56 protein-coding genes (2 of these 56 running past the window's edge) are annotated in these 57,014 nt (G+C 54.9%); 33 read left to right on the top strand and 23 right to left on the bottom strand.

Translation table 11 applies throughout. From position 1 onward, the window contains the following. A protein-coding gene (macA, locus tag E5C26_RS08525) for a macrolide transporter subunit MacA (protein WP_240775937.1) crosses the window boundary here: on the bottom strand, positions 1-1,075 show its 5' portion. 41 nt of this gene lie to the left of the window's left edge; the window shows 1,075 of its 1,116 coding nt (coding positions 1-1,075); its start codon is at positions 1,073-1,075; its stop codon lies off the left edge, out of view. A 191-nt stretch (positions 1,076-1,266) separates the two neighbouring features. On the opposite strand from macA, the gene E5C26_RS08520 reads away from it, so the two are divergent. Then, positions 1,267-2,235, top strand: a complete 969-nt coding sequence (locus tag E5C26_RS08520; RefSeq protein WP_135315897.1) for a VirK/YbjX family protein — start codon at positions 1,267-1,269, stop codon at positions 2,233-2,235. Here E5C26_RS08520 and E5C26_RS08515 read toward each other — a convergent pair. Next, positions 2,232-3,896: an ATP-dependent endonuclease gene (locus E5C26_RS08515; RefSeq protein WP_135315896.1), complete on the bottom strand. Its 1,665-nt coding sequence runs from the start codon at positions 3,894-3,896 to the stop codon at positions 2,232-2,234. The two genes, E5C26_RS08520 and E5C26_RS08515, sit on opposite strands and share 4 nt — an antisense overlap. Positions 3,897-4,087: 191 nt before the next feature. On the opposite strand from E5C26_RS08515, the gene E5C26_RS08510 reads away from it, so the two are divergent. The 5 genes from E5C26_RS08510 (at position 4,088) to ltaE (ending at position 10,889) form a co-directional block, all read left to right on the top strand. Continuing rightward, positions 4,088-4,984 carry a lysine exporter LysO family protein gene (locus E5C26_RS08510; RefSeq protein ID WP_012006100.1) on the top strand — a complete coding sequence of 299 codons (897 nt, stop codon included), beginning with the start codon at positions 4,088-4,090 and terminating at the stop codon, positions 4,982-4,984. 172 nt (positions 4,985-5,156) lie between these two features. Further along, on the top strand, positions 5,157-6,806 hold the full coding sequence (gene hcp, locus E5C26_RS08505) for a hydroxylamine reductase (RefSeq protein ID WP_135315895.1): 1,650 nt from the start codon (positions 5,157-5,159) through the stop codon (positions 6,804-6,806). A gap of 54 nt (positions 6,807-6,860) precedes the next feature. Further along, complete coding sequence (gene hcr / locus E5C26_RS08500) at positions 6,861-7,865, top strand: NADH oxidoreductase (protein ID WP_135315894.1); 1,005 nt, start codon at positions 6,861-6,863, stop codon at positions 7,863-7,865. Positions 7,866-8,045: 180 nt separating this feature from the next. Then, entirely contained in the window at positions 8,046-9,767 is a 1,722-nt protein-coding gene (poxB, locus tag E5C26_RS08495) for a ubiquinone-dependent pyruvate dehydrogenase (RefSeq protein ID WP_135315893.1), read from the top strand. Positions 9,768-9,872: 105 nt separating this feature from the next. Continuing rightward, complete coding sequence (gene ltaE, locus E5C26_RS08490; RefSeq protein ID WP_135315892.1) at positions 9,873-10,889, top strand: low-specificity L-threonine aldolase; 1,017 nt, start codon at positions 9,873-9,875, stop codon at positions 10,887-10,889. Between the two features lie 40 nt (positions 10,890-10,929). Here the strand turns inward: ltaE and E5C26_RS08485 are convergent, their stop codons facing one another. Beyond that, a complete protein-coding gene (locus E5C26_RS08485) occupies positions 10,930-11,622 on the bottom strand; it encodes an N-acetylmannosamine-6-phosphate 2-epimerase (protein WP_135315891.1) in 693 nt (230 codons plus the stop codon). Beyond that, positions 11,619-13,175 (bottom strand): PTS transporter subunit EIIC, encoded by a 1,557-nt coding sequence (locus E5C26_RS08480; RefSeq protein ID WP_135315890.1) that lies wholly within the window; start codon positions 13,173-13,175, stop codon positions 11,619-11,621. Before E5C26_RS08480 ends, E5C26_RS08485 begins: the two co-directional genes overlap by 4 nt. A gap of 167 nt (positions 13,176-13,342) precedes the next feature. Between E5C26_RS08480 and E5C26_RS08475 the strand changes: the two genes are divergently transcribed. Further along, on the top strand, positions 13,343-14,170 hold the full coding sequence (locus tag E5C26_RS08475) for a MurR/RpiR family transcriptional regulator (protein WP_135315889.1): 828 nt from the start codon (positions 13,343-13,345) through the stop codon (positions 14,168-14,170). Position 14,171: 1 nt separating this feature from the next. Here E5C26_RS08475 and E5C26_RS08470 read toward each other — a convergent pair whose 3' ends face one another. Beyond that, positions 14,172-14,519, bottom strand: coding sequence for a DUF1294 domain-containing protein (locus E5C26_RS08470; protein WP_135315888.1), 348 nt, complete (start codon positions 14,517-14,519; stop codon positions 14,172-14,174). 153 nt (positions 14,520-14,672) lie between these two features. Here E5C26_RS08470 and E5C26_RS08465 point away from each other — a divergent pair, with 153 nt between their 5' ends. Then, a complete protein-coding gene (locus E5C26_RS08465) occupies positions 14,673-16,112 on the top strand; it encodes a DUF2867 domain-containing protein (RefSeq protein WP_135315887.1) in 1,440 nt (479 codons plus the stop codon). A gap of 168 nt (positions 16,113-16,280) precedes the next feature. Continuing rightward, positions 16,281-17,291, top strand: a complete 1,011-nt coding sequence (locus E5C26_RS08460) for an NAD-dependent epimerase/dehydratase family protein (RefSeq protein ID WP_135315886.1) — start codon at positions 16,281-16,283, stop codon at positions 17,289-17,291. Here the strand turns inward: E5C26_RS08460 and E5C26_RS08455 are convergent, their stop codons facing one another. Then, entirely contained in the window at positions 17,292-18,128 is an 837-nt protein-coding gene (locus E5C26_RS08455; RefSeq protein WP_135315885.1) for an N-acetylmuramoyl-L-alanine amidase, read from the bottom strand. Between the two features lie 190 nt (positions 18,129-18,318). Here E5C26_RS08455 and E5C26_RS08450 point away from each other — a divergent pair, with 190 nt between their 5' ends. Continuing rightward, a complete protein-coding gene (locus E5C26_RS08450; protein WP_135315884.1) occupies positions 18,319-19,845 on the top strand; it encodes a DUF3300 domain-containing protein in 1,527 nt (508 codons plus the stop codon). 42 nt (positions 19,846-19,887) lie between these two features. On the opposite strand, the gene E5C26_RS08445 is transcribed toward E5C26_RS08450, so the two are convergent. Then, entirely contained in the window at positions 19,888-20,211 is a 324-nt protein-coding gene (locus tag E5C26_RS08445) for a heavy metal-binding domain-containing protein (RefSeq protein WP_037426521.1), read from the bottom strand. A gap of 161 nt (positions 20,212-20,372) precedes the next feature. On the opposite strand from E5C26_RS08445, the gene E5C26_RS08440 reads away from it, so the two are divergent. From E5C26_RS08440 to E5C26_RS08405, 8 genes are all read left to right on the top strand, one after another. Beyond that, positions 20,373-20,921, top strand: a complete 549-nt coding sequence (locus E5C26_RS08440; protein WP_135315883.1) for a lipoprotein — start codon at positions 20,373-20,375, stop codon at positions 20,919-20,921. A gap of 261 nt (positions 20,922-21,182) precedes the next feature. Beyond that, positions 21,183-21,911: an arginine ABC transporter ATP-binding protein ArtP gene (artP, locus tag E5C26_RS08435; protein WP_012006089.1), complete on the top strand. Its 729-nt coding sequence runs from the start codon at positions 21,183-21,185 to the stop codon at positions 21,909-21,911. Between the two features lie 33 nt (positions 21,912-21,944). After that, the gene (gene artJ, locus E5C26_RS08430) at positions 21,945-22,676 is read left to right on the top strand and encodes an arginine ABC transporter substrate-binding protein (protein ID WP_017892235.1); all 732 of its coding nucleotides are present in this window, start codon (positions 21,945-21,947) and stop codon (positions 22,674-22,676) included. Between the two features lie 9 nt (positions 22,677-22,685). Continuing rightward, the gene (gene artQ, locus E5C26_RS08425; protein ID WP_135315882.1) at positions 22,686-23,402 is read left to right on the top strand and encodes an arginine ABC transporter permease ArtQ; all 717 of its coding nucleotides are present in this window, start codon (positions 22,686-22,688) and stop codon (positions 23,400-23,402) included. Then, positions 23,402-24,070, top strand: a complete 669-nt coding sequence (gene artM, locus E5C26_RS08420) for an arginine ABC transporter permease ArtM (RefSeq protein ID WP_012006086.1) — start codon at positions 23,402-23,404, stop codon at positions 24,068-24,070. Before artQ ends, artM begins: the two co-directional genes overlap by 1 nt. A 208-nt stretch (positions 24,071-24,278) precedes the next feature. Further along, positions 24,279-25,013, top strand: coding sequence for an arginine ABC transporter substrate-binding protein (gene artJ, locus E5C26_RS08415; RefSeq protein WP_012006085.1), 735 nt, complete (start codon positions 24,279-24,281; stop codon positions 25,011-25,013). A gap of 108 nt (positions 25,014-25,121) precedes the next feature. Then, complete coding sequence (locus tag E5C26_RS08410) at positions 25,122-25,373, top strand: prevent-host-death protein (protein ID WP_012006084.1); 252 nt, start codon at positions 25,122-25,124, stop codon at positions 25,371-25,373. Next, positions 25,363-25,647, top strand: a complete 285-nt coding sequence (locus E5C26_RS08405) for a type II toxin-antitoxin system RelE family toxin (RefSeq protein WP_135315881.1) — start codon at positions 25,363-25,365, stop codon at positions 25,645-25,647. The genes E5C26_RS08410 and E5C26_RS08405 overlap by 11 nt, the downstream gene beginning before the upstream one ends. Here the strand turns inward: E5C26_RS08405 and rlmC are convergent. The 9 genes from rlmC to E5C26_RS08360 all read right to left on the bottom strand — a co-directional run bounded on the left by rlmC (position 25,644) and on the right by E5C26_RS08360 (position 34,010). Then, positions 25,644-26,771: a 23S rRNA (uracil(747)-C(5))-methyltransferase RlmC gene (gene rlmC / locus E5C26_RS08400; RefSeq protein WP_135315880.1), complete on the bottom strand. Its 1,128-nt coding sequence runs from the start codon at positions 26,769-26,771 to the stop codon at positions 25,644-25,646. The genes E5C26_RS08405 and rlmC overlap by 4 nt on opposite strands. Before the next feature lie 68 nt (positions 26,772-26,839). Further along, a complete protein-coding gene (locus tag E5C26_RS08395; protein WP_135315879.1) occupies positions 26,840-27,319 on the bottom strand; it encodes a YbjO family protein in 480 nt (159 codons plus the stop codon). Positions 27,320-27,490: 171 nt separating this feature from the next. Continuing rightward, positions 27,491-28,336, bottom strand: a complete 846-nt coding sequence (potI, locus tag E5C26_RS08390; protein WP_135315878.1) for a putrescine ABC transporter permease PotI — start codon at positions 28,334-28,336, stop codon at positions 27,491-27,493. Next, the gene (potH, locus tag E5C26_RS08385) at positions 28,333-29,298 is read right to left on the bottom strand and encodes a putrescine ABC transporter permease PotH (protein WP_135315877.1); all 966 of its coding nucleotides are present in this window, start codon (positions 29,296-29,298) and stop codon (positions 28,333-28,335) included. Before potH ends, potI begins: the two co-directional genes overlap by 4 nt. Positions 29,299-29,323: 25 nt before the next feature. Beyond that, entirely contained in the window at positions 29,324-30,457 is a 1,134-nt protein-coding gene (potG, locus tag E5C26_RS08380; protein WP_135315876.1) for a putrescine ABC transporter ATP-binding subunit PotG, read from the bottom strand. Positions 30,458-30,585: 128 nt separating this feature from the next. Further along, the gene (gene potF, locus E5C26_RS08375) at positions 30,586-31,695 is read right to left on the bottom strand and encodes a spermidine/putrescine ABC transporter substrate-binding protein PotF (protein ID WP_135315875.1); all 1,110 of its coding nucleotides are present in this window, start codon (positions 31,693-31,695) and stop codon (positions 30,586-30,588) included. Between the two features lie 408 nt (positions 31,696-32,103). Beyond that, on the bottom strand, positions 32,104-32,583 hold the full coding sequence (locus tag E5C26_RS08370) for a YbjN domain-containing protein (RefSeq protein WP_135315874.1): 480 nt from the start codon (positions 32,581-32,583) through the stop codon (positions 32,104-32,106). A 161-nt stretch (positions 32,584-32,744) separates the two neighbouring features. Beyond that, positions 32,745-33,647 carry a 30S ribosomal protein S6--L-glutamate ligase gene (gene rimK / locus E5C26_RS08365; RefSeq protein WP_135315873.1) on the bottom strand — a complete coding sequence of 301 codons (903 nt, stop codon included), beginning with the start codon at positions 33,645-33,647 and terminating at the stop codon, positions 32,745-32,747. A gap of 57 nt (positions 33,648-33,704) precedes the next feature. Next, positions 33,705-34,010 (bottom strand): YbjC family protein, encoded by a 306-nt coding sequence (locus E5C26_RS08360; protein ID WP_135315872.1) that lies wholly within the window; start codon positions 34,008-34,010, stop codon positions 33,705-33,707. Between the two features lie 242 nt (positions 34,011-34,252). Here E5C26_RS08360 and E5C26_RS08355 point away from each other — a divergent pair, with 242 nt between their 5' ends. Continuing rightward, positions 34,253-34,516: a GrxA family glutaredoxin gene (locus E5C26_RS08355; protein ID WP_012006074.1), complete on the top strand. Its 264-nt coding sequence runs from the start codon at positions 34,253-34,255 to the stop codon at positions 34,514-34,516. 50 nt (positions 34,517-34,566) lie between these two features. On the opposite strand, the gene E5C26_RS08350 is transcribed toward E5C26_RS08355, so the two are convergent. Next, positions 34,567-34,947 carry an inner membrane protein YbjM gene (locus E5C26_RS08350; RefSeq protein ID WP_135315871.1) on the bottom strand — a complete coding sequence of 127 codons (381 nt, stop codon included), beginning with the start codon at positions 34,945-34,947 and terminating at the stop codon, positions 34,567-34,569. 314 nt (positions 34,948-35,261) lie between these two features. Between E5C26_RS08350 and E5C26_RS08345 the strand changes: the two genes are divergently transcribed. Then, on the top strand, positions 35,262-36,950 hold the full coding sequence (locus E5C26_RS08345) for an aspartate:alanine antiporter (RefSeq protein ID WP_012006072.1): 1,689 nt from the start codon (positions 35,262-35,264) through the stop codon (positions 36,948-36,950). 548 nt (positions 36,951-37,498) lie between these two features. Here the strand turns inward: E5C26_RS08345 and E5C26_RS08335 are convergent. Continuing rightward, complete coding sequence (locus E5C26_RS08335; protein WP_167796631.1) at positions 37,499-38,407, bottom strand: LysR family transcriptional regulator; 909 nt, start codon at positions 38,405-38,407, stop codon at positions 37,499-37,501. A gap of 91 nt (positions 38,408-38,498) precedes the next feature. Here E5C26_RS08335 and E5C26_RS08330 point away from each other — a divergent pair, with 91 nt between their 5' ends. Continuing rightward, positions 38,499-39,527 carry a nuclear transport factor 2 family protein gene (locus E5C26_RS08330; RefSeq protein WP_135315869.1) on the top strand — a complete coding sequence of 343 codons (1,029 nt, stop codon included), beginning with the start codon at positions 38,499-38,501 and terminating at the stop codon, positions 39,525-39,527. An 85-nt stretch (positions 39,528-39,612) separates the two neighbouring features. Here the strand turns inward: E5C26_RS08330 and eco are convergent, their stop codons facing one another. Beyond that, entirely contained in the window at positions 39,613-40,125 is a 513-nt protein-coding gene (eco, locus tag E5C26_RS08325; RefSeq protein ID WP_135315868.1) for a serine protease inhibitor ecotin, read from the bottom strand. Between the two features lie 306 nt (positions 40,126-40,431). Here eco and E5C26_RS08320 point away from each other — a divergent pair, with 306 nt between their 5' ends. Together E5C26_RS08320 and ybjG are read left to right on the top strand one after the other, a co-directional pair. Next, positions 40,432-41,184: a phosphatase PAP2 family protein gene (locus tag E5C26_RS08320; protein WP_135315867.1), complete on the top strand. Its 753-nt coding sequence runs from the start codon at positions 40,432-40,434 to the stop codon at positions 41,182-41,184. Positions 41,185-41,189: 5 nt separating this feature from the next. Further along, positions 41,190-41,795 (top strand): undecaprenyl-diphosphate phosphatase, encoded by a 606-nt coding sequence (gene ybjG / locus E5C26_RS08315; RefSeq protein ID WP_135315866.1) that lies wholly within the window; start codon positions 41,190-41,192, stop codon positions 41,793-41,795. Positions 41,796-41,830: 35 nt separating this feature from the next. On the opposite strand, the gene E5C26_RS08310 is transcribed toward ybjG, so the two are convergent. After that, a complete protein-coding gene (locus E5C26_RS08310) occupies positions 41,831-42,673 on the bottom strand; it encodes a hypothetical protein (protein WP_135315865.1) in 843 nt (280 codons plus the stop codon). A gap of 213 nt (positions 42,674-42,886) precedes the next feature. Here E5C26_RS08310 and deoC point away from each other — a divergent pair, with 213 nt between their 5' ends. The 4 genes from deoC to E5C26_RS08290 all read left to right on the top strand — a co-directional run bounded on the left by deoC (position 42,887) and on the right by E5C26_RS08290 (position 48,202). Then, on the top strand, positions 42,887-43,567 hold the full coding sequence (gene deoC, locus E5C26_RS08305; RefSeq protein ID WP_135315864.1) for a deoxyribose-phosphate aldolase: 681 nt from the start codon (positions 42,887-42,889) through the stop codon (positions 43,565-43,567). A gap of 145 nt (positions 43,568-43,712) precedes the next feature. Then, on the top strand, positions 43,713-44,477 hold the full coding sequence (gene deoR, locus E5C26_RS08300) for a DNA-binding transcriptional repressor DeoR (protein ID WP_135315863.1): 765 nt from the start codon (positions 43,713-43,715) through the stop codon (positions 44,475-44,477). Positions 44,478-45,447: 970 nt separating this feature from the next. Beyond that, complete coding sequence (locus E5C26_RS08295; protein ID WP_135315862.1) at positions 45,448-46,743, top strand: HAAAP family serine/threonine permease; 1,296 nt, start codon at positions 45,448-45,450, stop codon at positions 46,741-46,743. Positions 46,744-46,834: 91 nt separating this feature from the next. Then, positions 46,835-48,202 (top strand): L-serine ammonia-lyase, encoded by a 1,368-nt coding sequence (locus tag E5C26_RS08290; RefSeq protein ID WP_135315861.1) that lies wholly within the window; start codon positions 46,835-46,837, stop codon positions 48,200-48,202. A gap of 62 nt (positions 48,203-48,264) precedes the next feature. Here the strand turns inward: E5C26_RS08290 and E5C26_RS08285 are convergent, their stop codons facing one another. Then, positions 48,265-49,470 carry a serine hydrolase gene (locus tag E5C26_RS08285; protein WP_167796629.1) on the bottom strand — a complete coding sequence of 402 codons (1,206 nt, stop codon included), beginning with the start codon at positions 49,468-49,470 and terminating at the stop codon, positions 48,265-48,267. Positions 49,471-49,935: 465 nt separating this feature from the next. Between E5C26_RS08285 and E5C26_RS08280 the strand changes: the two genes are divergently transcribed. The 4 genes from E5C26_RS08280 to E5C26_RS08265 all read left to right on the top strand — a co-directional run bounded on the left by E5C26_RS08280 (position 49,936) and on the right by E5C26_RS08265 (position 54,200). Then, positions 49,936-51,303 (top strand): pyridoxal-phosphate dependent enzyme, encoded by a 1,368-nt coding sequence (locus tag E5C26_RS08280; protein ID WP_135315859.1) that lies wholly within the window; start codon positions 49,936-49,938, stop codon positions 51,301-51,303. A 13-nt stretch (positions 51,304-51,316) separates the two neighbouring features. Then, the gene (locus tag E5C26_RS08275) at positions 51,317-52,462 is read left to right on the top strand and encodes a trans-sulfuration enzyme family protein (protein WP_135315858.1); all 1,146 of its coding nucleotides are present in this window, start codon (positions 51,317-51,319) and stop codon (positions 52,460-52,462) included. Between the two features lie 358 nt (positions 52,463-52,820). Beyond that, positions 52,821-53,477, top strand: a complete 657-nt coding sequence (locus E5C26_RS08270) for an HAD family hydrolase (protein WP_135315857.1) — start codon at positions 52,821-52,823, stop codon at positions 53,475-53,477. A gap of 102 nt (positions 53,478-53,579) precedes the next feature. Further along, the gene (locus E5C26_RS08265; RefSeq protein ID WP_135315856.1) at positions 53,580-54,200 is read left to right on the top strand and encodes a glutathione S-transferase family protein; all 621 of its coding nucleotides are present in this window, start codon (positions 53,580-53,582) and stop codon (positions 54,198-54,200) included. Positions 54,201-54,217: 17 nt separating this feature from the next. Here E5C26_RS08265 and E5C26_RS08260 read toward each other — a convergent pair whose 3' ends face one another. Then, positions 54,218-55,318, bottom strand: a complete 1,101-nt coding sequence (locus E5C26_RS08260; RefSeq protein ID WP_135315855.1) for a PQQ-dependent sugar dehydrogenase — start codon at positions 55,316-55,318, stop codon at positions 54,218-54,220. A gap of 131 nt (positions 55,319-55,449) precedes the next feature. On the opposite strand from E5C26_RS08260, the gene E5C26_RS08255 reads away from it, so the two are divergent. Beyond that, on the top strand, positions 55,450-55,869 hold the full coding sequence (locus E5C26_RS08255) for a GNAT family N-acetyltransferase (protein ID WP_135315854.1): 420 nt from the start codon (positions 55,450-55,452) through the stop codon (positions 55,867-55,869). An 11-nt stretch (positions 55,870-55,880) separates the two neighbouring features. Next, positions 55,881-56,861, top strand: coding sequence for a magnesium/cobalt transporter CorA (gene corA, locus E5C26_RS08250; RefSeq protein WP_135315853.1), 981 nt, complete (start codon positions 55,881-55,883; stop codon positions 56,859-56,861). A 41-nt stretch (positions 56,862-56,902) separates the two neighbouring features. On the opposite strand, the gene E5C26_RS08245 is transcribed toward corA, so the two are convergent. Beyond that, a protein-coding gene (locus tag E5C26_RS08245; protein ID WP_135315852.1) for a sodium:solute symporter crosses the window boundary here: on the bottom strand, positions 56,903-57,014 show its end. It continues 1,271 nt past the right edge of the window; 112 of the gene's 1,383 nt are visible here — the last part of the coding sequence; its start codon lies off the right edge, out of view — the gene reads right to left on this strand; it ends in the stop codon at positions 56,903-56,905.

Below are 57,014 nucleotides of genomic sequence, written 5' to 3'. Positions count from 1 at the left end.
CGCCAATGTTCAGTCCACTGAGAATTTGCACGTCGATATTATTACGCAGGCCGATGGCCACCTCGCGCTTTTCCTCCTTGCCCTGTTTCAATATCGAAACATGGTAGCGATTATCGGCGATTTGATCGCCCAATGCTGCCAGAGGAATGACCTGCACCTGATTGACGCCCGCCAGTTGAATATGCACCTGCGCGGTCATCTGCAATCTCAATAACCCCTCTGGGTTGGGCACTTCAAAACGCGCATAGTAAAAGATGGCGTTATTGACCTTTTCCGGCGTGGGCTGGATATCTTTCAGCACACCGTCAAAGCGTCGGTTAGGATCGCCCAGCACGGTAAACCAGGCTTTTTGTCCCGGCTTGAGGCTGATGACGTCCGCCTCCGACACCTGGGCCTTCACCAGCATGGTGCTGAGATCCGCCAGCGTCAGAATGTTCGGTGCCTGCTGCGCGGCGATCACCGTCTGGCCCTGCAGCGTGGTGATTTGCACCACGTCACCGTCCATCGGCGCTTCTATACGGGTAAACGCCAGATTGATCTTGGCGGTATCCAGGCTGGCCTGATTCCGGGCGATCTGCGCCTGAATGGTACCCACTTGCGCTTTCTTCACCGCCAGCTGTGTCGCCGCCTGATCCAGATCCTGACGTGACACCGCCTGCAATTTGGCCAACGCCTGATTACGCTGCAGCGTTACCGCCGCCAGCTGTTGCTCAGCCTGCGCCTGTTGCAACTGGGCGTGCAGCTCACGCAATGTCGCCTCACCCTCACGGATGCTGTTTTGCGCCTGTTGCGGATCGATAATCCCAAGCAACTGGCCCTTTTTCACCCGGTCGCCGATCTCGACATACAGGCTTTCCAACTGCCCACTGACCTGCGCACCCACGTCAACCTTGCGTACCGCGTCAAGCTGTCCGGTTGCCAGTACGTTTTGCTGTAGATCGCCCTTGGCCACCTTCACCGTTTTAAATGGAGTCGGGGCCGGATGGCTGAAGTGCCAGGCCGTCATTGCCGCGATCGCCACCAGTACGATTAGCACCATGACCCAGCGTCGCTTATGTCCTTTAAACCACGTCAAAATAGGTTCCTGCCTGTTGCAATTCATGCTGCCAACAGCGGCAGCGGGGCTAAATTATCACGCACGGTGATGAATAACTAAACCTTGGTTCAACACAATGTGGAGACACCCTTGGTTACATTCTGCATTGAACTCCCGTTTAGTGAAGGCTTGGTGAAATAGCGCCATTCAACACAGCCAAGGATTTCATCATGTCTCAGCTCAGCTATCCACTCGTATCTGCACGCCCGCTTAACGGCTGGCAATTGATGACGGCGCTGGCCAATGGCGACAAGGCACCCAGCAAAGCCTGGAAGAAAACATCATTCCGCCTGAAGTTTATCGGCCGTTCATTATTTCGCTGGCCGACCACCAGTGCTCTGCTCAACACCCTGGCATCCAACCCTTTATTGGATGAAATACTGCAGGCACAACCCAATCTGCCATGCAAACTGCATCGCCCTTATCTGGCGGCGAATATGAGCAAAATCGAGAGCCTGTTCGCCCTGCGCGATCATTACGCTATCAGCAAGCAACGCATGCCGATGAAAATGCTGCTCGGTCATCTGAACAAAAACTTTGTACTGGCCAAAGCCAGCGGCAAGAGTGGCGAAACGGTTTCACTGGAACTGGCGTCCATCGATCACCTGAATAAAGAAGGGGAAGCCACCCTGCTGCTGCGTAACGCCAACGGCATCATGCTGGCCGAAATCACCTTCGCCCTGGTGCACTATCAGCAGCGACCGACGCTGTTTATCGGGGGAATACAGGGGGCCAATCAGCAGGTACCGCATGCGGAAATCCAGCTGGCCACCAAAGAGTGCCACGGGTTGTTCCCGAAACGCCTGGCGCTGGAGGGGATTTGTGCTCTGGCGCGCCATATGGGCATTCAGCAAATTGTAGCGGTCGGCAACGCCACCCATATCTATCAGAACTGGCGTTATCACAGTAAAAAGAAAGCCCAGCTGCATGCCGATTACGATCAATTCTGGACATCCATGGGCGGCAAAATGTTGGAAAGTGGCTATTTCCTGCTGCCGGAACAGATCGCCCGTAAACCGATCGATGAGGTGGTCAGCAAAAAACGTGCAGAATACCGCCGTCGTTATCAACTGCTGGACCAGCTGGAACAAGGAATGGCCGAGCATTTCAGCAGCCAGCCCTGTTTTACCGGGGCCTAGTCGGCCCGACCGCGCGCCAGCCAGATTACGCGTGAGAACATTTTTTTCAGTAATGGTGGCACCGAGTCCGTGCCCCACTCGCCCGCTTGCATCGCCACCTCAATGGCCAGGTCGGGCTTCGAAGAGTGATGCACTGCCTTGAGGATCACCTTGCGTACCGGCATTTGAGCATTGCTCGGCACGGAGGCGACCCGATAATAGACCGGGCTGAAACCTTCACGGAACATAAAGTGTTCCATATCCGGCGCCGGTAACGCGGTCAACCGGTCACGCTCGTTATCCTCATGGTTATCCAGCATGCCACGGACGGTGCCGGCGTATTTTCGCCCCGCTTCATCGCCGTCCACCAACGCATGCCACTCAATACCCATACGCCGGGCGAACCTCAGCAGCGGCTTCAGGCCGCACTGGGCGAATTCGATCACCCGCACCCCTTCCGCCTCAAAATGATAACCACACTGGCGAGCCAGTTCGTTGAGCAGCCAAACTTCGGTTTCGCCCTCTACCAGCAGCCAACAACGGGCAAACAGCGACGACGGCCGATTAAAACGGATATGAAAGGAAATGCGCCGCCCATCTTCCGGCCCCAGCCCGCGTGGCCCAAGGCGATAAGTGGCTACCCGCCCCGACTCACGCACCAACCGACAAACGTGTTCAACCGGTACCAGGGAGACCAGTTCGCTGGAGTTGGTGGTGGTGATACGTTGCAGCGGCAATTGGTTAAGCAGCCCCCAGGCCACCGACAGCATGATCGGATGCAGGCGCGTTTCCGGGTCTTCCACCAGCAACAGCGGCCGGGCGTGCGGATCCAGTTTGACGCTGCCCTTGGCCTGTAACAGCGTAGAAAACATGCCCAGTAGAATAAGACGCATGCTGCGACTATTGGGTTCGGCCACCATACGGTTGATGCTGTCCAGCGAGCGCCATGCCTGCTGATCCTGATCTTGATCCAGGCGTTGTCGACGTGGTCGCGTCACCTGTGATCCCTGCTCGGCAAAGTAATGTTCCAACAGTTGCTGCATAGCCGCCAGCCCCTGGCGCAGTTCGGCATTAGTCAGCTTTTGCGGGTTGCGCACCAGCTCACGCGTCAGTTGATCCAACTGCTGGGCCAGTGCCTTATTATCGGCCGGGTGTTCATCATTGAGCGTGCTGGGCCGCAGGCGGCGGATAAAACGCGCATCGCGCAGACGCAGTACCGGGTGGATACGGATAATGGCGTGTGCCAGTTGCTCAATATGGTGCAACTGCATCGGATTGCCGTCGGCATCAAGAAAACCGCGCCAGGTGCAAACCGTGCCGTCATCGGCCAGTTCACCTTCGCAGCGATAATAAATACGGTTCAGGTTATCCCCGCCTTTGACCCACAGCGGCGACAGGTGGCGGTAACGTGGTAGATGAGCATGGCCGATATCTTTCTCGCAGAAGGTAAATACCACCTGCAGGTGCCGATCTTTGGCCTGTTCCTCACCGGGCGGGAAATGGAAGTCGTGCGCTTCAAAACGGTACAGCTTGGGTTCCGGTGCCAGCAGCAGGGTCAGCGCGTCAAGCAGGCTGGATTTACCCCAGGCATTTTCGCCGATCAGCAGCGTGTTGTCGTCCAGCATCAGTGACAGCCGGTTAATACCGCGGAAACCTACAATCTCGATTCGCTCTAAGAACATCTGTCGCCTCCCGTGCGCGCGGTCACCGTCCTTATGGGGTGGCCTCCTCAGAGCATGGTCAAAAAACCCCTTGCAGGTCAAGCGGACGACGTCAAATCTGCCGCTTTACTCCAGACGTGGTTTTGGTTAGCGTGTGGGGCCTCGTCGCTCATCCAGGCGCCGCCCTCAGAACAAAGGACGCAAGCTTCACCATGTATTCAGGACTGCTGATTATTCTGTTACCGCTGATTGCCGGTTACCTCATTGCGCTACGTAGCCGGACGTTACTGCAAACCATCAACCGCCTGCTGAGCTGGATGGTCTATGTGATCCTGTTTTTCATGGGAATCAGTCTGGCGTTTCTGGAGGATCTGAGCAGCAACCTGGTGTTGATATTCCAGTATGCCTCGGTGTTTTTCCTGTGCATTCTCGCCGCCAGTTTGCTGATGCTGGCACTGCTGGAACGCAAAATGCCGTGGCACAACAGCCATAAACAGGAAAAGCTGCCCTCACGCCTGCATATGGCACTCGAATCGCTTAAGCTTTGCGGCGTGGTACTCGGCGGTTTCCTGCTCGGCCTGACACAGTGGCAATGGCTGCAGTTTGCCAACAAAGGCAGCGAATACGCCTTGATCTTCCTGTTGCTGCTGGTGGGCATCCAACTGCGCAACAGCGGCATGACGCTACGCCAAATCGTGCTCAACCGGCGTGGCATGATAGTGGCCGTGGTGGTGGTGATCAGTTCGCTGGCCGGTGGGGCGCTGGCGGCACAACTGCTGGGGCTGCCGATTAAGGCCGGGCTGGCGATGGCGTCCGGTTTTGGCTGGTATTCGCTTTCCGGCATTTTAATCACCGACGCCTATGGCCCGGTGTTGGGCAGTGCGGCCTTCTTTAACGATCTGGCGCGTGAGCTGGTAGCCATTGTACTGATCCCCACTCTGGTACGTCGTAGCCGCTCCTCAGCGCTGGGTCTGTGCGGTGCCACCTCCATGGACTTTACCCTGCCGGTGCTGCAACGCAGCGGGGGGATGGAGATAGTGCCACCGGCCATTGTGCATGGTTTTCTGCTCAGCCTGCTGGCACCGGTACTGATCGCCCTGTTCTCTTGATTTCTTTCCGGGGGCTATGCCCCCGGAAAGCGTAATAATTCCCATCCGCACGGTAAAATTGCGCTAAATCAAACTTGCCCTTGGTAGCATCACAAAAGCCTTTTTAAGCCCCGGTTGCCGATCTATGCTCTTAAACAAGCATTATAAATGCAACTTTAAAAAGGAAGTGATTATGTTTTGTGTGCAATGTGAACAAACCATCCGTACCCCGGCAGGCAACGGCTGCTCTTATGCCCAGGGTATGTGCGGCAAAACGGCGGAAACTTCCGACCTGCAGGATCTGTTGGTCGCGGCGTTACAGGGGCTTTCTGCCTGGGCGCTGCAAGCGCGGGCGCTCGGGATCGTCGATCATGATATCGACAGCTTTGCCCCGCGTGCTTTCTTCTCTACCCTGACCAACGTCAACTTCGATTCAGATCGCATCATCGGTTACGCACGCGAAACCATCGCCCTGCGCGGATCCCTGGCCACCCGCTGCCGCCTGCTGGACGCCAGTGTTCATGTCGAACACCCATTGGCCAGTCTGCAGTTGGCCGGCGATGATATGCCTTCGCTGTTGCAACAGGCGGCACAGTTTGCCCTGAATACCGATAAAGCCGAGGTTGGTGATGACGTGCACGGTCTGCGCATGCTGTGCCTGTACGGCCTGAAAGGTGCGGCGGCCTATATGGAGCACGCTCACGTGCTGGGTCAGTCCGATGACCAAATCTATGCCGACTACCACGCCTTTATGGCCTGGCTCGGCACCCAGCCACGTGACGTAGATACCCTGCTGAACAACGCCATGGGCATCGGTAAAATGAACTTCAACGTGATGGCGATCCTCGATCACGGCGAGACTCAGGCTTACGGCGACCCGGTGCCAAGTGCGGTGAACGTGCGCCCGGTAGCAGGCAAGGCCATTTTGATCTCCGGCCATGACCTGAAAGATCTGCGCATGCTGCTGGAGCAAACCGAGGGCCAGGGCGTGAACGTTTACACCCACGGTGAAATGCTGCCGGCACACGGCTACCCGGAACTGAAAAGATTCAAACATCTGGTGGGCAACTACGGCAGCGGCTGGCAGAACCAGCAGACCGAGTTCGCCAAATTCCCCGGCCCGATCCTGATGACCTCTAACTGCATTATCGATCCCAATGTCGGTAATTATGGCGATCGTATCTGGACGCGCAGCATCGTCGGCTGGCCGGGCGTCAACCATCTGGAAGGGGACGATTTCAGCCCGGTGATCGCTCAGGCGCAGGGCATGAGTGGTTTCCCTTATACCGAAATCGAACATATGATCACCGTCGGCTTCGGCCGCCAGACGCTGCTCAATGCCGCCGATACGGTGATTGACCTGGTGGCGCAAAAGAAACTGCGTCACATCTTTTTGGTCGGCGGCTGTGACGGCAGCCGCGATGAACGCAGCTATTTCACTGACTTCGCCCGCAGCGTTCCGCAAGACTGCCTGATCATGACGCTGGCCTGCGGCAAATACCGTTTCAACAAGCTGGACTTTGGTACCCTGGAAGGCTTGCCACGCCTGTTGGACGTCGGTCAGTGTAACGACGCCTATTCCGCCATCATGCTGGCGGTCAAACTCGCCGATACCCTCGGTTGCTCGGTCAACGAACTGCCGCTGAGCCTGGTACTGTCGTGGTTTGAGCAAAAGGCGATCGTCATTCTGCTGACGTTGTTGTCACTGGGGGTTAAAAACATTGTCACCGGGCCGACCGCGCCGGGTTTCCTGACCGACAACCTGATGGCGATCCTGAACGATAAATTCGGTATGCGCCCGATCACCACCGTTGATCAGGATCTGCAAGGCCTGCTCGGCTAATGCCACTGTTTCTCGGGGCCGCCGATGTCGGCCCCTTTGCTTTTGAGGTGCCCGATGACCCAACCCAGCCCACTTTGCCCCAACCGCATGCAGGTACATTCGATCCAGCAGGAAACCGCCGACGTCTGGACACTCAACCTGATCTGCGATGTTTTTTACCCTTATCAACCTGGCCAGTTTGCGCTGGTCAGTATCCGTAATAGCGAAGACACTCTGCGCGCCTATACGCTGTCCTCTTCGCCCGGCCAGAGCCGTTTTCTCAGCATCAGTGTACGTTGCCTGCCGGACGGCACGGGTTCACGCTGGCTAACCGGTGAAGTCAAACCCGGTAACATCCTGTGGCTGTCCGATGCACAAGGCGAGTTCAGCTGTGAACAACATCCGGCGGACAGCTACCTGATGCTGGCGGCCGGTTGCGGCGTCACACCGATTATCTCCATGTGTCGCTGGCTGGTGGCGAACCGCCCTGCCTGTGATATCGCGGTGATCTTTAACGTACGCACTCCCGCCGATACCCTTTTTGCCGAGCAGTGGCGCGAGTTGTGCGCCAGCCACCCGCAACTGCGGCTGACGCTGATGGCCGAACAGGACATTCAAGCGGGTTATCTCAATGGGCGAATCAGTGCCGAAGTGCTGCGCCAGGCGACGCCGGATATCACCGAACGCACCGTGATGACCTGCGGCCCGGCCCCCTATATGGCTCAGGCTGAACAGCTTTGCCTGCAGCTTGGCGTGCCGGCCAACCGTTTCCATAAAGAGCAGTTTCATACCCCGGCAGCCACCGATGGCGAACAGGGCGAAGGATTAACCTTACGCGCCGCCCGCCCTCTGCGTGAGTTTCGCGTACCGGTCGGCAGCACATTGCTGGCGGCAATGGAGACCCATGCGCTGCCGGTCAACGCCGCCTGCCGCGCTGGGGTGTGCGGATCATGCAAAACCCGCATCCTCGAAGGTGACTACACCACCACCAGCAGCATGACGCTGACTGCAGCGGAAATCGCCCAGGGCTATGTACTGGCCTGCAGTTGCCAACTGCAAGGTGACGTCACCCTCGCCTGATATTTGCGCCCCGTCGGTCAGGATGGGGCATTTATCGGCAAGCATGCTTTCCCTTCCCCTTCTACACTTTCCCGGTTCCAGGCTTTTATCAGGTTCATCTGCTCAATATCTAAAAAGCTGTACCCAATGGATTTCAATCATTTGAAAAAACAGGGTATTTCTATCATATTTGGGGGAACTATGAAGCAAACTATAGCCACACTGATCGCCAAAACTTTGGAACAGGCCGGTGTGAAACGCATTTGGGGCGTCACCGGTGATTCGCTCAACGGACTCAGCGACAGCCTGCACCGTATGGGCACCATCGAATGGCTGGGAACCCGTCATGAAGAGGTCGCCGCCTTCGCCGCCGGTGCAGAAGCCCAGTTGACCGGTCAGTTGGCGGTTTGTGCCGGCTCCTGCGGCCCCGGTAACCTGCATCTGATTAACGGCCTGTTCGACTGCCACCGCAACCATGTGCCGGTGCTGGCGATTGCCGCACACATTCCCTCCAGCGAGATCGGCAGCGGCTATTTCCAGGAAACCCACCCGCAAGAACTGTTTCGCGAATGCAGCCACTACTGTGAATTGGTCTCCAATCCGGAACAGTTGCCCCGGGTACTGGAAATCGCCATGCGCAAGGCTATCCTCAATCGCGGCGTATCGGTGATCGTCCTACCGGGCGACGTGGCGCTGCGTATGGCACCGGAAGACGCCAGCATGGTGTGGCATACCCCGGCACTGCCGCTGGTGCAGCCGCCAATGAGCGATCTGAACAAGCTGGCAGAGACCCTGAACAAGGCTAAGAACATTACGCTGATGTGCGGCAGTGGTTGCGCCGGATCCCACGACGAAGTGGTCAAGTTGGCCGAACTGTTGCAGGCGCCGGTGGTTCATGCACTACGCGGTAAAGAGCATATCGAATGGGATAACCCCTACAGCGTTGGCATGACCGGGCTGATCGGTTTCTCTTCCGGCTACCACGCCATGATGAACGCCGACACCCTGGTGCTGCTCGGCACTCAATTCCCGTACCGTGCCTTCTACCCAACCAATGCCAATATTATTCAGATAGACATCAACCCCGGCAGCATCGGCGCACACTGCCCGGTCAATATGGCGCTGGTGGGTGATATCCATACCACCCTCACCGCCCTGCTGCCGCAGATAGAGCCAAAGAGCGACCGGACATTCCTCGACAAGGCGCTGGAGCACTACCGCACGGCGCGCAAGGATCTCGACGGGCTGGCGACGGCCAATGACGATCAGCCGATTCACCCGCAGTATCTGGCGCAACAGCTCAGCCAATACGCCAGCGATGACGCCATCTTCACCTGCGACGTCGGCACGCCAACGGTGTGGGCGGCCCGCTATTTGAAGATGAACGGCAAACGTCGCCTGCTCGGGTCGTTCAACCACGGCTCGATGGCTAACGCCATGCCACAGGCGATTGGCGCGCAGGCTACCGAACCGGACAAACAGGTGATCGCCATGTGCGGCGACGGCGGCTTCACCATGCTGATGGGGGATTTCCTGTCGCTGGCGCAACTGAAACTGCCGGTCAAGATTGTGATTTTCAACAACAGCGTGCTGGGCTTTGTGGCGATGGAAATGAAGGCCGGTGGCTACCTGACCGACGGCACCGATCTGCACAATCCTGATTTTGCAGCAATCGCCAACGCTGCCGGCATCAAAGGCATTCGCGTGGAAAAAGCTTCTGATTTGGATGGTGCATTGCAGGAAATGCTGGCGCATCCCGGCCCGGCACTGCTGGATGTCGTCACCGCCAAACAGGAACTGGCGATGCCGCCGCAGATCAAATTCGAGCAGGCCAAGGGCTTTAGCCTGTATATGCTGCGGGCCATTATCAACGGCCGCGGTGACGAAGTGGTCGAGCTGGCAAAAACCAACTGGTTGCGTTAACCCTCCCGTGGGCGCGGCCGTCGCTGCGCCCACATTTTCCGCTTTTGCAACTTCATAATCCGGCTATGATGGAGATCGTTCCTCTCATTGGCGCTAAGGATTTTTATGCTTATCGATCTACGCAGTGACACCGTGACCCGCCCCAGCGCCGCTATGCGCGATGCCATGGTCCAGGCGGAAGTGGGTGATGATGTTTACGGCGATGACCCCACGGTCAACGCTCTGGAGGCAGAAGCGGTCCGCCTGTCCGGTAAAGAGGCGGCGCTGTTCTTGCCAAGCGGCACTCAGGCCAACCTGGTGGCATTGCTGAGTCATTGCCAGCGCGGTGACGAATACATTGTCGGCCAGCAGGCACATAATTATAAATATGAGGCCGGCGGTGCGGCGGTGCTCGGCAGCATCCAGCCACAGCCGATTGAAGCTAACCCGGACGGCACCCTGCCGCTCGACAAGGTCGCGGCGGCCATCAAACCCGACGATATCCACTTTGCCAAAACTCGCCTGCTGAGCCTGGAAAACACCATCAGTGGCCGCGTGCTCCCGCTGGAATACCTGCAGCAAGCCTGGCAGTTCAGCCGTGAACATCAGTTGGCGTTACACATCGACGGCGCGCGCATCTTTAACGCCGCCGTCGCGCTGAACCTGCCCTTGAAAGAGATTGTGCAGTACTGCGACACCTTCACCATTTGCCTGTCGAAAGGATTGGGTGCCCCGGTGGGTTCCTTGCTGTGCGGCAGTGAAGCCTTTATCCAGCAGGCCCTGCGCTGGCGCAAAATGACCGGGGGTGGTTTGCGCCAGGCCGGTATCCTGGCTGCGGCCGGTCTCTATGCGCTGGAGCACAATGTCGAACGCCTGCGTGAAGATCACGACAATGCCAAATGGCTGGAACAGCAGTTGCAACAGATTGGCGTGGAGATTGTTGAACCGGGCGCGCAAACCAACGTGCTGTACCTGCGCCAGTCACCAGAGCTGGCAGCCAGGTTGGGCCCCTGGATGCGCGAGCGCGGCGTGCTGATCAGCAGCGGGCCACTGACGCGCATTCTGACCCACCTTGACGTCAGCCGTCAGGATTTGCAGCAACTGGTCGATTTATGGCAGCAGTTCCTGGAGCAACACGCCTGAGTTCTGGATCTCCCTGACATCCCAGACAGGGAGAGTCAAATCAGTTGCCAAGAGCGGCCACGAAGCGACGGGTGATCTGCTGCGGACGGGTAATGGCCCCGCCCACCACCACTGCATGAGCGCCCAGAGCCAGACAGCGTGCGGCCATGGTCGGGGTTTCGACATTGCCCTCGGCAATGACCGGTACGCTAACCGCGGCCAATACCTCTCTCAGAAAACGAAAATCATCCTGCGCCAATTGTTTTCCCAAAGTTTCGTCAGTATAGCCATGCAAGGTGGTTCCCACGCAGTCAAACCCCAGTTGGTCGGCATGGATGGCCTCTTCCACCGTGGCGATGTCAGCCATCAGCAGCAAGTCAGGATATCTGACCCGCACGGCTGCGACCAATTCCGCCAGCGCCAGGCTCCCCGGCCGGGGATGCAGGGTCGCATCCAGGGCGATCATCTGCGGCCCCACCGTCATCAGTTCGTCAATTTCTTGCAGGGTGGGGGTGATGTATACCTGGCTACCGGCATAATCACGCTTGATGATGCCGATCACCGGCAACGACACCGCCTGCATGATGGCTTTGACATCCTCAACGCTGTTGGCCCGGATCGCCGCAGCCCCCCCCTCTTGCGCAGCCACCGCCATACGCGACATGATAAAATCACTGTGCAGCGGTTCATCATCCAGTGCCTGGCAGGAAACCACCAATCGTCCCTTGATTTGCTGCAAAATAGAAAGCGTCATAAATCCAATAACTCCTCGACTTCATTTTTAATGATGGTGACGTGCGGCCCGTAAATGACCTGTACCCCATTGCCACGAATGATCACTGCCCGCGCGCCGCTGGCTTTCAGCCCTGCCTCATCCAGCAACTGACTCTGTTTCACCGTAATGCGTAAACGGGTGGCGCAGCAGTCCAACTCGACAACATTGTCTTTGCCTCCCAGCGACGCTAGCACCTGCTGCGATCGCGCGGTTCCTTCCAAAGCAAAGCCTGTCGGCAGCTCTTCGCCGCGCCCCGGCGTTTTGAAATTGAAACGAACAATCAGGAAGCGGAAGGTGAAGTAGTACAAGAAAAACCAGGGAACGCCGACCAGCGGTACATACATCCAGTGGGTTTTGGCCTCACCCTGCAATACGCCAAATAACATGAAATCAATAAAACCGCCGGAGAACGTCTGCCCGATAGTGATGTGCAGAATATGGGCAAGCATGAACGCCAGACCGTCAAACAGGGCATGCACCAGGTACAGCGCCGGGGCAACAAACAGAAACGAGAATTCAATCGGCTCGGTAATGCCGGTGAGGAACGAAGTCAACGCCGCCGACAGCAACAAACCGCCGACACGTTTGCGGTTCTCCGGACTGGCGGTTTGATACATCGCCAGACAGGCGCCGACCAGGCCGAACATCATGGTGATAAAGCGGCCAGACATAAAACGCGCAGTACCGATGTAAAACTGCTGGGTATGCGGATCGGCAAGCTGAGCGAAGAAAATGCGCTGTGTCCCCTCAACCAGCTGGCCGTTAATCACTTCACTGCCACCCAGCGCCGTGGTCCAGAACGGCAGATAAAAAATATGGTGCAGGCCAAATGGCCCCAGCATGCGCAGCACAAAACCGTAGATGAAGGTGCCCAGATAACCGCTGGCGTCTACCAGTCCACCCAGGCCGAAGATCACCTGCTGGAAATGAGGCCAAATCACGGTCATCAAAGCTCCCACCCCCATGGCGGCCAGAGAGCAGATAATAGGGACGAAACGCGACCCGCCGAAAAAACCCAGGAACTGTGGCAACGAAATTTTGTTGTAACGATCGTGCAGGTAACCGGTCACCAGGCCAATGATCACCCCGCCGAATACCCCGGTCTCCAGCGTTTGGATCCCCATAATGACGCCTTGTCCCACTGCGCCGGGATTTTCAGTGGCCAGAGAACCGTTGATCTTCAGCAAGGCATTGATGGTGGCGTTCATCACCAGATAGGCAATCAGCGATGCCAATCCTGCGGTCCCCTTATCGCCTTTGGCCAGCCCCACCGCCACCCCGACGGCGAACAACACCGCCAGATTGGCAAATACGATAGAACCGGCGCTGGCCATCACGGTAAATACCCCTTGCAGCCACCCGACGTTGAGGAAGGGATAAGCCTCCAGAGTATTGGGATTGGACAACGCCCCGCCGATCCCCAGTAGCAAGCCGGCGGCAGGCAACACGGCGATCGGTAACATAAACGACTTTCCGAACCGCTGGGCTTTTTCAAACCAGCTGCCAGACCTTGATTCCCCTGCTGTTGACATAAATTTTCCTCATTATCATTTTTTATGATGAAAATTTTTACCACAAATAAAAAACAATGTTGAAAATTTTATTCATAACGATGATCGGCTTCACAATACGTCGATTTTGCTGGCGGGCGGCGGCGACTTTCCGCCACAATAGAAAGAGAAACAATCAGAAAGGTAACGTGATGAATACTGGAAATTTATTATTGCGGCTGCGGCAAGAACTGGCGAGCTATAGCCCCACGTTGCAAAAGCTCGGCAGCTTTGTGCTCGAGGAGCCGTCCAGGGCCGTCTACTTTACCATCACCGAACTGGCCCGCGAGAGCGGCACCAGTGAAGCCAGCGTAACCCGACTCTGTCGCCATCTGGGCTGTAAAGGCTATACCGAGTTTAAAATGGCGCTGGCTCTGAGCCTGCAACAAAACCAGCCAGAGGCGACGACTCGCCAAAGCACCACGGAAAACCTGGTGGAGGAAAGCGTACAGGCATTGCGGGATACCGGCGCGTTATTGGATCATCAGGCCCTGCGGCAGGCAGCAGAAAGTCTGCATCAAAGCGCCTCGATACAGATTTATGGCGTCGCCGCCAGTGCGATTATTGGGGACTTCCTGCACTACAAACTGTTGCGCGTGGGTAAACCGGCGCTGCTGTTCAGTGATATGCACCGGGCGGCGATGAACGCTGCTTCGCTGGGCGAACAAGACCTGCTGATCGTCATCTCCAGTTCAGGTTCGACCAAAGATGTGCTGCATGCGGTTACCCTGGCCAAACAACGCGGTGCGCGAGTCGTCGCCGTCAGCAACACCCAGCGCAGCCCACTAGCCAAACTGGCAGATGTGCTGCTGGTAGCCGCCAAGCCGGAAGGCCCACTGAACGCCGGTGCACTACCGGCCAAGGTCGGAGCGATGTTGCTGGTGGAGTTTATGGTGGCCGAATTGGCCAGGTTTGACCCGGCTTACGGCCTGGCGGTGCAGGAAACGGCGAGCGCTACCCTGCCGCTACTGCTGTAAATCAGAGTATCCAGCGGCCGTAAACCCAGTACCAAATCGCCAGCGTCGCCACGATGTTCAGCACTACGCTGACGATAAACCCGCTTTTGAACGGCTGTTTCTGGGTTTTGTGGCGAAATACCTGCTGCGCCACTATAGCGCCCACCCAACCGCCCACCAGCCCGAATACCAGCAGCGTGCTTTCCGGCACCCGTTGCCAGCTTTTGCGTGCTGCAAACTTATCCGCGCCGTAGACCACCAGCGTCAGCAGGTTAGCCAACAACCACCACATCCAGATCGGATGCAGGAAAAACAAACTGGCGACCAGCGCCAGCCCCAACAGGGCATAACAAACAGCATTGAGTTTCATAGCTTCCGGCTTAGCGCAGACAAACGGCGGGTAGTGTGACGCCCCCCGTCAGCGGATGCAATGCCCGCATAACCACACAAAAAGTGCATTTAAACCACGAGTTTGGCATCCTGTGACTATGCTAAACAGACTTTCACCGCAAAGGCGGCGCTAATGACAGCTCAACGCGTACTGGTTCTTGGAGCCAGCGGCTATATCGGCCAAAACCTGATCCCCCACCTGATCGAACAGGGACATCACATTACCGCCGCCGCGCGTCGTATCGAATGGCTGCAGGAACAGCACTGGCCGCAGGTTAACTGCCAATATGTCGACGTTTACCGGCCGGAAACCCTGGCCGCCGCGTTATGGGAGACCGACGCGGTTTATTACCTGATCCACGGTATGGGCGACGGCGACGATTTTATTGAAAAGGAACGCCAGGCCGCTGAAAACCTGCGTGACGCGCTACGCAGCTCCAGCGTCAAGCAGGTCATTTTTCTCGGCGCATTGCAACCCGAAGGCGACAGCTCGCCACACCTGGTGGCACGCAAGCTGACCGGGGAGATCCTGCGTCAGAGCGGTATTCCCGTCACCGAGCTAAGAGCCAGTATTATTGTCGGCCCAGGATCGGCCGCGTTCGAAATCATGCGCGATATGGTTTACAACCTGCCGGTGCTGACTCCACCGCGCTGGGTACGTTCCAAATCTTCACCGGTGGCGCTGGAAAACCTGCTGGTGTATCTGGCCGATCTGTTGGCGCATCCGGCAGAAGAAAACCGCATTTTTGACGTCGCCGGCCCGGAGTACATCAGCTATCAAACCATGTTCGAACGATTCATCGCCATCAGCGGCAAAAAACGTTGGCTGATCCCGATCCCGTTGCCGACCCGTTTTATCTCGGTCTGGTTTATCAGCATGATCACCTCGGTGCCCACGTCTATCGCCAGCGCGCTGATCCAGGGGTTGAACCACGATCTGCCCGCCGACGGTAAACCGCTGCAGGCGCTGATCCCGCAGACGCTGCAAACCTTCGATCAGGCGGTGACAGCCACCCTGCAACGCGAAGAGGAAGTGGTCGACTCCGCCGACTGGGGTTACGACCCGGAAGCGCGGGCGCGCTGGCGGCCGGGCTACGGTTTTTATCCGAAGCAGGCGGGTTGCTCGATAGAAACCCAGGCATCCAGCCAGGCCCTGTGGCACACGGTGCAGCAACTGGGTGGCAAAGAGGGCTATTTTTACGCCAATATTCTGTGGCAGATCCGTGCCCGTATGGACGATATGATCGGCAATCGCGTGGTTTATGGCCGTCCGCAACGCGACACGCTCGAGGTTGGCGACGTCGTCGACGGCTGGAAGGTGATCACCCTCAAACCACAGCGGCTCTTGGCACTGCTGTTCGGCATGAAAGCCCCCGGTCTGGGCCGCCTCGCTTTCACCATCAAGGATCACGGCGACCACCGTACCCTGGACGTGCGGGCCTGGTGGCACCCCGCCGGGTTTAGCGGGCTGCTGTATTGGTTCGCTATGATGCCCGCGCATCTGTTTATTTTTCGCGGCATGGCCCGGCGTATTGCCAGGCTGGCCGAAGAACATCAGCGCAATCTGCCGTAAAAGGCAGTATCCAGGTGTTCAATTGTCGATCAACCGCACACTTTGCTGCTGCGGTTAGGTCCTTTCCGATTGCATAGAGCACGAAATAACGGAAGAATGGCATCTTATTTGCTGGAGCGCCGCTGAAGGCCGTCAGCATTCTGATTTTTGGTGAGAATAGAGTTCGTTATGAAGGTATTGGTCACCGGTGCAACCAGTGGGTTAGGCCGTAACGCCGTTGAATATCTGCGCCGTCAGGGCATCAAAGTGCGTGCCACCGGTCGCAACCAGGCGATGGGCAGTCTGCTGGTAAAAATGGGTGCAGAATTCATTCATGCCGATCTCACCAATCTGGTCTCATCGCAGGCCAAAGCCATGCTGGCCGATGTGGACGTACTGTGGCACTGCTCCAGTTTCACTTCCCCCTGGGGCACCGAAGAAGCCTTTGAACTAGCCAACGTGCGCGCTACCCGTCGCCTGGGCGAATGGGCGGCGGCTTACGGCGTTTCGCAGTTTATTCATATCTCTTCGCCGGCGGTTTACTTCGACTATCATCACCATCGCAACGTTACCGAAGACTTCCGCCCTGTACGCTATGCCAACGAGTTTGCCCGCAGCAAGGCCGCCGGTGAACAAGTGATCCAACAGTTGGCGCTGTCCAATCCGCAGACCCACTTCACCATTCTGCGTCCGCAGGGGTTATTCGGACCGCACGACAAGGTGATGCTGCCGCGTCTGTTACAGATGATCAAACGTTATGGCAATCTGCTGCTGCCACGCGGCGGTGCCGCGCTGGTGGACATGACTTATCTGGAAAACGCAGTGCACGCCATGTGGCTGGCGACCCAGAAAGAAAATACCCCGTCGGGCCGCGCCTACAACATCACCAACCAGCAGCCACGTCAGCTACGCAGCGTGGTGCAGCAGTTGATCGACGAGTTGGGCATGAAGTGCCGGATCCGTTCGGTACCTTACCCAATGCTCGACATGATGGCGCGCGGCATGGAAAAGCTCGGCAGTAAAAGTGAAAAAGAGCCGGTGCTGACCCACTACGGCGTCGCCAAGCTCAATTTTGAGCTGACGCTGGATACCACGCGTGCCCAGCAGGAGCTGGACTACCGACCTATTATTTCGCTGGACGAGGGTATCTCACGCACCGCCCGTTGGCTCAAAGATCACGGCAAGCTGCACGGTCTGTAATTAACGGGCAGCTCCGTATTTCAGCAACAGCGCGTCGACAATCGCCTCACTCTCCGCATCCGGCTCACCACGATAATCGCTGGGCCGGAAATGCATCTGAAACGCCGCCAGTACGTTTTTCTGCTGCCGGACATCCCACTGAGCATCCATGCCATAACCGTAACTCGCCAGCTTGGCCATCAAGGGTGCCAGCGGCACTTCGGCATGCTTATCCCGCCCGGCCAACAGTTTCTGCACCTGATCCTCATCCGGCCAGGCACCTATGCCCGCCTGCGCCAGCTGTTGCCAGGGGAATAGCGGGCCGGGATCCTGCTTGCGCTGCGGCGCTATATCGCTGTGCCCCACCACGTCCGTTGGCAAAATACCGTAGCGCTGGATAATATCGCGGCTCAGTGGGATCAACAGGGCTATTTGCTCCGGCGTATAGGGCTGCCAGTGGGTAAACAGCAGGGTGCGATTGAACCCGCGATTGACGATCTCAATGCCGATCGAGGTGTCATTGAGGTTGCTTCTGCCGCGCCAACTGCTGGCCCCGGCATGCCATGCGCGCAACGCTTCCGGCACCAGTTGGAATGCCACCGGTTTGCCCTGCGCCAGCGGTGGGTACGCCGGCAACAGATAATGCGCGCTAACGTGTTCATCCGTCAGGGTTTTCAATGAGGAGTGGAAGTCTTCGGCGGTGTAATGCATCACCAGGAAACGAATGCGCTGGTCTGCGCCCTGGGCCTGATGCAGAGTTTCCAACTGATAGCCACCATGATCGACAATGGTGTTCTGCGGCGCGCTTTGGCAGCCTGCAAGCAGCGCTGCGGCAAATATCCCTGGCCAAATTTTCACGAATCCCTCCTGTGCGTTAGCTACGCCGAATTTGTAACCCGAATTGATTAATCTGTATCCAATAATCATTGTAATCAATAAATGATGACAGATCAGCCTGATGTGCAAGCGAGTGTTGCGCTGGACTGGCAGATTGCACTTCAGCTGTTAGGCTAATCATATTATCTGCGCTGATATAAGCGAGTCACTCATGTTCAAGCCAAGCTACCTCTCATGGCTGATCTGTATCGCCATGCTCCCACTCAGCGGTTGTGACCAAAAAACAGTGGCCAACGCCATGGGGGGCGCGCCACCTGCAGCTACATCTCCGGCGGCAGACACATCTTCCGCAGCAGCGCCGGCCTATACCCCATTGAGCGCCGATCAACTGTACCAGTTGGTCAGCCCGGTGGCGCTTTTTCCTGACAAACTGTTAGCACAGGTGCTGGCCGGAGCGGGTTATCCCGACCAAATCAGCACGGCGGATAACTGGCTGTCACAAAATCATGGCCTGCAACCGGCGGCACTCGCCACGGCCGCAGACGCTCAGCCCTGGGACCCGAGCGTTCGTGGATTAGTGCAGTTTCCTGACGTGCTGGACCAAATGGCTAAAAATATCCCCTGGACCACGGAACTGGGCAGTGCCTATCTCAACGATCCCACCGACGTGATGAATGCCATTCAGGTGATGCGTCAACGCGCCGCCACCCAAGGCACGCTGAAATCCTCGCCGCAGCAAAAGGTGACAGTCACCCCGGCCACGCAATACGTTGAACAGCAGCCCTCCCCACAAACCGTAGTGGCTGCCCCGGCCCAAACCATTGTGATTGAACCCAGCCAACCGGATGTGGTTTACGTGCCATATTACGATCCCCGGACGGCCTATGGCGCACCGGTACCGGCCTACCCGAGCTACCAATATCAAACTGCTCCCGGCTATAGCAGCGGCGATATGGTAGCAACCGGCGTTATCAGCTTTGGTGTAGGTATCCTGGTTGGTGCATTGATTAATGAAAACCATCATGACGACTGGCATAGCTGGGATGTGCACTGGAATAATCGGCGTCAGCCGGTGGTCTATAACAACGCGCCCTATATTTCGCATTCCACCACGGTGATTAACCGCGTCACCAATATCAATCAATTTAATAATGTGAACCGTAGCAACACCGTGAATAACTACCGCAACACGCCGATGGTGCAGGCGCCGCGTATTGCCGCACCGACGGCCCGTACGGCGCCGAACGTTAACACGATGCAACAACCTCACTTTGCCCAACAGGCAGCCGCGGTTAATACGCGCCAGCCAATGACTACACCGAACTTTACCCATACGGGAACGGTAGCCGCCCCCCGTACAGTGACACCCTCGGCCCATGCTCAGCCACAGATGACCCTGCCGAAATTCAACTCTACAGCACCCGCAGCGGTACCACCGCAAACGCGAAAATCAGCAACGCCGGTTCGGCAAACAGAAAACCGGCCAACGCAGCAGCCCAAACAACGCACAACCGCGCCGCATGCCACACAGCAAGTGGCTCGACCCGCAGCCACTAAACCGGTGGTTCGTAGCGCGCCCGTAGCCTCGGTTTCCCGCCCGCAGCCGGTTCAGCAACACTCTGATACCCCGCGGAACCCGTTCCATCAGCAACGGATACAGACAGAGCATCGCCCGGCCCCCGCAGTCAGACAGCAGGAACGCCGGCCATTAAAAATTGAATCCCGCAGGGCCGATTAAAGAGATGACGCCCCGGCTGAGGCCGGGGCGTGAAAGAAGGGATTAACGACTGACTTTCACTGCGGTGCCGCTGACGGTCACCATCAGCATGCTGCTGTCTTTACCCACGGTTTCGTAATCGATATCAATACCGACCACCGCGTTGGCACCCAACTCTTGTGCCTGCTCTTCCAGTTCCTTGAAGGCGATCAGACGCGCTTTACGCAGCTCTTTCTCATAGGCCCCGGAACGGCCGCCGACAATGTCACGCACGCCGGCAAAAAAATCACGGAAAATATTGGCACCCAAAATAGCCTCGCCGGTGACAACGCCGCAGTACTCGGTAATGGTAAACCCTTCCAGGGTCGGGGTGGTTGAAAGCTGCATCAAAACTCCTTGCTTGATTGATTCATGGCATTTATCTGACCATCGTTTTAGCATTATGTTCTGTATTGAAATGGCACGCACTACGAATGCAAGGCCAGAAATCGCATTTATACTGTAGGCTAGTGGTCTTCATGGTAGAGACTTTCACATAAGGTAATGAGATGAAAACAAAAACGATTGCGGCTGTTTTTCCCTTAGCGCTGTTACTGAGTGCCTGCACCACCGTTGAACCGGCATTCAAGGATATCGGTACCCGTACTGGCGGTTGTGTGGAAGGCGGCCCGGATGCGGTGGCACAGAAATTTTACGATTTGCGCCTGCAACAAGGTACCGGTACCGCCCTGCCGGACAGCAACCGTCTGGCGCAATTGCAGCCTTACCTGAGTAAAGTGCTGTACCAGGATCTGGTGACGGCTAACCAGAATCCGGGCAAACATCAGGTCACCGGCGATCTGTTTACCGGCAATGCTCAGGGGCCGACCAGCGCCACCGTCGCCAGCGCGTCGACCATTCCTAATACCGATGCCAAAAATATCCCGTTGCGCGTTCAGCTCAGTTACCAGAAAGACGGTGGCAGTGCAGTCAACTGGCAGGATGAAGTGCTGATGGTGCGCGAAGGCACCTGTTGGGTCGTGGACGATATCCGCTATCTGAACGTGCCACCGCACGCCGCCAGCGGTACGCTGCGTCAGGTATTGGAAAACCAGTAAGCCAACTCAACCACCGGTGCCCTTGGGTACCGGTGGTTAGATAAATGCTTTGATTGCGCGCAATATTTGTTCAATTTGAGAAATTTCGCTACCTGCCTCACAGCATGCACGACAAATCCCCCCTTCGAACCTGACTCGCGGTATCTTGTGCTATTCTTTTACTATTCTGCCGCGCAGTAATAAATTTTAACGCACAAAGATTGCATAAGTATTCTGTGGAAGTTAACATTCGCGGCATCAATATCTATTCAATTCTGGCGCATGAGCATTCAACTTAACGGTATCAATTGCTATTACGGCGCACATCAGGCGCTGTTTGACATCACGCTGGATTGCCCAGCAGGGGAAACCTTAGTGCTGCTGGGTCCAAGCGGCGCGGGGAAAAGCTCGTTATTGCGGGTATTGAACCTGTTGGAAATGCCACGTTCGGGCCAACTGCAGATCGCCGGTAACCAATTCGACTTTAAGCAGGCTCCGGGCGAAAAAGCCATTCGCGAGCTACGTCAGAATGTCGGCATGGTATTCCAGCAATACAATCTCTGGCCTCACCTCACCGTGGTGCAAAACCTGATCGAAGCACCTTGCCGCGTGCTGGGCCTGACCAAGGCTCAGGCGATGGAGCGTGCCGACAAGCTGCTCAAGCGCCTGCGCCTGACCGACTTTGCCGATCGTTTCCCGCTGCACCTTTCCGGCGGCCAACAACAGCGTGTGGCCATTGCCCGTGCGCTGATGATGGAACCGCAGGTTCTGCTGTTTGATGAACCGACGGCCGCGCTGGATCCTGAGATCACCGCCCAAATCGTCAGCATCATTCGCGAATTGGCCGGCACCGGAATCACCCAGGTGATCGTGACCCACGAAGTGGAAGTGGCGCGCAAAACCGCCAGCCGCGTGGTGTACATGGAAAACGGCCACGTAGTGGAACAAGGCGATGCCAGCCACTTCAAGAATCCACAGACCACCGAGTTTGCCAATTACTTATCACACTAACAATTTTACTTGCTGTAATTTGGGGAGTTTGCGATGAAAAAACTAATAATCGCCGCCGTTCTGGCCGGCATCAGCGTTTCCGCCTCTGCAGCCGAAACTATTCGTTTCGCTACCGAAGCTTCTTATCCTCCATTTGAATTTATTGACGCCGGCAACAAGATCCAGGGCTTTGATGTCGATCTGGCCAATGCGCTGTGTAAAGAGATCCAGGCCGAGTGTACTTTCACCAATCAGGCCTTTGACAGCCTGATCCCAAGCCTGAAGTTCAAGCGCTTCGACGCGGTGATGGCCGGTATGGACATCACGCCTGAGCGTGAAAAACAGGTGCTGTTTACCAAACCTTATTACGATAACTCCGCCCTGTTTGTTGCCCAGAAAGGCAAGGTGGCTGACGTCGCTGCACTGAAAGGCAAGAAAGTGGGCGTGCAGAACGGCACCACCCATCAGAAATACCTGACCGACAAGCACCCGGAAATCACCACCGTACCTTACGACAGCTATCAGAACGCCATTCTGGATCTGAAAAATGGCCGCGTTGATGCGGTATTCGGTGACACTGCGGTGGTCAACGAATGGCTGAAACAAAATGCTGCTCTGGCGGCAGTGGGCGATAAAGTGACCGATAAAGACTACTTCGGTACCGGTTTGGGCATTGCCGTTCGCCAGAAAAATACCGATCTGCAGGGCAAGTTCAACGCCGCTCTGGACAAGATCAAACAGGATGGGACTTACGAAACCATCTACAAAAAATGGTTCCAGCAGTAATCAACTCTGATGAATGAAATCCAACCTTTAGCAAGCGCCGCCGGGATGACCGTCGGCCTTGCCGTTTGTGCCCTTATCCTTGGGCTGATCCTGGCGATGCTGTTTGCCGTCTGGGAGTCATCACGCTGGAAAGTGGTTAGCTGGCTCGGCACCGCCTGGGTCACTCTGTTGCGCGGCCTGCCGGAAATTCTGGTGGTGCTGTTCATCTATTTCGGCTCATCGCAGCTGTTGTTGATGCTGTCCGATGGCTTCACCCTGAACCTTGGTCTGTTCCAACTGCCCATCCAACTGGCGATTGATAACTTTGAAGTCAGCCCGTTCCTGTGCGGCGTCATTGCCCTCGCCCTGCTCTATTCGGCCTATGCGTCGCAAACGCTGCGTGGCGCGCTGAAGGCTGTGCCGCAGGGGCAATGGGAATCCGGGCAGGCGCTGGGGATGAGCACCACGGCGATTTTCTTCCGCCTGATCATGCCACAGATGTGGCGGCACGCGCTGCCCGGCCTCGGCAACCAGTGGCTGGTATTGCTGAAAGATACCGCGTTGGTGTCACTGATCAGCGTTAACGATCTGATGCTGCAAACCAAAAGCATTGCCACCCGCACCCAGGAGCCTTTTACCTGGTACGTGATAGCGGCGGCGATTTATCTGGTGGTCACCCTATTCAGCCAGTACATCATTAAACGCATCGAACTGCGCACCACGCGTTTTGAGCGGGGGCCATCCTGATGTTTGAGTTCTTGCCGGAAATTATCAAAGGGCTGCACACCAGCCTGACGCTGACCATCACCGCGCTGATCGTGGCGCTGGTGCTGTCGCTGGTGCTGACGGTGATCTTGACGCTGAAAACGCCGATCCTGACGCCGTTGGTAAAAATCTATATCACCCTGTTCACCGGTACGCCGCTGCTGGTGCAGATCTTCCTGATCTACTACGGCCCCGGTCAGTTCCCGGCGATCCGCGAGTATCCGTGGTTATGGAACTTGCTGTCGCAACCGTGGCTGTGTGCGATGATCGCATTGGCGCTGAACAGTGCCGCCTATACTACCCAACTGTTTTACGGTGCGGTACGGGCGATCCCGGCCGGTCAATGGCAATCTTGTGAAGCCCTCGGCATGTCGCGTTCGCAATCGCTGCGTATCCTGCTGCCGTTTGCCTTCAAGCGTGCGCTGTCGTCTTACTCCAACGAAGTGGTGCTGGTGTTCAAAAGTACCTCACTGGCCTATACCATCACCCTGATGGAAGTCATGGGATACAGCCAGCTGATGTATGGCCGGACCTACGACGTGATGGTGTTTGGCGCTGCCGGGTTGGTGTATCTGTGCGTCAACGGCTTGCTGACGCTGCTGATGCGTCTGGTCGAGCGCCGTGCATTGGCGTTTGAACGTCGCAACTGAGTCAGTAGAGCGATACTCTCAAAGCCCTGCCATCGCGCGGGGCTTTTTTATGTCCAGAACAAATTTTCAATCATTTATATTGCATATTAATTCATTAAATGGCAGGGTTAACACCGACCGACAGCCGCCAAAACCCCTGGGTTATTGTCAGTAAAATCAAGCGGTGACGAGATAAAAACACGCAGACTTGCAGACAGGAGCTTTAAGCATGAAAAAACTATTGCTGGCCGCCACAGTATTAGCAGGCATCGCCTTTAACGCCAGCGCAGCCGAGACCATTCGTTTCGCCGCTTCCGCCACCTACCCGCCGTTCGAGTCGCTGGATGCCAACAACAAGATCGTGGGCTTTGATATCGATCTGGCTAACGCGTTGTGCAAACAAATGAAGGCCGAATGTACCTTCACCAACCAGGCTTTCGACAGTCTGATCGCTGCGCTGAAATTCAAGAAATACGACGCGGTGATCTCCGGTATGGACATCACGCCTGAGCGCAGCAAGCAAGTTGCCTTCACTCAGCCCTATTACGCCAACTCGGCAATTGTGATTGCCGAAAAAGGCAAGTTCAGTTCGCTGGCGGATCTGAAAGGGAAAAAGGTCGGCATGGAGAACGGCACCACCCACCAGAAATATATGCAGGACAAGCACCCGGAGATTAACACCGTCTCTTACGACAGCTATCAGAACGCCATTCTCGAGTTGAAAAATGGCCGCATTGACGGCGTATTCGGTGATACCGCCGTGGTCAATGAGTGGCTGAAGAACAATCCTCAGTTGGCTCCGGTAGGTGAACACGTTACTGATGCACAATACTTCGGTACCGGCCTGGGTATTGCAGTACGGCCGGACAATCAGGCCCTGCTAGCCAAGCTCAACAGCGCGCTGGATGCGATTAAGGCCGACGGCACCTACAAAGCCATTAACGACAAGTGGTTCCCTCAGTAACCTCGGTTCAGGGCGTGGAATACCACGCCTTGTTACCAAACATCAATATTGTCTATAGTTACCTTTGGTGCTAAATTTGATACTAAATTTAATACCAAAGGCAATACTATGATCGTCCAACCCATCCTGGCTGATTCAGCCGTCAGCATCAGCGATTTTAAAAAATCACCTAACGCGGCACTCAAAGAAGCCCACGGCCAGCCCGTTGCCGTGCTTACCAATGGGAAGATTTCCGGTTATTACGTCTCTCCTGAGACCTGGCAAGCCATTGCTGAATGTCTCGAGGATATTGAACTCGCCGAAATAGTCCGCTCACGGATGAGTGGCAAACGTATTAAGGTCAATCTGGATGACTTATAGCCTTGAATTCGAAGAATATGCACTGAAGGAATTTAAGAAATTGGCCCCGGTGATCCGGGAACAGTTCAAGAGAAAACTGGTGGCCGTGCTAGAGAACCCACTGGTTCCCGCCAATAAACTATCCGGCTTGCCTGATTGCTATAAAATAAAACTTAAGGCCTCTGGTTACCGTCTGGTCTATCGCGTCATCGGCGAGGAGATTGTGGTGCTGGTACTCTCGATAGGTAAACGTGAACGCTCAGAGGCCTATACTTCAGCCAAAAAACGCCTTTAATTACGAATCAGCAGCGTCAGTACTTCGTAATGGGCGGTATGCGGGAACATATCAAACAGCTGTACGCGCTCGATGCGGTAATCCGGCAACATCTCAATGTCTTTCGCCATGCTCTCGGCGTTACAGCTCGAATACAGAATATAGCCCGGTGCCATCTGGTTCAGATAGTCGCACAGTGCCTTGCCAATACCGCGTCGCGGCGGATTAACCAGCACCAGCTGCGGTACGCTGCCTTCGGCGGTAGCAAACCGGGTAGAATCCAGCGCCTGGAAATTGACGTGTTGCAGCCCCAGAGTTTTCGCCGATTGGCGTGCGCAGGCAATCGCCTCGGCGCTGATCTCGATGCCGGTCAGGCGTGTTTCCGGTAGTGCGCAATGCAGGCCAAATCCACCCACACCGCAGAACAGATCCCACATGCTGTCGATACCCAATGCCCGCACCCAGTCACGGGCGGTGGCGTACAGTTCGGCGGCTACCTGCGGATTGGTTTGGAAGAAGCTTTGCGGGCGGATATACAACGGCACCTGGTTAAATTGTTCTTCCAGCGCCTGTTGCTCGGTTAGCGGGATCTCACGCTCCCCTTCCATAATCGCCATATGCACCGGCTGAATATTGGCGGAAATCACCCTGAGCTGCGGCAACTGCTGTTGCAACCACGGCAGTGCGGCACGCAACTGCGCCAGCTTGCTGTCCGAACGCAGTACAAAGCGCAGCATCACACCGCCGCTGTAGGTACTTTCAGTCAGCAGCAGATACTTCAGTTCGCCGCGTTTACGCGCCACGTTGTAGGGCACCAGACCAGCGCGGGCGATAAAACTTTTCAGCACATCAAACATCGGTGAGAAGCTGGCGGGATACAGCGGACAGGCGCTCAGATCCACAGCCGTGCCGTCACGATGCAGCATGCCAAGCAACGGACGCTCTACGCTACCGCTGACCACCATTTTGGCTTTATTGCGAAATGCGCTCTGCTCGCCGGCGATCGGCTCTAGCCACTGCGCAACGTCGCAGTCGCTCAGCAGTGATTGCAGATGATGCTGTTTGTCCGTCAGCTGCTGTGGGTACGGCTTTTCCAACCACTGACAGGAACGGCAGGTGCCCGCCGTATACAAAGCGCAATGCATGAAGATAACCCTGAGTTCGGGGTGAATAATTAAGGGCGCAGAGTTTATCACTCTACGCCGTTAAAATCTCAATTGCGCGCGGCGAAATAATGGCGGCTGGTAGCGGGAACAAACAATAGTGCCAGGATGACGATATCAGGGATTTTTTGCAGGATCAGGACGTGCAAAATTTGGCCGCTGGTTTCACCTTCAACGGTAAAGACCTCTGGCAGAAAACTGCCAATGGTGGCCAACAGCAGATAACCGACCACCAGGCATTGGCAGGCCACATACACCCAGCGCCCCCAGTTGCGACCGCGCATCACCGCAAAACCGCAACTGATTTGCAGGCACAGCAATAACAGGCCAGCCAAAAAGATCAGGGTGGAATCCCAGGCCTGTGCACTGGTGCTGACGAACTCCTGAGCGCCATCGACCCCCAATTCGCCCAACAGCAACAGCACGCTGATGCATTTGATGGCCACCATCGCCGTTCCGGCTACCATCACCGGCACTGGCGCATCTGAAGTCATTCTTATTCCCTGCCTGCTGTTCAGCATGTCTGACATGTCCATGTTCCGCAACAAAACGCCACCTATACCCGTCATCTTTCAAGTTGCAGCGTTGTTACCTGCGCTCGCTGTAACTCGAAAGCTATAGGGTATATTCAAACGAGATATATAAAGTCAGGTAATCAATTGCAATACCAATAATTGCAAAAATAGCAGGTTTAATCAGACTCAGCTACGGGCAGCCTTTTGTAATTCGCGCGATCGCTGTTTTTCCGAGCGCGCCATAAACCACCATGCAATCAGGCCGATAACGCCGACTACCAGCAGGATCAAACTCGCCAGGGCGTTAATTTCCGGATTAACCCCCATGCGTACGCTGGAGAACACCAGCATCGGCAAGGTAGTCGCGCCCGGCCCGGCGACGAAACTGGCAATCACCAAGTCATCCAGCGACAGGGTAAAGGCCAGCATCCAACCGGCGATCAGCGCCGGTGCAATCATCGGCAGAGTGATCACGAAAAACACTTTCAGCGGTGTCGCGCCCAGATCCATCGCCGCTTCTTCGATAGAGCGGTCCAACTCGCGCAGACGCGAGCTGATCACCACCGAAACATAGGCAGTACAGAAGGTGACGTGCGCCAGCCAAATGGTGAACATCCCCCGTTCCGATGGCCAGCCAAAGGTATGCCCCATCGCCACAAACAGCAGCAGCAGCGACAGGCCGGTGATCACGTCCGGCATAACCAGCGGGGCCGTCAGCATAAAGGCAAAACCGGTTGAACCCCGAAAACGGCCAAAACGGACCATCACTACTGCCGCAATCGCCCCCAGCACCACCGCGGCGGTCGCCGAGGCGGCGGCGATAGTCAGGCTGAGACCGACGGCACTGATCATCGCCGAATCATGGAACAAGGCGGTATACCAGCGCGTTGACCAACCGGCCCACACCGTCACCAGCTTGGAACTGTTGAACGAGTAGATCACCAGCATCAGCATCGGCGCATACAAAAAGGTGAAACCCAACACCAAAATAGCGATACGCCACGGCGAACGCACTACCGGCAAGTTATTCATCCCTGCCCCCCCATTTCCTTGTTTTGGTGCTTGTGGAACCAGAGAATCGGTACGATCAACAACAGCAGCATGACGGTGGCCACTGCCGAGGCTACTGGCCAGTCACGGTTATTAAAGAACTCCTGCCACAGTACCCTGCCGATCATAATACTGTCCGGCCCACCCAGCAGTTCCGGGATCACGAATTCGCCGACCGCCGGGATAAACACCAGCATCGAACCGGCAATAATTCCGCCGCGGGTCAGTGGCATAATCACGCTGAAAAAGGTTTTTAGCGGTTTAGCCCCCAGATCCAGCGACGCCTCCACCAGCGAATAGTCCAGCCGCGTCAGCGCGGTATAAATCGGCAGTACCATAAACGGCAGGTAGGAATACACCACGCCGATATACACCGCCAGATTGGTGTGCAGGATCACCAACGGCTGATCGATCACCCCAGTCCATAACAAGAAGTTATTGAGGATGCCGTTATTTTTCAGAATGCCCATCCAGGCGTAAACGCGGATCAGGAACGAGGTCCACGACGGCAAGATCACCAACAACAGCAAAATATTGCGGGTTGAGGATTTGCTATGCGCCACCGCCCAGGCCAGCGGATAGCCGATAACCAGACAGCAGACCGTCGATACCGCCGCCACCTGCAGCGATTGCAGATAAGCGTCTATATACAGCGGATCGTCGGTCAGTTGCAGGTAGTTGGCAAAATTGAGCGCGATGTCCAGCTTACCCTCTGCCCAGCTCATCAGGTCAGTGTAGGGCGGGACCGCCAACGCCAGTTCCGCCAGACTGATCTTGAACACGATCAGGAACGGCAGCAGAAACAGCAGCGTCAGCCACAGCAGTGGCACCGCGATCACCAGCTTGCGGCCATGGGCCATCTGCAGACGTTGGAAAAAGGCCTTCAGCGGCCCGGGCCCTTTGGCCGGTGGCTCCGGCGGTGTGTGTTCAGCAAGCATTGTCATAATGATTATTCCTCACCTTCTCGACTCACACCGTCAACACGACACAGCTGTCGGCTTCCCAGCACAGGCGCACTTCGTCGCCCCAGGTCGGCATCCCTTTGCGGAAACGGTGACCGTTTTGCAATTGGGCGCTAATAATCTGGCCGCTGAGCAGTTTCACATGGTAGATAGACAGGTCGCCGAGGTAGGCGATATGCGCCACTTCCCCTACCGCAAAGTTGCAGCCGTCCTGCGGAACCTCCTCACACAGCATGATTTTCTCCGGCCGCAGTGCGACCTGGATCGGCACGCCGTCCACTACCGAGGCATCGGAGTCCACCTTAATCGCATGGCGCAAGCCGGGACTTTGCAGGATCAGGCCATCGTCATGACGCTCTTGCAGCACACAATCAAAAACGTTGACCGAGCCGATAAATTCGGCGCTGAAACGGCTGTTCGGATGTTCATAGATCTCTTCCGGTTCGCCGATCTGCACAAATTTGCCACGGTTCATGATGGCGATGCGCCCTGCCATGGTCATCGCCTCTTCCTGGTCATGGGTAACCATTACGCAGGTCACGCCAACACGCTCAAGAATGTCCGTCACTTCCAGTTGCATGCGGTCACGCAGCTTTTTATCCAGCGCGCCCATCGGCTCATCCAGCAGCAACAATTTTGGCCGTTTGGCCAGACTGCGCGCCAGTGCCACCCGCTGGCGCTGACCACCAGACAACTGGTGCGGCTTGCGTTTGGCAAACTCTTGCATATGCACCAACGACAACATTTCGGCGACGCGATCGGCAATTTCCGCACGCGGCATTTTATCCTGCTTCAATCCGAAGGCGATATTTTGCTCGACCGTCATGTGCGGGAACAGCGCGTAGGACTGGAACATCATATTGATCGGTCGCTGGTAAGGCGGCACGTGCGACATGTCTTGCCCATCGAGCACAATCTGCCCTTCCGAGGGCTGTTCAAAACCGGCCAGCATGCGCAACAGCGTCGACTTCCCGCAGCCAGATGGCCCCAGCAAAGCGAATATTTCGCCTTTATAGATGGTCAGGCTGACGTCTTCGACCGCGTTTTGGCCGTCAAAGGTTTTGGTGAGGTTACGGATTTCCAGCAGAGGGGTGAAGACCTTCTGCGACTTGGCTTGAGGACGAGGGATGACGTCGTTCAATCGGGGTGCTCTCCGGTGCAAACAGTACAAAAAACCACGGCGATTGCCATGGCCCAAAATGGCAACGCAGGCGGGGAGCACCCGCCTGCTGGTATGACACCGGGCTCAGCATGCTGAGCCTCTATCGATCATTTCCCGCTTTTAACTTTAGTCCAGGCCCGGGTAATCACACGATCCAGTTTCGGCGACTGCACGTTCAGCGTAAACAGCTTGGCGCGCAGATCGGCCGGTGGGTACACGTTCGGATTGTTGCGGACTTCGGCATTGACCAGCGGTGTAGAGTCCTTCACCGCGTTGGCGTAATACACGAAGTTACTGATCCCCGCCATGACGTCAGGCTTCATCAGGAAGTTCAGGAACTGGTAGGCAGCGTCCTTGTTTTTGGCATCTGCCGGCATGGCGAACATGTCGAAGTAGGTCAGTGCCCCCTCTTTCGGGATTGCATAGGCCACGTTCACGCCGTTCTTCGCTTCTTTGGCACGGTTGGCCGCCTGCATCACGTCGCCGGACCAGCCGATCGCTACGCAGATATCACCGTTTGCCAAATCATTGATGTACTGGGAAGAGTGGAAATAACGGATGTTCGGCCGCAGCTTGAGCAACAGATCGTTGGCCGCACCGGTGTAGTCTGCCGCGTTGGTGCTGTTGGGATCTTTACCCAGGTAGTGCAGCACGGTGGCATAGACTTCGCTTGGCGCATCCAGGAAGGAAACGCCGCAGCTTTTCAACTTCTCAAGGTTTTCCGGTTTGAGGATCAGATCCCAGCTGTCAACCGGTGCATCTTTACCCAGCACAGCCTTCACCTTGTCGACGTTATAGCCGATGCCGGTGGTCACCATCAGGTAAGGGATACCGTACTTGTTGTCCTTGTCGTTATGCGCCACCAGTTGCAGCATCTCGGGATCAAGGTTTTTGTAGTTCGGCATCTTGCTCTTGTCGAGCGGCTCGAAAATGCCGGCCTTCGACTGACGCTCAAGGAAATTGGACGAAGGTACCACCAGATCATAACCGGTGCTGCCCGCCATCAGTTTACCTTCCAACACTTCGTTGGAGTCAAAGACGTCGTACACCACTTTAATGCCGGTTTCTTTCTGGAATTTGGCTAAGGTGTCCGGCGCAATATAGTCGGACCAGTTATAGATGTGCAGCGTTTTTTCATCGGCTGACGCCGTGACGCTTGCCGCCATCAGCAGGCCGGCAACCACACCCGATAACCACTTTTTACGTTGGGTGACCATCCGTAACTTCCTCCAAAACAGGGGTGAATCATAGAATTGAACTTGTACCGCCACACGATACAAAACCTTTCCTGATCGAGCGCAATCGTCGCAACCACGGATTGAATGTCTATGCAGTTGATTGCATACACCTTTTTCAGTTGCCCAGCCCGCATGGTCACCAGGGGAATCGCAAGCCCTTAGCAGAATCAGCAGCATAACCGCTGTTGCCAAAACGCACCAGCCTCCGGGGATAAAACCGGCTTTTATCGATTTTTTATGCAGTTTGTCTGTATGTGATACGCCATTAATGGCATAAACGAAGAGGAATATCTGGCAGCAGAGGGTTAAACACAGAATATATTATTGCGGAAGGGAATAACGACAGCATGCCGCCGGAGGGACGGCACGCATCATGTACAGAGGGGATCAGTGCAGCATTGGCAGGCGGTCAGTCGCAGCCGTGTTATCTTCTTCGTCACCCATAAACAGCAGATCGTTCGCCCGCGCCTCGAGGATCACCATCGAGATTTGCTCTTCGCCCTGCTGCATAAAGTGGGTGAACTGCTCCAGCGTGACGCCAACGGCAATGCTCAGCGACTGGCAGACGATCAGTTTCGGCAAATTGTCGTCCTGAATATCAACAAACGCCTTAATCGTCAGCGAACTGGCGTTGATCTGGCTGAGATCGGCCACCAGCGGGATCAATGATGTCGGCTTAACTTCGGCCAGTGCGGAGAACAGGATCACGTTGTCGACCAGATCCAGCTTGGCATCAAATACGCCATCGAAATTTTGCATGTGCGGCAAGTGCAGCGCCTGACAGGAATCGCACTCAAAGAATGAAATGCCTGATTGATCCAGCCAGCGTCGCAACAACGCCAAATCAGGGACAATGAGTGAATCCATAATACCAGCCTCACAATATTCAAAACGCGAAAAGGCGCATAGCTTACGGAATATTGCCCCGCTACGCCACGATCAATGCGGCTTAATTCGCTATTAGGGTAAATATGGTCGATAAAAAGCCGCAACTCCAGCCACAGCAAGGCGAATTTTTTGCGGCAAACTTATCCGCCCGATTTCAACCTGAAACCCGGCCGACCACGCTGCTCAATATACTCAATCATCCTGCCGGCGATATCCAACCCGGTGGTGCTTTCCACCCCTTCCAACCCCGGCGAAGCATTGACCTCCATCACCAGCGGGCCACGGGCCGCACGCAGGATATCCACCCCGGCGACATCCAGCCCCAGTGTGGTGGCGGCCTTGACCGCAATAGCCCGCTCTTTGGCCGTGATGCTCACCTTGCGGGCAGTGCCACCACGGTGCAGATTGGAACGAAACTCCCCGGGTTTGGCCTGGCGTTCAATGGCGGCCACCACTTTGCCCCCCACCACCAGACAGCGAACATCACTGCCCTGCGCCTCGCGAATATACTCTTGCACCAAAATATGGGCGTTAAGGCCGCGAAAAGCATCAATCACGCTTTCTGCCGCCTGGCGAGTTTCGGCCAGTACCACGCCAATACCCTGCGTACCTTCCACCAGTTTGACCACCAGCGGCGCGCCACCAACCAACTCAATCAAATCGCCGGTGTCGTCGGGTGAATGGGCAAAACCGGTGATCGGCAAATCGATCCCCTGCCGCGCCAGCAACTGTAGCGAACGCAGCTTGTCCCGTGCACGGGTGATCGCCACCGATTCATTCAACGGATAACTGCCCAATAGCTCAAACTGACGCAGCACCGCGGTGCCGTAAAAGGTCATGGCGGAGCCGATGCGCGGGATCACCGCGTCGTAACGCTCCAATTGACGGCCGCGGTAGTGGATAGTCGGCGCGGCCGGGTTGATATTCATATAGCAAGAGAGTGGATCGATAACTTCGATGCTGTGGCCGCGTTGTTCCGCCGCCTCCACCAAGCGTTTACATGAGTACAGCGTTCCATCGCGCGAAAGAATGGCAATTTTCACTCGTCACCCCAAAAAGGCAAGCACCTGTCTGGCAGGTATCTATCCGGTGGCCATTATTCAGCCACGCGGCTCACTGTCGTTTTTATCTTCAGGCATATCAGGCTTGCGCCGATCGTTCTGCGGCGGCTGACCCCCGCGCATCAATGGGCCAAATCCCTGCACCACCCGCCAAACTAGAAATGCCGCCGCCGGCACCATCAGCGCCACGCCGAGGAAGATCATCCCCACCGCTGCCTGCTGTGAGGCCAACCAGCCGGGTAATTGCACGTGGCTATGAATGCTCAGATAGGCCAGCACCAACAACAGCATGCCCAGCCCTTCCAAAACCAGCACGGTACGCGGTAAGTCACCGAATGAACGCATATTTTTCTTCTCCAGAAGCTCTGCCTCCAGTGTAGTGAATTCCCATCGGCGGCGACAGCCCCGGCGGCTTAATCGGTTACATGAATCAGATTAACAGGTAATTCCTGCTTTTTTTTCGCCGAACCAACGGGCATAGTAAGCGCCATCAATGCGGGTAATGTTCAGGCTTAAGTCTTTTTCGACTGACAGAATGTCATTGCAGTTGCGATTAAATTATTGAATATCAATCTAAGGAGTGTTGCATGTTTGCAGTTATCTTCGGGCGCCCAGGCTGTCCTTATTGTGTCCGTGCGAAAGAGTTGGCGGAAAAACTGACTGAAGAACGTGACGATTTCAACTTCCGTTATGTTGATATCCACGCTGAAGGCATCACCAAGGCCGACCTGGAAAAAACCGTCGGCAAGCCGGTAGAAACCGTACCGCAGATTTTCCTCGATGAGAAACACATCGGCGGCTGCACCGATTTCGAAGCCTATGCCAAAGAAAACCTGAATCTGTTCCAGTAAGCTTCGGACAGAACGACAAAAAGGCGCTAAGTGCGCCTTTTTTATTGCCGTTAGCCACGATGGCACTGCCGGTAAGCCTGCAACAGACTACGCACAAACAATGCCAGCAAGGCCCCGAACACACACCAGAACACCGCGCTGGTGGCGTAAGCCAATTCCTGCCAGACCGAGGCAGACGGCGTTAGCCAGAAATGACGGATGATCAAACACAGCGGCAACGCATACAACGCCCCCAGTAGCGGGCAAAGAATGCGTTTTTTGCTTGATAGATAGCTGGCGACCACACCGGGTATCACAAACAGCAACAGGCCGGTTTCCCCCCGGTGTTCATGATCCGTGCTGCCAAATACCCCACTCTGCTGGCCGAGATACACCAGGCTGAACAGCAGAAAACAGCTTAAAATTCCCCACCAATACCGTTCACTCGCCATGCGCCCCTCCCCTTTAACCTCATTACCACACCGTAGAAATCAGCCGTGCCACAAAGCCGGTGACGCCTTGCCGTAAACCGACAACGCTAAACTGAACTTTTCCTTGGTCTAAAGAGGGTTAAATGCTTTCGGCAGGGCATGAACCCAGCTTTATGCTGGCTGTCACGCGCCATAGCGACTAGAATAAACGCCGCCGATCGATGGTTCGAATCGCCTTTCGCTGATTAGTTATTTATGAAGTCGCTTTTTGACTGAATTTATATCTTATATTTATCTATATCAAGCACTTACTGGTAAACAATAAGTTATCCTACGTGAACATAAACGTCGCTAGTTTGTTAAACGGTAACTACATCCTGTTACTGTTCGTGGTACTCGCGCTGGGGCTGTGCCTCGGTAAAGTTCGTCTGGGCTCCGTTCAACTCGGTAATTCCATTGGCGTTTTGGTGGTTTCGCTGTTGCTCGGTCAACAACACTTCGCCATTAACACTGAAGCGCTAAATCTCGGCTTTATGCTGTTTATTTTCTGCGTTGGCGTGGAAGCCGGACCGAACTTTTTCTCAATATTTTTCCGCGACGGTAAAAATTACCTGATGCTGGCGCTGGTGATGGTCGGTTCCGCGATGGTGATCGCTATCGGTCTGGGCAAGCTGTTCCATTGGGATATCGGCCTGACCGCCGGTATGCTCGCGGGCTCAATGACCTCGACCCCGGTCCTGGTGGGCGCCGGTGATACGCTACGTAATACCATCACCAATGGCCCGGCACTGCTGGCTGCGCAGGATCATCTGAGCCTCGGTTACGCCCTGACTTACCTGATTGGTTTGGTGAGCCTGATTTTCGGCGCGCGCTACCTGCCCAAGCTGCAACACCAGGATCTTTCCACCTCCGCCCAACAGATTGCCCGTGAACGCGGCCTGGACACCGACAGCCAACGCAAGGTTTACCTGCCGGTCATCCGCGCCTATCGCGTTGGCCCCGAGTTGGTAGCCTGGGCCGATGGCAAAAATCTGCGCGAGCTGGGTATCTACCGCCAGACCGGTTGCTATATCGAACGTATCCGTCGTAACGGTATTTTGGCCAACCCGGACGGCGACGCAGTATTGCAGGTGGGCGACGAGATTTCGCTGGTCGGCTACCCGGATGCCCATGCACGACTGGATCCCAGCTTCCGCAACGGCAAAGAAGTATTCGACCGCGACCTGCTGGATATGCGCATCGTCACCGAAGAGATCGTGGTTAAAAACAGCAATGCGGTGAACAAGCGCCTGAGCCAGTTGAAGCTGACCGATCACGGTTGCTTCCTCAACCGGGTGATCCGCAGCCAGATTGAAATGCCTATCGACGACAGCATTGTGCTCAATAAAGGCGATGTGCTGCAGGTCAGCGGCGACGCCCGCCGGGTGAAAAGCGTGGCAGAGAAGATTGGCTTTATCTCGATCCACAGCCAGGTGACCGACCTGCTGGCATTCTGCGCCTTCTTTATCATCGGGCTATTGATTGGCCAGATCACCATTCAGTTCAGCAATTTCTCGTTCGGCATCGGTAACGCCGCTGGATTGCTGATGGCCGGCATCATGCTCGGCTTCCTGCGTGCCAACCACCCGACCTTCGGTTACATTCCGCAGGGGGCGCTGAACATGGTGAAAGAGTTTGGCCTGATGGTGTTTATGGCCGGTGTCGGCCTAAGCGCCGGTGCCGGTATCGGCAACAGTCTGGGAGCCGTTGGCGGCCAGATGCTGATCGCCGGGTTAATCGTCAGCCTGGTGCCGGTAGTGATTTGCTTCCTGTTCGGTGCCTACGTGCTACGCATGAACCGCGCCCTGCTGTTCGGCGCGATTATGGGGGCCCGTACCTGCGCGCCGGCAATGGAAATTATCAGTGATACCGCACGCAGTAACATTCCTGCGCTGGGTTATGCCGGCACCTACGCCATCGCTAACGTATTGTTAACCCTGGCGGGCTCGTTGATAGTGGTGTTGTGGCCGGGGATCCTCGGCTAACCGATAAGCAACCAAGATGAATCAGTGGCAAAAATATTTTGAAATTTTTATCCCCGGTGAGAACTTTCCTTTCGGGGGGTAGTCTTAATTAGTGCCACTGCTTTTCTTTGATGTCCCCATTTTGTGGAGCCCGTTAGTCCCGCCTATTTAGGTTCAAGACTAGCGGGTTTTTTATTGCCTGAATAAACGCCGCAGGGGCTAAATCACAGGGTTTGCGAGTGGTTACCCCATTTAGACATGTCCTGATGGGAAATATTTCCACCGCACACCACCATTCCAATCACGGCACTAGCGGGTAGCTTGGGAGCAATGGCCATAGCCGCAGGTATCAGTGTCCCTGATGCCAGTTCACCCCATAACTTCGCCTCTTCACCAAAGGCGCTCATCCCTATTCACTAACCCGGTCGATGGTAGTTGCCGGGGCACTTTGCTGCATGAATAAAAATGTTTTACCCACCTTGCGGACTCTGTCAATAAACTCCAGTTTGTTTATAAATACGTCCCTCTCCACAGTGAGTATTTACCAGCAACTGCGTCCCTTTTCTCCACTACCCCTCATATTCGGCACTCAACTCTTTCAACTTATTCACCAACCAACGGCCAGCGGGGCCTGGGGGGTTGGATGAGTTAACGGCTACCGACATTGGCATTAAGAAAAACTCTTCCGACATGTCCTTTATTTTTAGTGGAGTAAGTCTTTTCTCTTCTATATCTTGCCTTATCCTTTGATAAGGCATACTCCCCCAACCGAGCCCCGCCAATAAAAGATCCCTCTTCACCGATAAATCCGTTAACTTCCATACCTTTGGCGAAACCACACCAAAGCTCAAATCTTTAGAAGCGTTGGTTTTATCAATTATTATGAGTTGAATATATTTGCTGACTTCTTTTCTTGAAAGATTTGAGCTTTTTAATGATAGCGGGTGAGTATTGGAAGCGACAAAAACGTGGGATGTAGACAATAAGAAATCGCAACTAATTGAAGCTGGTAACTCAGGCAGGAAGCCAATTATCGCTATCTGACATGACTTTTCCAATAAAGGCTGTACCGTGCCCCCTAACGCATTGACCGTAATATTAACAGCGACACTCTCATAATTTTCGTGCAATTCATTAATTGCCGCCGTTAACACGGCAGTCGGGAACATAATATCGACAACCAGAGATACCTCTGACTCCAGCCCTTCCGATATTTTCTTTGCCGTGGTCTTAAAATCATTAACCCTATTAATGACCTCCATTGCCTCTATAAATAAAATATTTCCTTCAGACGTTAACGTAGGGTAGCGCGACTCCCTGACAAAAAGCTTCACCCCGACTTGTTGCTCAAGATTAGAAATAGTGTGGCTCACAACGGATTGACTACGCCTTAATTTTCGCCCCGCAGCACTAAAGCTGCCTTCCGTTGCAGCCGCTATAAAGGTACGGAGTTGATCAAGGCTAACAGTTTCCAACATGTATCCTCCTTTTAGATACATACTATCGAAAAAAACGGGGTACCGCATCTTGTAAAAACAAAATAGTATCGGCTTACACATCAGATAAAAAATGAAAATTATGTTTATAAAAGCAAGGAAGGCTCTCATAACAGTCGCTATCTTGGCAGCCTTAAGCAGCACGAGTGTTTTCGCCTCAGTCATTGCGAATGACGCTCTATCTCCCAGCCTATCGGATACCGCTAATATGTTAAAAAATAACAAGGAATTAATTAACAAATTTTATGATGCTTTTAAAACCGGTGATAAATCCATTATCTTGAGTTACGTCACCGACGATTTCATCATGCATGTGCCAGGAAAAGGTTTAAATGCGGGGGAATATTGGGGAAAAGCAGGATTCACCAAGTTCCTCACCAATATTGAAAATTATTCTGGCGGAGACTTTTCCCTATCCGTTCCCAGCCTGGCGATTAATGAAGACACCATTTTCACCCGTGAACACATCACCATGAATCGCAAGGAAAATCCCAATGAAAAGTGGTTCTTACGATTTATCATGGAGTATCGCATTAAAGATGGCCTGATCTCGGAAGCCTGGACCATCCCGCAGGATCCTATCGCATATGACGCATTTTGGACCCCAAACTCTCAGTATATTGAAACAAGGCCCACAGGGTTTAGTCCAAAAACGGTCGATATTTCAGATAATGATCCCTTTACCGACGCTATTGATAGCTTACAAATAGTCAGAAAGTTCTATCATTATTTTTGGAAGGGTGATCTGCTCTCCATGTCAAAACTGACAGGAAAAGACTTTGAGTTTTATACACCTGGCAGGAGTAACCTGGCGGGAAGGTATAAAGGATGGCATGGATATGAAACCTTCAGAGACAAATTGATTGCCACTGTTGCCGGCGATAAATACAAATTGGAATGGGGTGGCTATGCCGCATCCAAAAATGATGTATTCGTCAAAGAATATATTCGAATGAATACCAGCTGGGACAAAGAAGTTAAGACGAGTTTTGTCATACTTCACTACACCATGAAAGAGGGGAAAATAGCCAAAATAGAAGACACCCCGGTTAACGCCCTCGAGTACGATGCTTTATTCACAAATCCCGTGACCGGAAAATAAAAAATACCGGCTGGTGAGGTTATCGCCAGCCGGACAGATTTGCAGCCCACCACTTAGCCACGCTAATGGTTAGCACGCATCCGTATTATTTCTGCTCTGCTTTACTCACGGTGTCTTCAGCTTTCCACACGCGGTATTTCACTTCCACGTCTTTCGGTGCGTAGACCACGATCGGCAGGCGGCTGTTGTAGCGTTGCATCGCAGCATCACCCAGATTGGCGGCGATAAATTGCTGCTGTTTGGTATTGTCCGGGCAAGCCATCATGGTGGAAGCCGGTTCGGACAGTTTTTCCAGCACCAGATAGTTGTAGCCCCAACCGGAAAGGGTTTTGGTTTCCAGAGTGCCACCAATCATATGGCGGTTGCAGTCTACTTCCAGCGTTTTGCCGATCAGCAGTTCAACCTTGAAATTCTCTTCGTGTTCCTGCTTCGGCAGGTAAATCACCTGACGGTTCATGCCCTTTTCGGCTTTCGGGTAAGGCGCGACTTTTTCCAGCGGTTGTTTGCTGATATCGGCGTCTTCAACAGAGGTAGCAGCAACAGCGCTGGCGGAAGCGGCCATTAGCAGGCCGGAAAATACAACGGAGACCTTGTTCATGTTTTATCCCTATCATTATTAAATGCTCAGGGCATAAGCTAATACACTACCGATAACCCCGCCAGTAGTTTAATCTTCTTTACAATAAGCCATGGTCAGTGACAATACTCCGCCACCGACCATTAGTTAGGATAAATCATTAACGAGTGGCATTTTTGGCGATGTAGGCCTTCACCACCAGATACCCGTCCACTGTGCCGTGCCAGAAGCACCAGCCGATAATCCACCTTTCGCTTTCTCAACCTCAACCCGCTGGGGTATTAAGGTTTTCTTAAGACAGAATTATTACAGTGGCATCATCCATTAATGTCACCGAGCCTGCGCGTGAACCCAAAACCTTCATTAAATCAATCCTCAACAACACCTCAAATTAAGACTAACGCCCTTTACTCCCTGTCGGCATCCTTTTACCGTTGGCAAGTTTTGGGATTGGTAGTCAGTGGTTTGTTGTTCCTTTGGCTGTCGCGTAACGAACAACTGGACTGGGCTGTCAGCAACTACTGGTTCGACGCCGCCAGCGGGCATTTTCCCTGGCAGAACAATCACTGGCTGGACTTGATTAACCACCGCCTGCTGAAAATTGGCGTGATTACCGGTGCGGTGCTGGCGCTGTTTTGGGGTATTTACCGCCGTAACCCGCGCATGATTGTCACCATGTTGCTGATCGGCATTGGCCCATTGGTTGTCGGCATTCTTAAAGCCACCAGCGCACATTCCTGCCCGTGGGATTTGATCGAATACGGCGGCAAGGCGATGTCCTACCCACTGTTCGGCGCAATTCCGACAGAGCCCGGGCCGGGCCGTTGCTTCCCTGGTGGCCATGCCTCCAGCGGTTTTGCGGTGATGGCACTGTTTTTCCTGTTTTATCCGCAACGCCCGCGCCTGGCTTACTGGTGCTGGTTCGGCGGTATTGCGCTCGGCATGCTGATGGGTTTTGGTCAGGTAATGCGCGGAGCACATTTTCTTACCCATAACCTGTGGGCGGGTTGGTGGGTTTGGCTCAGCCAACTGGCTGTTTATTGGATGGTGAGCGGGTATCTCCGCCGCAAGACGAGGTAAATATTATGGAGCAGTTGAATTATCTTCTTTTCGCCTGGATCAATGCGACCCCGGCGTCCCCCGAGTGGTTGATTGATATCGCCACCTTTTTGGCACGCGATCTGATCGCTATCGTACCTATGCTGATCATTGGGTTATGGCTGTGGGGGCCGCAGAATCAACTGGTATCGCAGCGTCAAGTGGTGGCCAAGACGACAATTGCTCTGCTGTTCGCCATGCTTGCCTCCGCGACCATTGGCATGCTGCTGCCGCACGAACGGCCGTTTGTCGCCGGCGTCGGTTATACTTTCCTGGCGCATGCGCCGGACAGTTCCTTCCCCAGCGATCACGGTACCGCCATCTTCACTTTCGCTCTGGCCTTTTTGTTCTGGCATCGGGTCTGGTCAGGCATTTTATTGCTGGCAGTCGCGGCCGGCATTGCCTGGTCGCGCGTCTATCTGGGCGTGCACTGGCCGCTGGATATGGTAGGTGGCTTCCTGGTCGGCCTGGTCGGTTGCCTGTTTGCTCAACTGGTGTGGAACTTGTTTGGCGATATCATTGCCACCAGATTGACGCGCCTGTACCACTTCCTGTTCGCCTTCCCGATCCGCAAAGGCTGGGTGAAAGAGTAAACCTGTATTTTAGCAGGGGCACTGCGCCCCTGCTGTCACACTACCCCGGTTGTCACACAGAACTCACGCGTTTTCCCCGCCCCGAGCATTATCTTCGGTGATTCACTTTGCCCTTGCGGGCTGCAGGTGGCCGGTTGAATGAACCTGAACAGGCGCTGATTTCCCTGCTGTGTCATGCGGCGCAGGCCATAATTAAACTGCTCGGTGGAGAAACGCGTAACATATCGCCTCCCTTTCGACGCCAACATATAGAACTCGGCCTGATCAACATACAGTGACAAATCGTCCGAGTACTGTAGCCCTTCTTCGGTGACACACCCCGGTGGCATCAGCGCCGGCGTCGGCAAGTTCTGCCTGAACACCGCTGCAGGAATACAACCGTAATTAAGCTGGCAAACATAACTTAGCGGCAGCGGGTGGTCGGCAAGGTTGGTGATTTGCATATCAATGGAGAATTGAGCACTCTCCGCCGTCAAACGGACCGCCGGACGCAGCCGACAATGCTGATGGGCAGATTCCCCACTGCCGTACAGCGTCAGCGTATCGCCCTCAACCTGCAACCAGACAAGCTGCATATCTGATAATAAACCGCCCTGGGGTGACCAGGGGGAATGAAAGGCCACACTGTCCTCCGGCTTGCCTCCAAGCGTTTTGACACTGCGACGACCCGACTTCAACGAGTAGCCATCAAAATCAGCATCCCAGATCGTCAGCGCGCGGTATGGCAATACGCCCAATGAGCCACGGCTGTTTGCCAGTGTCAGCATCGGCCCTGTGGCAGCACAGTTAAAGGCAGTGACGACAAAATCCGCATTGCGGAAAACTTCATACGGTTGCGCTCCGAACTGCTCTGGCGCCAAATTTATTATCATATCCATACTTCCCCCTGGGTGTTCACGCGAGCTATCCCGCGACCAACGCCAAAATGTTACTTAAATAACATTTATCTCACCCTATGTTATACGTTAAACAGCTAAAAAACGATGATCTGGCATTCATTTTTAAACACCACTATGTTTATCGCTGATGGAATGTTATTATTCTAACATTACTCACATCCTGCTTTGATAAAACCTTAATAAGGAATCGAGATGACTACCGAAAACATTGATTACGCTCGCTATGTCGATCACACCCTGCTGGCGATGGATGCCACTGAAGAGCAAATCGCCAAACTCTGTGAAGAAGCACAACAACACAACTTCTACGCTGTCTGCGTTAACTCTGGTTACGTGCCATTGGCTGCGCACCTGCTGCAAGAAAGCGAAGTGAAAATCTGCTCGGTGATTGGTTTCCCACTGGGTGCCGGTCTGACAGTAACCAAAGCTTTCGAAGCTAAAGCAGCGATTGCTGCCGGCGCGCAGGAAATTGACATGGTGATCAACGTGGGTTGGCTGAAAAGCGGCCTGCTGGATGAAGTTAAAGCCGACATCGCCGCAGTGCGCGAGGTTTGCGCGGCGATCCCGTTGAAGGTAATATTGGAAACCTGCCTGCTCAGCGATGCGCAGATCGTTCAGGTTTGTGAAATGTGTCGCGAACTCGATGTGGCCTTCGTTAAAACCTCTACCGGCTTCAGCACCGGCGGTGCTCGTGAAGAGCACGTCAAACTGATGCGCGCGACGGTGGGCAGCGAGATGGGTGTTAAAGCATCCGGCGCCGTGCGCGATCGCGCAACCGCCGAGAAGATGATCAAAGCAGGTGCAACTCGTATCGGCACCAGCTCTGGCGTAGCAATCGTTTCCGGTGATCAGGCTGCTACCGGCAGCTACTGATAACCTGAGGCGTCTGAGTACCGGGCGCACGCCGAGATAATCTGATGCGGGGTAATAAGTCCAGCCGATGGCTGCGCTCCTATTACCCCGCATTTGTGTGTTCAGCCCTGGAGAAACTCTCTTAACCCTGTGGGAAGACAGACTGATGGAAACGCGGCGCGAAGAACGTATCAATCGATTAGTCCAGGCGTTAAAGCGCTCTGACAAGATCCACTTAAAAGAAGCCGCCGTCCTGTTGGGCGTGTCAGAAATGACGATTCGCCGCGATCTCAGCGCAGAACCGGCCGCCGTGGTTCTGCTCGGCGGTTACGTGGTGGCCGACCCGCGCAGTAACGGCGTGACCCACTATTTTGTTTCCGATCAAAAAGCCAAGCAGGTCACGGAAAAACGCCGTATCGGCTTGCTCGCCGCGCAGCTTATCAGCGAAAACGACACCGTATTTTTCGATTGTGGCACCACCACACCGGCGATCATCGACGCTATCGCTGACGATCTGACCTTCACTGCGATTTGTCACTCGCTCAATACCTTCCTGGCGTTACAGGACAAACCGAACTGCAAGGTGATCCTGTGTGGCGGGGAATTCAAACCGAACAACTACATTTTCACCGCCGTCGGCCGCCACAGTGAGCTGGATCATATCTGTCCCAATATCGCCTTTATCTCCGCAGCCGGCTTGAGCCTGCAGCATGGCGCAACCTGCTTTAACTTTGATGAACTGGAGATGAAGCACCGGGCGATAGCGATGTCACAACAAAAAATCCTGGTAGCCGACCACAGTAAATTCGGTAAAACCAAACCGGCCTGCATCGGGCCATTGACCCAATTCGACCGGGTGATCACCGATCGCCAGCCCGACGCGGAATTTGCGGAATTTTTCAGCGAAAACGCGATCGCCATCCGTTTTTAATCTGCACCCTGCCGTCGACCCCGGTCGGCGGTGTTCTTCAATCCCCCCTTCTATCCCGGCAAGATATCGGGCAATTAATGCGCAATTGATTCGATTGTTTTATTATCCCTACCCGAAAGCAGGTTAATAAATTGAAACAGTTCTGCAGGCTTATTCCTTCTGCACGGATAAATCTTACTCAATATTACTTTCGTACTCTGCATAACAACGCTTTTATATGATAAATCGCAGTGACGTCCGCACGATAAATATCAACAATTCCGCAACCAACAAGCTTTAAATATAACCAATCCGGCTTATTTATATGATGAATGATTAAGCATTTTTATCCGCTAGCCACTTAACTAGTTAACCCACGTTATTAGCTGGATATTCATAATAAATAACTTAAAAACAATAAGTTAATCATGATTTAACTTTAAAACGTAATGTGATCTACGTCACTAAAACCGCTTAATCCGGGTTTTTAGCTAGATCCAAACCCACGCTTAAAATATATTGCTCGACTTGCTGATAACGGCAGCGTTTTATCTGGTTACAGATTGTTCATACCAGATAAACTCTGAAACATTGATGAGAGCGCGTTCAGCACAAAATTTTACACAAGCGCGCAACATATGCATGAAAAACCAATATAAAAGCAGTTAGCCGCACACATTACGCATTTGAGAGCATGATCACGGTTGTTTCTACTGTAAATCGTTATCTTGCCGCCAACGAAAATCGGCAGGCAATGACCTTCCGGCTGTAGTACCGATACGATGCCCTCTGCAGGCTAAATATCATTTGATTAATTATCCGGCACCGCTGCCAAGGGTAATTAGCCGATTAAATAACCAGGGGGACGCCAACACTCCCCGCAAGCAACATCTGATTCTTACCGATGCCGCCATCTGATATTGCGTCATTCGGATTTAACCTTAAGTTTTGCCTTTAATTTTAAATTAGCGTGTTCACTTCGGAGATATTTATGGACACTACACAGACCGGCACTATTGCTTCTGCGGCTTCTGGCTCTACCAGTACCTGGCGTAAAACCGACACCATGTGGATGTTGGGCCTGTACGGCACCGCGATTGGCGCGGGCGTTTTGTTCCTGCCAATCAACGCCGGTATCGGTGGTTTGATCCCCCTGATTATCATGGCCATCATTGCGTTCCCGATGACCTTCTTTGCCCACCGTGGCCTGTGCCGCTTCGTTCTCTCCGGTAAAAATGCCGGTGAAGACATCACCGAAGTGGTTGAAGAACACTTTGGTATCAGCGCCGGTAAGCTGATCACCCTGCTCTACTTCTTTGCCATCTACCCAATCCTGTTGGTGTACAGCGTCGCCATCACCAACACCGTCGACAGCTTTATTACCCACCAATTGGGTATGACCTCACCGCCACGTGCCATTCTGTCGCTGATCCTGATTGTCGGCCTGATGACTATCGTGCGCTTCGGCGAGCAGGCTATCGTGAAAACCATGAGTATCCTGGTGTTCCCGTTTGTCGCCGTATTGATGCTGCTGGCTGTGTACCTGATCCCGAACTGGACCACTGCCATCTTCGACAACGTTTCTCTGTCCGGCGCAGGCACGGGTATGGGTCATGGTCTGGTTATCACCCTCTGGCTGGCGATCCCGGTAATGGTGTTCTCCTTTAACCACTCACCGATCATCTCCGCCTTTGCCGTAGCCAAGCGTGAAGAATACGGTCAGGAAGAAGCCGAGAAGAAATGCTCACGCATTCTGGGCTTCGCTCACATCATGATGGTGTTGACCGTGATGTTCTTCGTGTTCAGTTGCGTGCTGAGCCTGTCACCAGAAAACCTGGCTGAAGCCAAGGCGCAGAACATCTCCATTCTGTCTTACCTGGCTAACCACTTTAACAACCCGATGATCGCCTACATCGCGCCGGTTATCGCCTTTATCGCAATCACCAAATCGTTCCTCGGTCACTACCTGGGCGCACGTGAAGGCTTTAACGGTCTGATTGCCAAGTCGATGAAGAGCCGCGGCAAAACCATCAGCACCAACAAGCTGAACCGCATCACCGCGCTGTTTATGCTGGTGACCACCTGGATTGTTGCGACCCTGAACCCAAGCATCCTCGGCATGATCGAGAACATGGGTGGCCCAATCATCGCCATGCTGCTGTTCCTGATGCCGATGTACGCTATCCGTAAAGTGCCGGCCATGCGCAAATACAGCGGCCACATCAGCAACGTGTTCGTGGTAGTGATGGGCCTGATCGCCATCTCCGCAATCCTGTACAGCTTCTAATCAAGACCAGCCGGCGCGACCCTGCGCCGGCTTCTCTGCACGGCCCCCTTTCCTGCATTAACGCCTAACACCTGAAGAAGGAGGCGAGACCATGGTCAGCGTTTTCGATATTTTCAAAATTGGTATTGGCCCATCCAGCTCTCACACCGTCGGCCCGATGAAAGCCGGCAAGCTGTTTGTCGATGAATTGATTGCCAGTCAGCAGTTATTGGATACCACTCGCGTGGTGGTGGACGTCTACGGTTCGCTGTCACTGACCGGCAAAGGTCACCACACCGATATCGCGATTATTATGGGCCTGGCGGGCAACCTGCCGCACGACGTTGATATCGACGGTATCGCCGGTTTTATCCGCGACGTTGAGCAACGCGGCCGCCTGCTGCTGGCCAAGGGCCACCACGAAGTGGATTTCCCGCTGCAAACCAGCATGAATTTCAACAGCGATAATCTGCCGCTGCATGAAAACGGCATGCGCATCAGCGCCTTCGCCGGTGAACAACTGTTACACAGCAAAACCTATTACTCGACCGGCGGCGGTTTTATCGTCGATGAAGAAAACTTCGGCCTGGCCGCAGCAAACCCGGTTCAGGTGCCCTTCCCGTTCAACTCGGCGCGAGACTTGCAGCAACACTGCAAAGACGCCGGTCTGTCACTGTCTGGCCTGGTGATGCAAAACGAATTGGCGCTGCACAGCAAGGCAGAAATTGACGCGCACTTCGCCGACGTCTGGCAGGTGATGCGCGCCGGTATCGAACGCGGTATGAACACCGAGGGTCTGTTGCCTGGCCCGATGAAGGTTCAGCGCCGTGCCGCTGCCCTGCGCCGCCTGCTGGTCACTGGCGACAAGAATAATATCGACCCAATGAACGTGGTCGACTGGATCAACATGTTCGCCTTCGCCGTTAACGAAGAAAATGCCGCCGGTGGACGTGTGGTCACCGCTCCGACCAACGGCGCCTGTGGCATTATCCCCGCGGTCCTGGCCTATTACGACCAGTTTATTCGCCCGGTCAACCCCAATTCCTACAGCCGTTATTTCCTGACGTCCGGCGTGATCGGGGCGCTGTACAAGATGAACGCTTCAATCTCCGGTGCCGAAGTTGGCTGCCAGGGCGAGGTGGGTGTTGCCTGCTCAATGGCCGCAGCAGGGTTGGCAGAATTGATGGGCGGCAGCCCGGCACAGGTGTGTATCGCGGCGGAGATCGCCATGGAGCACCACCTGGGGCTGACCTGCGATCCGCTGGCCGGTCAGGTTCAGGTGCCCTGTATCGAGCGTAACGCGATTTCCGCGGTGAAGGCAGTCAATGCCGCACGTATGGCGTTGCGTCGCACCAGCGAGCCGCGCGTGTGCCTGGATAAGGTGATCGAAACCATGTATGAAACGGGCAAAGATATGAACGCCAAATACCGCGAGACATCGCAAGGTGGCTTGGCGATCAAGGTAGTGGCCTGTAACTGATAAAAAAGAGGGCGCAATCATCAATGACTGCGCCCTCCTGTTAAAGCTTATTGCTGTTGTCCTTAACCGAACACACTACCGAACCACTGGGTCAGCTTCATCATCACCATGTCCCAGATACGGCTGAAGAAGTTACCTTCTTTCACTTCCTGCATCGCCACCAGCGGGTATTGCTCAATGGTTTTACCGTCGAGCTGGAAATCAATGGTGCCGACCACCTGATTTTTTGCCAACGGGGCTTCCAGCGTCGGCTGGTTCAGCTTATAACTGGCCTTCAGGTTTTTCATCTGCCCTTTCGGGATAGTGACGGCGGCATCTTTCGCTACGCCCAATGGCACTTCGCCGACGTCGCCAAACCACACTTTCTGGGTCACAAACGGCTTGTCAGTTTTGATTGGCGTGGCGGTTTCGTAGAAGCGGAAACCCCAGGTCAGCAGCTTTTCGCTTTCACTAAAGCGGATACGGTCGCTTGGCGCGCCCAGCACCACCGAGATCAAACGCATTGGGCCGTCGGTAGCAGAGGCCACCAGGTTATGCCCGGCGCCACCGGTATAGCCGGTTTTGATGCCATCGACGCTCAGGTTGGTGCTCCACAACAGACGGTTGCGGTTAACCTGGCGAATTTTATTGAAGGTGAACTCTTTTTCTTTGTGCAGCGCATACTCATCCGGCACATCGCGGATCAGCGCCTGGCCGAGCAGCGCCATATCGCGTGCGGTACTGTACTGCCCTTCCGCATCCAGGCCGTGCACCGTCAGGAAATGGGTATTCTGCAGGCCCAGGGATTTGGCGTAGTTGTTCATCAAGCCAACAAACGAATCCTGGCTGCCTGCGACGTAATCGGCCAGTGCGATACTGGCATCATTACCCGACTGAATGACGATGCCCTTATTCAGTTCCATCACCGGCACCTGATCGCCCGGTTTGATAAACATCAGCGAGGAGCCGCGCAGCGCCGGGTTGCCGGTCGCCCAGGCGTCCTTACCGACGGTCACCATATCCTCAGGTTTAATCTTGCCGGCCTTGATTGCCTGGCCGATCACATAGCTGGACATGATCTTGGTCAGGCTGGCGGGGTCGAGACGGGTGTCGGCATTGCCTTCCGCCAGGATCTTACCGCTGTTGTAATCCATCAGCACGTAGGCCTTGGCATCCACCTGCGGAGCCGCCGGTGCTTCGGCCGCCTGAACAACAGGCACAGCCAGCAACAGTATGCTGACGCTAAAAGTTAATTTTTTCAGAGTGGTAGGTAAGTTTCTTTTCATCATGACGTCGCCAGAGTGTCCATTCAAATCATTGAAATAGCGTTAACTTTCAAACATATTCACGTTTTCAGCCAACCAGCGAGAGTGGCCCGGCACGCATTTGCCAACCGCAAACTCCCTGCGGCCCCATGACGGGTGAGCGGCGCACCGAAAATGCCCTTGCTGTGAGTTTATTAGATTCATCTTATTTTTGCAGGGTTTAGCATGAATTTTCATCATTTTTACATAACTGTACGCTGTTACGCGCAATTTGGATGAAAAGCCAGCCATAAGCGTTTTTTTTATACTACTCACCGCTACACGGCTGCACATCTAAACTGCTGCACATCTGCGCCTCCATACGTCCAAATCAGATTAATATATTCCAAAAATGCATATTGAACGGTTATTTGTTCTTTTTAATACACTTATTAGCAGCGCTATCATCCAGGTAACGGCTTTTAAACCGCATTATTCTGGAGACAACCCATGGCCATACCGCATTCCGTCATCGATATGATCGGCAACACCCCGATGTTGGAACTGACCCAGTTCGATACCGGCCCCTGCCGGCTGTTCGTCAAGCTGGAGAATCAAAACCCCGGCGGCTCAATCAAGGACCGGGTGGCACTATCGATGATCGAACAGGCGGAGCGGGATGGCAGCCTGCAACCAGGCGGTACCATCATTGAAGCTACCGCCGGCAATACCGGCCTGGGGCTGGCGCTGGTGGCAGCCCTGAAGGGATATAAACTGCTGCTGGTGGTGCCGGACAAAATGAGCCGGGAGAAGATTTTCCATTTGCGGGCACTGGGGGTGGAAGTTTTGCTGACCCGCTCCGACGTGGGCAAGGGCCACCCAGCTTACTATCAAGACTACGCCAAACGCCTGGCGAGTGAGATACCCGGTGCGTTCTATATCGATCAGTTTAACAACCCGGCCAACCCGGCGGCCCATGCCCGCACCACCGCCCCGGAACTGTGGCAACAGATGGACCATCAGGTGGACGCTATCGTGGTCGGCGTCGGTTCCGGTGGCACGCTGGGCGGTCTTAGCCACTATTTCGCCGAAGTGTCGCCGCAGACCGAATTCGTGCTGGCTGACCCCGCCGGTTCAATTCTGGCGGATTATCTTGATAACGGCCAGATCGGTGAGGCCGGCAGTTGGCTGGTAGAAGGCATTGGTGAGGATTTCGTCCCGCCGTTAAGCGACTTCAACCAGGTGCGCAACGCCTACCGTATCGGTGATGCCGAGGCCTTTACCACCGCACGTGACCTGCTGCGCAAAGAAGGCGTGCTGGCCGGTTCGTCCACCGGCACCCTGTTGGCCGCCGCGCTGCGCTATTGCCAGGCGCAGACAGAACCCAAACGGGTGGTCACCTTCGTGTGCGACAGCGGCAACAAATACCTGTCTAAAATGTATAACGATCACTGGATGCTGGAACAGGGCCTGCTAAGCAAGCCGCAGCATGGCGATCTGCGCGATCTGATCGCCTACAGCCATGACGAAGGCGCTGCAGTGTCGGTGGCATCGGAAGATACTCTGGCTATCGTCCATGCCCGCATGCAGCTGTATGACATTTCGCAGTTGCCGGTGTTGGAGGGCGATCGGGTGATCGGCCTGATCGACGAATGGGATCTGCTGAATGCCGTGCAGGCGGACGCCAAACATTTCAGCCTGCCGGCCTCCCACGCCATGACCCATGCGGTCAAAACCTTGCAAAAAGAAGCCAGCTATCAGGATTTGCTCGCCACCTTCAACCACGGCCACGTGGCGGTGGTGCTCGACGGTGAGCGCTTCCTCGGTCTGATTACCCGCACAGACGTGCTTAACGCCTGGCGCCAAAAATTACGTTAATAAGGATGATTGTATGACCAAGTTTGATACGTTGACCGTTCACGCCGGTTATACCCCGGACGCTACCGGCGCAGTGATGCCGGCCATTTACGCCACTTCCACCTACGCCCAACCGGCGCCGGGAGAGCATACCGGCTATGAATATTCGCGCAGTGCCAACCCGACGCGCACCGCGCTGGAGAGCGCCATCGCCGAACTGGAAGGCGGCAGCCGCGGTTACGCCTTTGCCTCTGGCCTGGCGGCCTGTTCGACGGTGCTGGAACTGCTCGATCAGGGCAGCCACCTGGTGGCGGTTGACGATCTGTACGGCGGGACCTATCGCCTGCTGGAAAAGGTACGTAGCCGCACTGCCGGTCTGCGGGTTACCTATGTTTCTCCGGCGGACATTGCCGCACTGGAGCAGGCGATCGAGCCGGATACCAAAATGATCTGGGTGGAAACGCCGACCAACCCACTGCTGAAACTGGCGGATCTGAGCGCCATCGCGGCGATCGCCAAAAAACACGGTTTAATCAGCGTGGCGGACAACACCTTCGCCTCACCTTATATTCAACGTCCGCTGGAACTCGGCTTTGACGTGGTAGTGCATTCCGCCACCAAATATCTCAATGGCCATTCCGACGTGGTGGCCGGTGTGGCTGCGGTTGGGAATAACCCGGAACTGGCCGAACAGCTGGGTTTCCTGCAAAACGCGGTAGGTGGCATTCTCGATCCGTTCAGCAGCTTCCTGACGCTACGCGGTATCCGCACCCTGGCATTGCGCATGGAGCGCCACAGTAACAGCGCCTTGCGCATCGCCCAATGGCTGGAAAGCCAGCCGCAGGTAGAAGAAGTCTACTATCCGGGCCTGCCGAGCCATCCGCAGCATGGGTTGGCGACAAAGCAGATGAGCCGCTTTGGCGGCATGATTTCGGTGCGTCTGAAAGGTGATGATGCCTTTGCCCGCCGGGTGATCAAACGGTCAAAACTGTTCACCCTGGCAGAAAGCCTGGGCGGTGTGGAAAGTCTGATCAGCCAGCCGTTCAGCATGACCCATGCGTCGATCCCGCTGGAGCAGCGGCTGAAGACCGGCATCACGCCACAGTTACTGCGTCTGTCAGTGGGTATTGAAGATGCGGAAGATCTGATCGCCGATCTGCAGCAAGCGCTGGCAGAATAATCACGGATTGATCAAGCAGCAAAAGTTTCCACAACAATGGCATCCTCAGCATCAATGGGGGTGCTATTTTCCTGTTCCTCTTCATCTCCGACAAAAACCGGACCGCTATAAAGGCGAATGATCAGCATCGTTTACTCCTGAATGGTCAGTGCATTGCCCTATAGTTACCACCCGTCAGAGACGCGAGCCAATATTGTTGCGCTCTAAGTTATGCAAAGATTCAACAAAGCGTCGCAAAACCGTCATCAAAGTTTCTTATGCTCTGCGCAATTTCGTCGCCACGACTGGCTGACGACTTACTCTATCCACTATTCTGTATACACCCCTATTTCCCTCCCTGCCTGCCGGAGAAATACTGATGGATTTAGCCTTATTCGACCTGGATGAAACCCTGATTGATGATGACAGCGCCAGCCTGTGGATGCGCTGGTTAGTCACCGAAGGGTTTGCGCCGGCGGAACTGGAACAGCAGGAACAGCAACTGATGCAGCTCTATTATCAGGGCAAGCTGTCGATGGAGGATTACATGCAGGCCACGCTGGCGCCGTTGGCCGGCCTGAGCCCCCAGACGGTGGCCGGGTGGGTGCAGCGTTATATTCGCCGCGATATTCTGCCACGTGTCTACCCTGCCGCCCGTGAACGCCTGTTATGGCACCGTGAGCGCGGCGACTGCATTCTGGTTATTTCCGCCACCGGCGAACATCTGGTCGCGCCGATTGCCGCACACTTGGGTGCCGACGACGCACTGGCGATTGGCGTCGAAGTGCAAGACGGCCGCTTCACCGGTAACACCTACGGCACCATGACTTACCAACAGGGCAAGGTGACGCGCCTGAAGAAGTGGCTGGCTGAACACCCGGAGTTAAGCTTTGAACACAGCCATGGTTACAGCGACTCCCTCAACGACAAGGCGATGCTGGAGTATGTCGACAGCGCTACGGTGATCAACCCGGACACTGAACTCGCCGCACTGGCGGTGGAACAAGGTTGGGAAATCTGTCGTTGGGAGCGCTAAATGGCAATCCGGTCGGCAAAAAATGCCTTCCGGTGTGACAACAGCTCAATTGTGGCGTACGAATAACAGCTTAGTTAATTCACCCGTATAAAGAGGCGTTCTATGCTGACCATTTGGGGTCGTGAAAATTCGAACAACGTCAGGAAAGTGCTGTGGTGTGCTGCAGAGCTGGAGCTGAACTACAGCCATATCAATGCCGGTGGCGCATTTGGCAAGGTGAACGATGAACTCTACCGTTCATTGAACCCGAACGGCCTGGTACCGCTGTTGCAGGACGATGACTTTGTGCTGTGGGAATCCAACACCATAGTGCGCTATCTGGCGGCAAAGTTTGGCAGTGAGCCATTCTATCCGCAGGATCTGCAGGCCCGCGCCAGCGCGGAAAAATGGATGGACTGGACCACCTCCACCATTGTCAGCCACTTTAGCGTGGTGTTCTGGGGCCTGGTGCGTACCAAGCCGGAACTGCGCGACATGGCCAAGATTGAAGCGGCGATCGCCGCGCTGGAAAAGCACTTCGACATCGTGGAAGAAACCCTGGGCCGCCAACCTTATCTTTCCGGCGAGTCGTTCGGCATCGGTGACATCCCGCTCGGCAGCTTTGCATACGCCTGGTTCTCAATGCCGATTGAGCGCCAACCTCGCCCGAACATGGAGCGCTGGTACCAGCAGTTAACCACGCGCCCCGCCTATCAGCGCGGTGTGATGAGTGAATTGACCTGATGTTCTCGGGGTGGTTTTTACGACGCCCCGACCTTAAGCAGCTGACCGTTACTCTCATCGGTCAGCAGATAAAGATAACCATCCGGCCCGATGCGCACTTCACGAATGCGTTCACCAAGATCTGCCAGTAGCCGTTCTTCAGCCACAATTTTGTCACCGTCCAGCGTTAAACGAATCAGCTCTTTCTGCGCCAGTGCGCCAATAAACAGTGAATATTGCCAGGCGGGGAAACGCTTTGAGTCATAGAAAGCCATACCGCTGATACCTGGTGACACCGGCCAGTAATGCAGCGGCGGTTCGGTACCGGCCACCTTCTGCCCCTTGGCTTCCGGAATTGCCAGCCCGGAGTAATTGATGCCAAAGGTAGCAATCGGCCAACCGTAATTTTTCCCTGCCTGAGGAATATTGATCTCATCACCGCCGCGCGGACCGTGCTCATGCTCCCAGATTGCGCCACTCCAGGGATTCAGCGCCAAACCCTGTGGATTACGCTGACCATAAGACCAGATTTCCGCCCGCTTTCCGCTCTGGCCGACAAACGGATTATCCGGCGGCACTGCCCCTTCGGCGGTTAACCGCACGATCTTACCCTGCAATTTGTCCAGATCCTGCGCCGTCGGGCGCTGGTTATTTTCGCCCAGCGCGATAAACAGATAACCCTGACGATCGAACGCCAGTTTGCCACCAAAGTGATTACCGACCGACAGTTTCGGTTGCTGACGGAAAATCACCCTGAAATTTTCCAGGCGCCGGTTGTCGGCGCTTAGCCGGCCATAGCCCACTGCCGTCCCCGCTTTCCCGTCTTTCCCCGCTTCGGCAAAGCTGAGATAAACCCGTCGGCTGTCGGCAAAGTCCGGTGCCAACAGCACTTCCAGCAGCCCTCCTTGCCCCTGGGCATACACTTGGGGCACGCCACTAATCGGTGCAGACACCCCCTGATCCTGCTGCCACAAGCGCAGGCGGCCCGGTCGTTCAGTGATTAATATTCCCCGTTCGCCAGGCAAAAACGCCAATGACCACGGGTGCTCCAATTTATCCTGTAATTGAGTCACCGTCGGCGCTGCATGCAGCAGCCCGCTCAATAACAGTAAAGCGGTCATCACGGTCAATCGGGACATGGCATCCTCCTGGCTAAAAACTGACCTGCTTAGTGTAGTCCAGTTGGCTGGTTTCAACGTTTGTTTTAAATTTCAATATGTTGCCTTTTCCACGGACTGTGCTTAAGTTAAGGGTTCACCAAGGAGGAAACATGAGCATCACCGTTACCGAAATACCTGACGAAGAAACCCTCAACGTGATCCGTTTGGGGCTGCGAGCCCATAATAGTCCGTATATTGACCCTACCCAACGCAAACCCCTTGCCGTGTATAGCCAGGATGAAGCCGGTCGGGTGGTCGCAGGCCTGACAGGCGAGACCTGGGGCAACTGGTTGAGCGTTGAATGGTTGTGGGTGGATGATTCGCAGCGCGGCAGTGGGTTAGGTCGCAAGGTGGTGCTGGCGGCGGAACAGGAAGCCAGGGCGCGGGGTTGTCGTTATGTTCGCCTGGATACCTTCAGCTTTCAGGCGCGGCCTTTCTACGAGAAACTCGGTTACCAGCTACAGATGACGCTGCAGAATTACCCGGTGGAACACGAGTTTTACTTTCTCACCAAAACTCTTATTGAATAGCAGGTGGCTTGATGGAAACCACAACCATGGTTGTGAACTGCGTGGCATACAAGGCCGGTCAACGGCTGGGCGAAGTGACCATTGATGATATCAGCGAGGTGGTCAAACAGCCGGACACCTTCGTCTGGCTCGGATTGTGGCAGCCGGAAGACGCCTTTATGCGCAAAGTGCAGGAGGAGTTTGGACTGCACGATCTGGCGATTGAGGATGCACTTTGTGCCCACCAACGGCCCAAACTGGAAGCCTACGGCGATTCACTGTTTATCGTGGTCAAAACTGCGCAGTGGGGTCAGGACGAAGTCGAGTACGGCGAAACCCACTTCTTTGTTGGCAAAAACTTTCTGGTCACGGTGCGTCACGGCGATTCGCCCAGCTATGCGCCGATCCGCCTCAAGGCCGAGGAAAACCACAAACAGATGTGCCGCGGGCCGGGCTTTGCCTTGTATTCGGTGATGGACTTTGTGGTAGATAACTACCGTACCGTGGTGGCGAAGTTTGAGACAGAGATCGAAGCCATCGAAGCCAACATGTTCAAGTCCGAGTTTGATCAGGCCGCCATTGAAAACGTCTATACCCTACGGCGCCACCTGCTGGCGTTGCGTAATGCCGCGATGCCGATGGACGAGATCTGCAATCAGCTGATTCGCCTGCATGAAGAGGTGATCCCGAAAGAGCTGCGCGCCTACGTGCGAGATGTGCAAGACCATGCGCGCCAGGTGGTCAGCACTATCGACGATATGCGAGAAATGCTGACTAACGCCATGCACGTCAACCTGGCACTGGTCACGGTAAAACAGAACGAAGTGGTCAAACGACTGGCGGGCTGGGGGGCAATTTTGGCGATCCCTACGGTAATATTCAGCCTGTATGGCATGAACTTCGCCAATATGCCTGAGCTGAAATTCCCCTGGGCCTACCACACCATCCTCGGGGTGACCGCCGTCGGCTGCTTCTTCCTGTATCAAAAACTGAAGAGATCCGGCTGGCTGTAGCGGGCAAAGGGGCTGCCTTGTCACAGCCCCATTATTACTTATTATTCCGGCTGCACCTGTGGCTGCGGGCTTGGCCGGGTCAGCAGGCTGCCAATCAGAAAAGCCGCGCCGCCCGCCAACAGACCACCGTAGATCGGGCTGTTGGCCTCAATG

This window comes from Serratia proteamaculans, from assembly GCF_004684015.1.
In the GTDB taxonomy this organism is placed as follows: Bacteria; Pseudomonadota; Gammaproteobacteria; order Enterobacterales; family Enterobacteriaceae; genus Serratia; species Serratia proteamaculans_F.
Note: the sequence above shows the minus strand (reverse complement) of the source record. Positions and strands in the feature narration are given on the sequence as shown.

Bases quoted from the DNA above. Each gene is read 5' to 3' on its own strand.
- E5C26_RS08410 (WP_012006084.1), top strand. From the start codon at position 25,122: ATGATCGTCCAACCCATCCTGGCTGATTCAGCCGTCAGCATCAGCGAT.
- E5C26_RS08275 (WP_135315858.1), top strand. From the start codon at position 51,317: ATGACCAAGTTTGATACGTTGACCGTTCACGCCGGTTATACCCCGGAC.
- E5C26_RS08485 (WP_135315891.1), bottom strand. From the start codon at position 11,622: ATGACGCTTTCTATTTTGCAGCAAATCAAGGGACGATTGGTGGTTTCC.
- E5C26_RS08260 (WP_135315855.1), bottom strand. From the start codon at position 55,318: ATGTCCCGATTGACCGTGATGACCGCTTTACTGTTATTGAGCGGGCTG.
- corA (WP_135315853.1), top strand. From the start codon at position 55,881: ATGGAAACCACAACCATGGTTGTGAACTGCGTGGCATACAAGGCCGGT.
- E5C26_RS08335 (WP_167796631.1), bottom strand. From the start codon at position 38,407: ATGTTGGAAACTGTTAGCCTTGATCAACTCCGTACCTTTATAGCGGCT.
- rlmC (WP_135315880.1), bottom strand. From the start codon at position 26,771: ATGCATTGCGCTTTGTATACGGCGGGCACCTGCCGTTCCTGTCAGTGG.
- E5C26_RS08445 (WP_037426521.1), bottom strand. From the start codon at position 20,211: ATGCAGCTTTCAACCACCCCGACCCTGGAAGGGTTTACCATTACCGAG.
- E5C26_RS08450 (WP_135315884.1), top strand. From the start codon at position 18,319: ATGTTCAAGCCAAGCTACCTCTCATGGCTGATCTGTATCGCCATGCTC.
- E5C26_RS08515 (WP_135315896.1), bottom strand. From the start codon at position 3,896: ATGTTCTTAGAGCGAATCGAGATTGTAGGTTTCCGCGGTATTAACCGG.
- artJ (WP_012006085.1), top strand. From the start codon at position 24,279: ATGAAAAAACTATTGCTGGCCGCCACAGTATTAGCAGGCATCGCCTTT.
- E5C26_RS08265 (WP_135315856.1), top strand. From the start codon at position 53,580: ATGCTGACCATTTGGGGTCGTGAAAATTCGAACAACGTCAGGAAAGTG.
- hcr (WP_135315894.1), top strand. From the start codon at position 6,861: ATGACCCAACCCAGCCCACTTTGCCCCAACCGCATGCAGGTACATTCG.
- E5C26_RS08460 (WP_135315886.1), top strand. From the start codon at position 16,281: ATGAAGGTATTGGTCACCGGTGCAACCAGTGGGTTAGGCCGTAACGCC.
- E5C26_RS08370 (WP_135315874.1), bottom strand. From the start codon at position 32,583: ATGGATTCACTCATTGTCCCTGATTTGGCGTTGTTGCGACGCTGGCTG.
- E5C26_RS08405 (WP_135315881.1), top strand. From the start codon at position 25,363: ATGACTTATAGCCTTGAATTCGAAGAATATGCACTGAAGGAATTTAAG.
- artQ (WP_135315882.1), top strand. From the start codon at position 22,686: ATGAATGAAATCCAACCTTTAGCAAGCGCCGCCGGGATGACCGTCGGC.
- E5C26_RS08395 (WP_135315879.1), bottom strand. From the start codon at position 27,319: ATGTCAGACATGCTGAACAGCAGGCAGGGAATAAGAATGACTTCAGAT.
- E5C26_RS08290 (WP_135315861.1), top strand. From the start codon at position 46,835: ATGGTCAGCGTTTTCGATATTTTCAAAATTGGTATTGGCCCATCCAGC.
- eco (WP_135315868.1), bottom strand. From the start codon at position 40,125: ATGAACAAGGTCTCCGTTGTATTTTCCGGCCTGCTAATGGCCGCTTCC.
- potF (WP_135315875.1), bottom strand. From the start codon at position 31,695: ATGGTCACCCAACGTAAAAAGTGGTTATCGGGTGTGGTTGCCGGCCTG.
- ltaE (WP_135315892.1), top strand. From the start codon at position 9,873: ATGCTTATCGATCTACGCAGTGACACCGTGACCCGCCCCAGCGCCGCT.
- hcp (WP_135315895.1), top strand. From the start codon at position 5,157: ATGTTTTGTGTGCAATGTGAACAAACCATCCGTACCCCGGCAGGCAAC.
- artJ (WP_017892235.1), top strand. From the start codon at position 21,945: ATGAAAAAACTAATAATCGCCGCCGTTCTGGCCGGCATCAGCGTTTCC.
- E5C26_RS08440 (WP_135315883.1), top strand. From the start codon at position 20,373: ATGAAAACAAAAACGATTGCGGCTGTTTTTCCCTTAGCGCTGTTACTG.
- potH (WP_135315877.1), bottom strand. From the start codon at position 29,298: ATGACAATGCTTGCTGAACACACACCGCCGGAGCCACCGGCCAAAGGG.
- E5C26_RS08520 (WP_135315897.1), top strand. From the start codon at position 1,267: ATGTCTCAGCTCAGCTATCCACTCGTATCTGCACGCCCGCTTAACGGC.
- E5C26_RS08285 (WP_167796629.1), bottom strand. From the start codon at position 49,470: ATGATGAAAAGAAACTTACCTACCACTCTGAAAAAATTAACTTTTAGC.
- E5C26_RS08295 (WP_135315862.1), top strand. From the start codon at position 45,448: ATGGACACTACACAGACCGGCACTATTGCTTCTGCGGCTTCTGGCTCT.
- E5C26_RS08320 (WP_135315867.1), top strand. From the start codon at position 40,432: ATGTCACCGAGCCTGCGCGTGAACCCAAAACCTTCATTAAATCAATCC.
- E5C26_RS08280 (WP_135315859.1), top strand. From the start codon at position 49,936: ATGGCCATACCGCATTCCGTCATCGATATGATCGGCAACACCCCGATG.
- potI (WP_135315878.1), bottom strand. From the start codon at position 28,336: ATGAATAACTTGCCGGTAGTGCGTTCGCCGTGGCGTATCGCTATTTTG.
- deoC (WP_135315864.1), top strand. From the start codon at position 42,887: ATGACTACCGAAAACATTGATTACGCTCGCTATGTCGATCACACCCTG.
- E5C26_RS08255 (WP_135315854.1), top strand. From the start codon at position 55,450: ATGAGCATCACCGTTACCGAAATACCTGACGAAGAAACCCTCAACGTG.
- artP (WP_012006089.1), top strand. From the start codon at position 21,183: ATGAGCATTCAACTTAACGGTATCAATTGCTATTACGGCGCACATCAG.
- E5C26_RS08270 (WP_135315857.1), top strand. From the start codon at position 52,821: ATGGATTTAGCCTTATTCGACCTGGATGAAACCCTGATTGATGATGAC.
- E5C26_RS08350 (WP_135315871.1), bottom strand. From the start codon at position 34,947: ATGGCGAGTGAACGGTATTGGTGGGGAATTTTAAGCTGTTTTCTGCTG.
- E5C26_RS08310 (WP_135315865.1), bottom strand. From the start codon at position 42,673: ATGGATATGATAATAAATTTGGCGCCAGAGCAGTTCGGAGCGCAACCG.
- artM (WP_012006086.1), top strand. From the start codon at position 23,402: ATGTTTGAGTTCTTGCCGGAAATTATCAAAGGGCTGCACACCAGCCTG.
- E5C26_RS08355 (WP_012006074.1), top strand. From the start codon at position 34,253: ATGTTTGCAGTTATCTTCGGGCGCCCAGGCTGTCCTTATTGTGTCCGT.
- ybjG (WP_135315866.1), top strand. From the start codon at position 41,190: ATGGAGCAGTTGAATTATCTTCTTTTCGCCTGGATCAATGCGACCCCG.
- E5C26_RS08480 (WP_135315890.1), bottom strand. From the start codon at position 13,175: ATGTCAACAGCAGGGGAATCAAGGTCTGGCAGCTGGTTTGAAAAAGCC.
- E5C26_RS08510 (WP_012006100.1), top strand. From the start codon at position 4,088: ATGTATTCAGGACTGCTGATTATTCTGTTACCGCTGATTGCCGGTTAC.
- poxB (WP_135315893.1), top strand. From the start codon at position 8,046: ATGAAGCAAACTATAGCCACACTGATCGCCAAAACTTTGGAACAGGCC.
- E5C26_RS08470 (WP_135315888.1), bottom strand. From the start codon at position 14,519: ATGAAACTCAATGCTGTTTGTTATGCCCTGTTGGGGCTGGCGCTGGTC.
- E5C26_RS08360 (WP_135315872.1), bottom strand. From the start codon at position 34,010: ATGCGTTCATTCGGTGACTTACCGCGTACCGTGCTGGTTTTGGAAGGG.
- deoR (WP_135315863.1), top strand. From the start codon at position 43,713: ATGGAAACGCGGCGCGAAGAACGTATCAATCGATTAGTCCAGGCGTTA.
- E5C26_RS08330 (WP_135315869.1), top strand. From the start codon at position 38,499: ATGAAAATTATGTTTATAAAAGCAAGGAAGGCTCTCATAACAGTCGCT.
- E5C26_RS08465 (WP_135315887.1), top strand. From the start codon at position 14,673: ATGACAGCTCAACGCGTACTGGTTCTTGGAGCCAGCGGCTATATCGGC.